The organism is Methylobacterium sp. PvP105, assembly GCF_017876975.1.
GTDB classification, from domain to species: domain Bacteria; phylum Pseudomonadota; class Alphaproteobacteria; order Rhizobiales; family Beijerinckiaceae; genus Methylobacterium; species Methylobacterium radiotolerans.
The window spans coordinates 499,266-555,640 of record NZ_JAGIPA010000001.1 but is presented as its reverse complement, the minus strand read 5'-3'; the positions used below and the strand labels follow the sequence as shown (position 1 = coordinate 555,640).

Below are 56,375 nucleotides of genomic sequence, written 5' to 3'. Positions count from 1 at the left end.
ACACCATCGACAACCACATCACCACCTTTAACCGGGCCCCCTACGACGGCCCGCGCCTGGGGGCGCTGATCGGCGATCAGGCGGCGGTGCAGTCGAATCTCGGCGGCCGGGCGCGGCTCGAGCTGGCGTTGTCGGATCAGTGGACCGGCATCCTCGGCCTGAGCGCCGAGACCACCTCGATCACCGGGCGCAACATCGCCTACGCGTACGCGGCGAGCGGCACGACGCGGACGGTGGCGGACGCGAACCGGTCCTTCCTCAACGTCGCCCCCGAGCTGGCCCTGGTCTACCGGCCGGACGCGGCCTGGGCGCTGCGCGGCCGGGTCGCCACCGGCTACACCACGCCGGCCGCCAGCAACCTGTTCATCACCCCGGCCGGGCTGCCCGGAAACAACACGCAGCTCCAGACTCAGGAGAATCTCGGCTTCGATCTCGGCGCCGAGTGGAGCCCGATGACCGATCTCCGCCTGAGCGTGACCGGGTTCTACGAGTTCTTCCGCAACGAGCTGGTCTCGCAATCGCCGGGGGCCGGCCTCCTCGCCTACACGTTCAACGCGCCCGCCTCGGAGCATCGCGGCGTCGAGGTCGGCGCCGACTGGGCCTTCGCGCCCGGCTGGCGCGGGACGCTGGCCTACACGTTCGACGACCAGATCTACACCCGCTACACCGAGCAGCTCAGCGCCGGCAGCCTGACCCGGTCGTTCGACCGGGCGGGGAACCGGATCCCCGGGGTTCCGGCCCACCAGCTCCTGGCCCGCCTCGGCTACGACGTGCCGAGCGGACCGCTCGCGGGTCTCGGCGCCTTCGTGGAGACGGTCGTCCAGGGCGACTTCTACCTCGACAACGCCAACCTGCTGAAGGCCCCGGGCTTCGCGGTCGTCAACGCCAACCTGCACTACGCCACGGAGCTGACCGGCGGCTACGCGAAGCGGCTCAGCCTGTACGTCGAGGTTCGCAACCTGTTCGACACGACCTACGTCGCCTCCGCGCAGAACCTCGCCAACGGGATCAGCGGCACCACCGGCCTCCAGAACGGCGCCGCCGTGCTGGCGACCACCACGGGCTCGGTCTTCGCGGGTGCTCCGCGGAACATCGTCGGCGGCATGCGGCTGGCATTTTGATAACCGCGCGGGATCTCGCGCGTGGTGTCAAAGTGGAGCTTGCACTATGCTCCGGCGATCGATCGCAGGGGCCGGCCGAGGCGCGCGGTCCGGTCCGCGCGGCGGGGCCGTCGGCAGGGATGTGGCGCGATAGTCGGATGAGGCGGCGAACCGTACTCGCTGGTTTGCCCCTGGCGCTCGCCGGGTGGCCGCACGCCGTGCGGGCGCAGGGTCAGGCCCACGTCGCGGCCCTCTGGCCCTTCGTGGAGGGCGATCCCGAGGGCCGGGTGCTGGCGGAAGCGTTCCACGCCGGCTTGCGCGATCACGGTCAGCCGGATCAGCGGGTCGACGATCGCTGGACCGGGGCCGACCGCGAGCGCACGCGCCTCCTCGCGGCCGACCTCGTGGCCACACAACCGCAGGTGATCTTCGCCTATCTCAGCGCGCAGCTCACGGCCGTGGCGTCCCTGACGAAGCAGATCCCCATCGTGTTCGTCGGCGCCTCGAACCCGGTCCGCTTCGGGTACGTGGAAAGTCTCCAGCGCCCGGGCGGCAACATCACCGGCTTCACGCTCTACGAGGCGCCTCTGGGCGGGAAATGGGTGGCGGCCCTCAAGGAGGCCGTCCCGAACCTCCGACGCGTCACGCTCCTGTCCAACCTGAGCACCGAGATCCGGGGCGAGAACCTCTACGCCGAGCCGTTCCGCACCACCGCGACGGCCCTCGGGATCGAGCCCGCGGTGGTGAAGATCGACAAGGCGGTCGAGATCGAGCCCATCATCGCGGATCTCGCGCGGCAGGGAGACGGTGGCCTGATCGTCGCCCCGGGCACGTTCAGCGAGGCCAACGGCGACCAGATCGTCGCGCTCACCACGCGCCTCAGGGTTCCGGCCGTCTTCGCCATCCGGCGCTTCGCCTATCGGGGCGGGCTGATGTCGTACGGGCCGGACCCGGTGGAGACGGTCCACCGGGCTGCCGCCTATGTCGGCCGGATCCTGCGCGGCGAGAACCCCGCGACCCTGCCGGTCCAGGCGCCCACGAAGTTCGACTTCATCGTGAATCTGAAGACGGCCCGCACCATGGGCGTGACCATCTCGTCGGCGCTCCTCGCCCAGGCGGACGAGATCGTCGAATGACGGCGCCGCGCCCGCTCGCCTCCCCGCCGGCCGCGGCAGCGCCGCCGCGCTGGTTCCGCCTGCCGCTCGCGGGGAAGTTCGCGGTGGCCTTCGTGGGCCTCGTCAGCCTGGTGCTGCTCATCAACGGCGCCGTCGACCTGACGCTGAACTATCAGGACGCCAAGCGGACCGCGATCGAGACGCAGCGCACCAAGGCGCGCGCCGCCGCCGAACGCGTCGACGCCTTCCTGTCCTCGATCGAGAGCCAGATCGGCTGGACGACCCGGGCCGAGTGGCGGCGGGTCTCCCCCGAGCAGCAGCGCTACGACTTCATCCGCCTGCTGCGCCAGGCACCGGCCATCACGGAGGTGGCGTACCTCGATCCGGCCGGGAAGGAGCAGCTGCGCGTCTCGCGGCTGGAGCCCGACGCCGTCGCCAGCGGCAAGGATTTCTCGGCCTCGCCGCGCTTCACCCAGGCGCTCGCCCAGAAGACCTGGTTCGGCCCGGTCTATTTCCGGCGCGGCTCCGAGCCGTACATGACCGTCTCGGTGGCCCATGCCGGACGCGACCCCGGCGTGACCGTCGCGGAAGTCAATCTGAAGCTGATCTGGGACGTGGTCAGCGCGATCAATGTCGGCGAGCACGGCTACGCCTTCGTGACCACGGCGACCGGGCGGCTGATCGCGCACCCGGATCTGAGCCTCGTCCTGCGCGACACCGACCTGTCGGGTCTGGCCGAGGTGGCGGCGGCCCTGCCCGGCTCCCGCATGGCGGGTCAGGACTACGAGATCACCACCGGCCTCGACGGCGGCTGGGTGCTGGCGGCCCATGCCACGATCCCGCGGGTCGACTGGATCGTCTTCGTGCAGGAATCGCTGCGCGACGCCATGGGCCCCGCCCTCGAATCCGTGATCCAGACCACATCGCTGATGGGTCTCGGCGTGCTGCTCGCAGCGGTGGCGGGAACCTTCCTGGCGCGGCGCATGGTCGTGCCCATCCGCGAGCTCGAGGATGGGGCGGAGCGGTTCGGCGCGGGCGACCTGTCCGAGCGAATCGTGATCCGCACCGGCGACGAGATAGAGACCCTCGCGCACCGGTTCAACACGATGGCGAGCCGGGTTCAGGATTCCTACGAGACGCTCGAGGCCAAGGTGGAGGAGCGGACCCGCGACCTCAACCGCTCGCTCGACGATCTCCAGCGGGCGCAGAGCCGGCTCGTCCAGTTCGAGAAGCTCGCCTCGCTGGGACAGCTCACCGCCGGCATCGCCCACGAGATCAAGAACCCGCTGAACTTCGTCAACAACTTCGCGTCGCTCTCGAACGAGCTGGTGGACGAGCTTCGCGAGGTGCTCGAACCGGCGGCCCTCGATCCGGACACGCGCGCGGAGGTCGAGGAGCTCGCCGGCCTGCTCAAGGGCAATCTCGCGAAGGTCGTCCAGCACGGCAAGCGCGCGGACTCGATCGTCAAGAACATGCTGCTGCACTCGCGCACCGGATCCGGCGAGCATCGACCGGTCGAGGTCAACGGGCTGGTCGAGGAGAGCCTGAATCTTGCCTATCACGGGGCCCGCGCGGCGAAACCGAGCTTCAACGTGACCCTCGTGCGCGATTACGATCCGGCGTCCGGTCTCGCCGACCTCTACCCCCAGGAGATCACGCGGGTCCTTCTGAACCTGATGTCGAACGGCTTCTACGCCACCGAGAAGCGGGCCACCGACGGTGATCCCGGCTACGAACCGACGCTGTCGGTCGCGACCCGGGACCGGGGCGACAGCGTCGAGATCCGCGTGCGCGACAACGGCACCGGCATCCCCGACAGCGTCAGAGCCAAGATGTTCGACCCGTTCTTCACCACCAAGCCGGCGGGCGAGGGAACGGGGCTAGGCCTGTCGCTGAGCCACGACATCGTCGTCAAGCAGCACGGCGGGACGGTTGACGTCGCCTCGGAACCGGGTGCCTTCACGGAATTCATCATCACCCTGCCGCGCCAGAGTGTTACGCCGGCCGCGCCGCCTCGGCCGGCGACCGAGACGGCGGCCGAGACCGAGAGCCAGCCATGAACGTCCTGATCCTCGTCGTCGATGACGAACCCGACGTCAGAGACCTGTTCCGGCAGCAGTTCCGCCGCGAGCTGCGCGCCGGACGCTTCGCGATGGCCTTCGCGCACTCGGCGGCGGAAGCCCTGGAGCGGATCAACGGCGCCAACGAGCCGAGCCTGATCCTGATGCTGTCGGACATCAACATGCCCGGGATGACCGGCCTCGAATTGCTGCCCCTGGTACGCGCCGCGCGCCCCGACGTGCCGGTGATCATGATCACAGCCTACGGCGACGCCGAGACGCGCGAGAAGGTCCGCGCCGCCGGCGCCGTGGGCCTGATCACCAAGCCGATCGACTTCGCCGTGCTGAAGACCGAGATCGATCGCCGGCTGTCCGCCTTCGCGGGGACCGAATGACCCCCGGCGCCCCGAACGCCAAGATCCTGGTCGTCGACGACGAGCCGGATCTCGAGGCGCTGATCACCCAGAAATTCCGCCGCCAGATCCGCCAGGGCCTCGTCACCTTCCTGTTCGCCCACGACGGGCAGGAGGCGCTGGACCGCCTCTCGGAGAGCCGCGACGTCGATCTGGTCGTCTCCGACATCAACATGCCGCGGATGGACGGGCTGACTCTGCTCGCCAAGCTGCAGGACTTCCCGGAGCGCCCCTCGATCATCATCGTCTCGGCCTACGGTGACATGGCGAACATCCGCACCGCCATGAACCGGGGCGCCTTCGACTTCCTGACGAAGCCGATCGACTTCGCCGACCTGGAGACGACGATCGAGCGGACGCTGCGCCACGTCGAGGACCTGCGCGAGGGGCGGCGCCGGCAATCGCTCGCCGAGCGGGCCCACGCCTCCCTGGCCCGGTACTTCTCGCCGAACCTCGCCGAGCGGCTCGCCGGGGACGCGTCCGGTCTCGAGCTCGGCGGCCACCGCCGCGACGTGGCCTCGCTGTTCACCGACATCGCCGGCTTCACAAGCTTGGTCGAGAGCCTCGACCCGGTGCAGCTCGCCGAGATCCTCAACGGCTACTTCGCCGAGATGACCGACGTTGTCTTCGCCCACGAGGGGACGGTGGCCAAGATCGTCGGCGACGCCCTGCACGTGCTGTTCGGCGCGCCGGGGGACCAGCCGGACCACGCGGCCCGGGCCGTGGCGTGTGCCCTCGCCCTGGACGAGGCGGCCGAGGCCTTCCGCGGGCGCTGGCGCGAGCGCGGGATCGAGATCGGCGTGACGCGGATCGGCGTCCATGCCGGGCCGGCGATCGTGGGCAATTTCGGCGGCGGCCGGTACTTCGACTACACGGCCTACGGCGACACCATCAACACCGCCGCCCGTCTGGAGAACGCCAACAAGGCGTTCGGCACCCGGATCTGCGTCAGCGACGCCGTCGTGATCCGCGCCGGTCAGTTCCGCGGCCGCCCCCTCGGCGACCTCCTCCTGCGCGGCAAGCAGACGGCCCTGCGCGCCTACGAACCCCTGACCGAGGCTGCCTACGCGGACGCGCTGCTCGCCCAGTACCAGGACGCCTACGCGAAGCTCGACGCCGGGGAGGCGGGCGCCCTTCCGGCCTTCGCGGCGCTGGTCGGGCTGCGTCCCGACGACGGGGTCGCGGCCTACCACCTGAAGCGCCTGCTGAACGGCAGCAGCGGCAGCCGGGTCGAGGTCCGCTGAGCCCTGCACCCGCGCCGGGCGCCCCGATCGGCGGCCGCGATAGCCCTGGCATGAGGCAGCGCCTATTACCGTCCCCGGGGCGAGCGATCGGGATCCCGCCCGATCGGCGATGCCCGGAACGCGTTCAGACAGGAGACCGGCGCATGAGACGGCGCGACGTCATCGCGGGCCTCGGCGGCGCGGTCGCGTGGCCGGCCTACGCGGCCGCGCCGGCGAAGGGTCAGCGTCGCCTGGGGATCCTGCTGGTCTACGGCGAAGCGCATCCGGACAGTCCCGTCATCGTCGACACGCTCAAGGAGAGTCTGAAGCGGGCCGGCTGGATCTGGGGCCAGAACCTGGCCGTGGACCTGCATTACGGCAACGGCGACGCCGAGCGGATGCGCGCCCAGGCGGAGGAGATCCTCGCGCGCCAGCCCGACGTCGTGCTCGCGCAGGGCGTCGTCGGCGCGACCGCGCTCCAGCGGGCGACCACGACGGTTCCGGTCGTCTTCATGATGCTTCAGGACCCGGTCGGCGGCGGCTTCGTGACCAACCTGTCGCGGCCCGGCGGGAACCTCACCGGCTTCACCAATTTCGACTTCGTCCTCGTCGGCAAGTGGCTGCAGCTCCTGAAGGAACTCAGCCCCGGCGTCACGCGGGCCCTCGCCCTGATCAACCCCGATTACCGGGCCCGACTCGCGGGCTACACGGCCGAGATGGCCCGGATCGGCCCCGAACTCGGCATCGAGGCCCGGATCGCCGGCGTGCACGACGCCGCCGAGATCGAGGCCGCGATCACGGAGTTCGCCGCCCGGCCGGAGGGCGGCCTCATCGCCCTGCCCGACGCGGTGACCGGCGTGTACGGCCAGCGGATCGTCGATCTGGCGGCCACCTACCGCCTGCCGGCCGTCTACGCCTACGCGGCGCCGGTGCGCCTCGGCGGTCTCGCCGCCTACACGACCAGCGTCGAGCAGGATGTGCAGCGGGCGGCCGGGTACATCGACCGGATCCTGCGCGGCGCGGTGGTCGGCGACCTGCCGGTGCAGGCCAGCGAGCGCTTCATCACCCTGCTCAACCTGACGACGGCCGCTACCCTGGGATTGACCATCTCGCCCTCGCTGATGGCGAAGGTGGACGAGCTGGTCGAGTAGCGGCCGCCGGTCGTCGCGGCACCGCCGCGACGACCTCGACGGACCGGTCAGCTGAAGGCGGGCAGACGTCCGTCCGGCGAGTAGCGGTCGATGGCCGAGGGCAGGTCGCGCGAGAGGCGCGCCAGCAGCTCGCTCTTGCTCAAGCCGGTGCGCTGCTCCAGGGCCGCCAGCGTGTCCGGCCCGATGGCACGCTCCAGGTCGGCGGCCGGGATGTCGCGGTTCGGGCCGTGATTGATCCAGGACTGCGCCGTCTCGGCGTGGCCGCCCTTGGTGAAATGATCGACCAGTTCGCTCAGGCCACCGGCGATGAGGCCGCCGACGCCACCCGCGCTGGCGCCGCCGAGGAGGCGATCCAGGTTCGCCGGAATCGTCGATCCCGCGGGGGACGGAACCTGCGGGGCCGGCGACCGACCCGCCTCCTTGGCGTGGCCGCCGAGCCACTCGGCGATCCGGTCGCGATTCTGGTAGCCGGCCACTGCCAGCAGGCCCAGCAGGGCCGTCATCGAGGGGTATCCCTTGCTCATGGCGTCGTCCTTCCTTGATGCGGGCCGAAGCCCGGGTGATACGGCGGTGGGCCGCCGCAACGGGTCATGCCGGCGTCTGGGCGGCGTCGGCGGCGATGGCTCTGCCGGCCAGGGCCGATCCGTCATCCGCGCTCCGGCCGGCCGCGATGGCGCGCTTCACCGTCGAGCGGGCCGCGTCGATGGCGATGGCCGCCGCCGACATGGTCCGGGCCTCGGTCGGCCGCTCCAGGGCATGCTTGGCGATGTCGCCCGCGAGATCGTCGATCTCCCGGGCCAGGATCTCGAGACGCCCGGGATCCGAGGTCTCCTGCGCCTCCTGGCGGATCTGCAGCAGGCGGTCGGTCGCCTCTTCGACCCGCTCGCGGCGCAGGCGCGACAGGCGCTGGCCGATCCAGGCGAGCGCGGAGCCGATGCCGCCGCCCAGGAAGGCGAGCAGGTAGATCCAGGTCTCGTAGCGCTCGATGAAGCTCTGCTGCTCGCGCTCGTAATAGTCGACCGCGCCGGGATGGATCGGCAGCCTCGCGCTCGTCGCGCCGACGGTCCCATCGTAGGCGGGGGCCTGAACGTAGTCGGCGGCCGGCGTGACGTTCGCCATCGCGCTGCGCAGCTCAAACAGGTGCTGGGTGACGTCGGCCGCCACGGAGCGGGCGAGGTTCGAGCGCGCCATCAACCGGTAGGAGGCGCCGACCGTGTGTACGTCGTCGGCCGGCACCTTGGGGCTGCCGCCGAAAGTCTCGGCCGGCATGGTGACCACCTGCAGACGCGGCAGCCGGGCGACGATCGCGTCGGCGTTCTCGACATCCACGAAGGTGATCTTGCGAGTGCGGCTGGCGGCCTGAACGAGGCCGACGATCCGTTGGGCCGTCGGCGCGGTCGGCGCGATGACCGAGATCACCGCGTCGACCCGCTTGCGCGCGAGGGCCGCGCCCAGGTCGCTCTCGGCCATCTCGACCAGGGCGACGTGGCGCGGCGGGAGACCGCCGTCCGGCTCGGTGGTGACCAGCGTCAGCCCGTAGTGCTCCAGCATGGCGCGGATGAGCGCCTCGTCGGCGTCTCGATGGGCCAGGATCGCGAGGCGTTTGCGGTCGAGGTCGGGGAAGCGGTCGATCCCGGAGGCTTCCGGGGAGGCGATGATCATCGCCTGGTCGCGCAGGATGGCCAGCGTCAGGCCGTTGTCGGGGAGCTCGACGTCCGGCCGCACGATCGCCAGATCGACGCGCCCGTCGCGCAGCGCCTCGGCACTGTCGCGCACGTCGTCGAAGGGCAGGATCTTGAGGCGGATCTCCTTCTGGCGCTTGGCCAGGGCATCCGCGTAGGCCTGGATCAGGGCCGGCTCCGTCCCGTCCTTGGGAGCCACCGCGATGGTCAGGACAGTGGCGCGCGATACCCAGTAGGCCACCCCGGCGCCGACGCTCAGCAGAACGGCGAGCACCAAGAAGACGAGTTCCTGACGCAGGAAGAGGCTGGCGAAGCGCCGCATCGGCTCTGCTCTCGCGCGTTGACCGGTTCGGCAGACGTCGTGCCGAAGGCGGGCCGAGGGGCGGCGCCGGCGTGCCGGCGCCGCCGTGTCGGGATCAGTGCTTGCCGGTGACCTTGTCGGCGAGGTTCTTGGCGCCGTCCTTGACGTCGCCGACGGTCTTCTGCGCCTCGCCCTTCAGCTCCTGCGCCTTGCCCTCGGCCACCAGCTTGTCGTTGCCCGTCGCCTTGCCGGCCGCCTGCTTGACGTTGCCCACCGCCTCGTTGGCCAGGCCCTTGATCTTGTCGGTCGTGCTGCTCATCGCGTGCTCTCCTCTCTCTCGGGGTCGTGTCGTGGCTCGGGAGGTCCGGCCGGGCGCCCGCGCCCGCCGGGGTGGACGGCCCCCGCCGGGGCGGGAGCCGAGGGGATCACCGGGCGATCGCTGGACGATCGGCCGACGGTGGGCCGGCGATCAGACGCGCCGGGTCTCGTAGGCGCCCAGCAGGGTCGCGGGCTTGGGCGCGCCCAGCCGGCCGCCGACATACGCCGCCAGCGCACCCAGGATCAGCGCCAGCGCGGCGTAGAACGCGCCCTGCGTGGCCGCCGACTTGGCCGTCACCGCCGCCGCCTCGGCCTTCTGCTTGGCGCTGGCCACCGCCTGGTCGTACTGCTTCTCGTAGTCCTGGATCTGCTGGCGGGCCTGATCGACCGGGATGTTCTGCGCCTTGGCCAGGGCGTCGGCCGCCCGCGCCTCGGCCTGCTGCTTCTGCGACGGGTCGCCGGTGAACAGCGCCTTCACCGCCGCGACCGCCGCGTCCCTGGCCGCCTGCGGGTCCTGCCCGGCGGTCTGCTGCCGGACCTTGTCCTCGATGCCGTCCAGCGGGTTGGCGATCTTCGACAGCGACGGCGCCGCCGCCTGGGCCGCCGTCTGCACCGTGCCGCCCACCAGGCTGCCGGCCCCGCCCAGCGCGCCCGACACCGTGCTGAGCGTGCCGCCGACCAGGCCGCTGGCGGCCGAGGTCAGCAGGTACAGCACCACCAGCGTCGTCACCGCCCAGGAGACCAGCCCGTGCAGGGCGGCCGCGCCCGGCAGGGTCTTGCCCGAGAGCCGCCCGGCGATGACGCCCCCGGCCAGCGAGGCCACGAGGCCCGAGGCGACGAACCAGAGCCCCGCGCCCATCGACACGGTCGAGGCGGAGGGGTTGTCGGCGGCGGTCGTGCCGACCGAGGCCAGCCCGACCCCGACGCCGACGAGGTTGACGATCACCTGGGTGACCAGCGCGGTCACGGCGCCGGCGAAGATCGCGCCCCAGGAGACTTGGTTGAGCAGGACGGCGCGCGTGTCGGCGTGCGCGTCCGGCGCGAGGGGCGTTGCAACGGTCTGGATGGTGGTCACGCTGTCACTCCGGGTGGTGGGTCGAAACTCGTGGGGCTGACGGCTCAGGCGCGGCTCAGGCGCGGCGGGCGCTGACGAGCAGGCCGAGGCCGAAGCCCGCGATGCCGGCGATCAGCAGGGCGGCGAGCGGGTACGCGGCGACCTGCTCGCCGACCTCGCGGGTGCCGCGGCGCAGGGCGCGGCTGCCGCGCGCGTAGGCGTCCTCGGCGACGTCGTAGGCCTCCTCGGCGGCGTGGCGGACGCCGCGCTCGGCGCGGGCGTACTGATCGTGCGCGGCGCCCTGGGCGCGGCGGGCGCGGGCCTCGACGTCGTCGGCCCCGAGATCGTCGACGGCGTCGCGGACCCGGCCGCCGAGGTCGCGGGCCGCGTCGGCCACGTGGTCGGCCGCGTCGCGCACGGTGTCCTTGGCCTGGCCGTAGAGGCTCTCGGCCTGTCCGGCGGCCGCGCGGGCGCGGCCCTCGACCGCGTCGCGCCGCGAGCCGGTCAGGTCGCCGAACGCGCCCTGCACCTTGCCGCCGAGTTGCCGGGCCGCGCCCGTGATCCGATCGGTGTCGACCATGTCGTTCTCCTCCGTCGTCGCGTCGGCGATCGCCTCCGCGATCGCGCTGGTGGTGGGGGCGCCTCACCGTGAGGCGCCGGGTGATGTCCGTCAGCGCGGGCCGGAGCCCGCGGGCCCGGATCCGCCGGCCTTCGATCCGGGCACGTCCGATCCGGGCACGTCCGATCCGGGCACGTCCGATCCGGGCACGTCCGATCCGGGCACGTCCGATCCGGGCGCGTCCGATCCGGGCGCGTCGCGCTTCTGACGCCGGCCCTCGGTCTGCGCCCGGGCATCGCCGGTCAGCTTGCCGATGGCCTCCTTCACCGAGCCCTTGAGGTGCTCGGCGGAGGGTGTCTTCCTGTCTTCGGTCATGGGCGCCCCGTCCTGCGTGAGAAAACCCTGGCCGACCGGAAGATGTGCGCCGGGCGTGGCCGATCAATGGTGTGGTTGTACCAGTATGGCGGTATCTATCCGTCAGAGATGTTCAGGGGAAAACCGTTCTCGCGCCCCCAGACGACCGCCTCGCTGCGCTTGTGGATGCCGATCTTGCGGTAGAGCGCGGCGCCGTGATTGCGCACCGTGTTGCGCGACAGGCCGAGCTTGCGCGCGATCGCGTCGTCGCTGAGCCCCGAGCAGATCAGGTTGAGGATCTGGCGCTCGCGCACCGTCAGGTTCGGCGCCGCCGCGTCGCCCGCCTCCCGGCCCGGCCGGCGCAGGTTGGCCAGCTTCTCGATCAGCCCGCGGCTGAACCACGACGTGTCGGCCATCACCGTCTCGATCGCGTCGAACAGCTCCCGCTCGGTGTGCTTGCGCTCGGTGATGTCCTGCAGCACCAGCAGCACGAAGGCGGTCTCGTTGATCGTGATCCGCTCGGCCGAGACCAGGCAGTCGAGGTTCGCGCCGCTCTCGTGGCGCAGGCAGACCTCGACGCCCAGCACGTAGCCCTGGCGCTCCAGCGCGGCCTCGACCTGCAGGCGCTGCTTGTCGGCGACCCACAGCCCGGCCTCCGCCAGCGAGCGGCCGACGACGCGGTCCTCGCCCAGGCCGAAGACCCGGCTGAACGCCTCGTTCACGCCCGTGACCTGGCCGTCGTCGGCACGCACCAGCACGGTCGGCACCGGCGTCATCCGGAACGCCGTGGCGAAGCGCTCCTCGCTCTGGCGCAGCGCGGCCTCGGCTTTGCGGCGCAGCTCGAGGTCGGCGAAGGTGAACAGCATGCAGGGCTCGTCGCCCATCGCGATCGGCTGCCCGGCGACGATCACGAAGCGGCTGCCGCCGTCGGGCAGGTCGAGGCAGGCCTCCATCTGCGGGATCGTGCCGCCGGCGTTGAGGCGCGCGACGGCGAGGTCGCGGTTGCGGGCGCCGGCCAGGACGTCGACCTCGTAGACGCTGCGGCCGATGACGGCGTCGCGGGTGTGGCCGGTCATCTCCAGGAAGCCGTGGTTGACCTTGACGTGGCGCAGGTCGGACAGCCGCGTGATCACGGCCGGGGCCGGGTTGGCGTTGAAGGTGCGCTCGAACCGCTCCTCGGCCTCGAACTGGTCGGAGACGTCCTTGAGGATCAGGGCGAGGCAGCTCGGGTTGCCGTCGCGGTCGGTGGCCACGAGGCTGCGCAGGGAGTGGACGAAGTCCACGTCGGGTCTGTCGGCCCGCCGCACCTCGACCACGACGTCGTGGAAGCGCTCGCCGGCCACGACGCGCTCGATCGGGTACTGGTTGGGCACGATGTGGTTGCGGTAGCGCAGGCAGAAGCGGTCGCGGTAGGCGTCGACGGTGGGGCCGAGCTCGTCGAGGCTCTGGGCGCCGTGCATCGCCAGGGCGGCGGCGTTGGCGTAGGCGATGGTCTGGTCGGGCTCGACCAGGATCACGCCCTCGCTCAACCCGGCGATGATCTGCCGGAGCTCATGCCTGTCAACCCCCGCCGTCACAGCTCCCGCGCCCCCCGCCTGCCGTCACTGCCCTCGCGGCAGCGGGGCACAAACGGGTTGCGCACAAGCCGGTTCCACCAGATCCGCAATTTTCACTGGTATACCTGCACCATTGACGGCGTTGAGATCAACCAGAGATAAGTCCGCGTCCCTTCAGCGAGACATCTTGCCCGTCGCGGCGATGTCTCCGTCCCCACGAACCCAGAGCTTCACCGTGAAGCCCGCTGACGAAGAGCGCGATCCGACCGGCAGGTCCGATCCCGTCATCTCGCCTATCCACGCGCAGCTGGCTGAACGGCTGCGACAACACTATTCAGAAGTTGCACCGATCGAGATCGGCCCCCGTCTCGCCGCCGTGCTGAATCGGCTGTCCGCGGCGCTGGATGCCGCCGAGGTCGGGCGGCAGGTGCCCCATGCCTTCAAGGACGATCTGATTGCCCTGGCGCCACGCCTGCGTCGCTACGCCCTGACGCTGACGTTCGACGGCGTCGAGGCCGACGATCTCGTGCAGTTCACGCTGCTCAAAGCCTGGGAGCATCGGCAGCGCTTCCAGCCCGGCACGAGCCTCGTGGCGTGGCTGTTCACGATCCTGCGCAACGGCTTCATCAACGGACGGCGCAAGCGACGCCTCGAGGTCCCGGATCCCGACGGCGTGCACGCCACGGCCCTGTCGGAACCGGCCGCCCAGGAACACAGCATGGGCTTGTCGGAGGTCCGAGCCGCGATCGACCGGCTCGAACCAGCCTATCGCGAGGCGCTGATCCTGGTCGCCGTCGACGGCCTTCCCTACGAGGCCGCCGCTTCCGTGATCGGGTGTCCCGCGGGCACCGTGAAGAGCCGCGTCAGTCGCGCTCGCGACCGGCTGCTTCAGGAGTTGGGCGAGCGCTGATCCGGGGCCGCATGCGTCGGCCGTGCCGGACGCTGCCGGGACGCGGGCGCGGTCAGATCACCCGATGATCAAGCCGACCGCCGATCGGACCGCGCCTGCACGGGCGCCTGCTCGATGGGCAGGCGTGCGACCGAGGTCCCTCTGGCATCGCGCACGACCAGCACCCAGTCCTCCCCGTAGCCTTCGTCGGCAAGCTCCTGCACCATGTCCCGGATGACGCTGCGGGCGTCGTCCAGCGCCTGATCGAGGCTCGTCGCCTCGATCCCGATCTCGTCCTTGATGATCTCGCGATCGTGCTCGATATCGAAGTAGAGCCGCCGCGGCACGAGCCGGAGGTCGCGGCGATCACCGCTCTGAAGGCCGGCGATAGCGAAGATCTTCGCGGGATCATGCGCGTTTCGGGACGTTCCGATCCTCAGGAGCGCGAGTCCGCCACCCGCCAGCACGGCGGTCGCGCTGGCGACGCAGGGCGCCAGTACCAGAGTCTGGAAATCGAGCGATTGCCAGCCGAAAACAAGCACGGCCAGTCCGCTGCACAGAGCAGCCGAGATGACAACCAGCAGCATCCCCCCAGCCCCCGATCCCGCGCCGGCTCAATCACATCGGGGTATACGCCAACATTCGGGTCCGCAAGAAGGGATAAGCAATAGGTGCGCAATCGTCCGATCCGCCTCGAAGAACCGCACAACCAGCAAATCGAACCTCAAGGCCCCGCAGCCATGACGCTGGCGCGCGTAAATTCCAGCCTCGGTCCTGGGATGATCGATGGATCACCGACCGATTGGAGAAAAATTTAATATTCCACTCCCAGGGCCGCTCGCGCGCGTGCACACACTTTCGTGAACCCTCTGATCGACTGTCGCGATTGCGCGATCAGCGCTCCGTGCATCGCGACCCGGCGCCGGTCGGGATCCTGCGGCGAGCCGATCGAGCCAGCACGTGGCGCGACGATGCCGCGTTCAAGACCCAGCGGCCAGCGAATCATCGACATCACTCGCCACGACGGCAAAGCCCAATCCGCGCAGCGATGCGGTCGGAGTGTCGAAGGGAATCACAGTTGGCCACCTCAACAGTCGATTCACCCATCACGACGCCAGAAGACGCGGCGATAGGAAGCCGCATCAATCCCAGACGCGGCTGCAAGGCAACCACAATGCTCAGGTCTCGGTTTTGCTTGTCAACTTCTGAGTGAAAATTGACGAACAGGCAAGATTCCATTCACAGGCAAAGCAACCCAAGTCGTCGCGTAATTTTATGTTTTCCTCTGCTTGGCATAGTATCTTCTCGGACGCTGGACATATGCAACCATGCCTGTCGGCTCGATGGGCTCCGGCCCGGCAACGGAGAGAGTGAGTGGACAGCAGAGACGTGGCTCGTGAGCCGAGGTTCGAGACGCCCGACGACGCCCCCTTCGACCGTGTCGCGGCTATCGAAGCGAAGCTCGACGCGCTCGTAGAGCGGATCTCAGCGCTTCAAACGCACTTCTACTACGACGCACTCAATTGGAACGATTTCAGATCGCGCTTCGACCGATTCGTTCTCGAATGCGAGGATCGGCAGCGGGACATCTTGGAAGCCGTGATCAGGAGAAGCGAGGTGAAACCCGTGAACGTGCGTGTCGTGACCGCGAAAGCGCTGGCCGACGACACGCCCGATCATCTCTTTCCGAGAGGCACGGCCGTCGACAATACCCGGTCCCCGCGCTTCGTCGCAGCCTGCGAAACCCATTTCGGCAGCCGCCTGCGTCACCTCGATATCGGTTCGGCCGGTGGAGGGCTCGTCTGGGATTTCACCCAACGCGGACATTTCTCGATCGGGATCGAAGGCTCGGACTGGTCGCGGAAGGAGCAGCGTGCGGAGTGGCGCACGATTCCGGATCGTCTCTTCACCGCCGACGTGCGCTTCCCGTTCCGCGTCGAAGACGAGGCCGGAGAGTGCCAGAAGTTCGATCTGGTCACGGCTTGGGAATTGTTCGAGCACATACCGGAAGCGGACCTACCCACGCTGCTGCATTCGATTTGCCGACACTTGAGACCGGGTGGGGTCGTCGTCGCCTCCATCGCGACCTTCGCGGATCGCGACGAGGCGGGCCACGACTTCCACGCGACGATTCGCGACCGCGCTTGGTGGGAAGACGTTTTCATGGCGTCAGGATTGATCCCGATCGAGAGCCCCTTCCAGCTTCGCGATTATCCGCGCGGATCAGGCAATCCCCGCGCCCACGATTGGGATGCGCGCGCCAATCCGGAACTCGGATTTCATCTCGTCGCGAGACATCGCCCGGAGCAAACACAGAGAATTTCCGAGTGAATCATACCGCCGTTTCGCGGTTCATCTGCATTAGTCAGACAGTGCGAGAGAAAGCCTTCCGCGCAAGGACCGCGAAATCTGGTCCTGCGCGCTGTGGATTACGGGAACTACACCCGATCTCGCGCTCGAACACGCACCCGATGAAGGCTCGGCGAAGCCACCGACACCCGACATCATCGGGGCAGCACACATGGCGCGCGTTTCCGGCGTCTATGCCGAACCGACCGAGCCGCCTCGTGCGGAGAGTCCGCGACACATACGGTGCTGCCACGCTCATGCCGGCTCGAATTCCGCGTGCCGGGCTTGCGACGTCACGCGCTATGGTAGACCGAGGACGATCCCTGGCTGCGCGGATTGCCCATGAAGTTTCGATTGCCGATCTCGTCCAATCAGCGCCGTCCGCTGTTTGCTAACCCGCTTCCCGGCTTCGATCCGGCCTACTACCTGGATCGTAACCCCGACGTTCGTAGGGCCGGTCTAGATCCACTTCAGCATTTTCTGAACCATGGCTGGACGGAAGGACGCGACCCCAGCGCCGGCTTCAGCACGGCGGGTTACCTCGCGGCGAACCCGGACGTCGCCGCCGCGGGACAGAATCCGCTGATCCACTTCTTGCAGAACGGCCTTGCCGAAGGACGGAGCGGTTACACACCGGGCACCCCGCCGACTCAGGTGGGGCAGAAAGGGACCTCAGAGGCTCAGGGCGCGCCCGGCTCTCCGGAGTCGCACGATCACGTACCGCTGCAAGGCTTCATCGACGAGGCTGATCACAGCCGGATCCGCGGGTGGGCCTTCACACCATGTTCCCCGAATTCACCGACGGTGATCGCCATCGTCGTCAACCGATCACCCGTCAATACGGTCGTTGCTGGCAAATTCCGTCCGGATCTGCGCGAGGCTAATATCGGCAACGCGCATCACGGCTTCACATACGCGTTCTTTCCGCCCCTGAAAAAAGACGTGGAGCAGACGATCGTGATCCGCCGCTCCGCGGATGGCCAGGAACTGGCCCGGACGGTCCTGCCTCGGGAGAACCAGATTTGATAGACCAGTCATCAGTGCTCGGGGGAAACCTAGAGCTGGCCGGTCCGGCGTCTCTGACCGTCAGGAGATAGCATCGGCGTCAATCCTTGCATTCCAGATCGCCGGTGAGCAGCGGCTGAGCGTTGGCGTTCGCCGGCACTGTCCCGTCCATGCTGTAGATGTAGACCTTCGGATCGGCGAAACCGATCCGGCCCTGGACGGAGCGACCGGTCGCTCGGTCGAATCCAGTCAACACCGTGTCCTTGAACGGTTGGCAGGGAAGCGAGGCCGTGATGTAGCCCGAGCCGCCCGTGACTTTAATATCCAGCCGAATACCGAGGATCTCTCGACCGAATCGGCGGTAATCGGCCGTGGCCGAGACTGAGGCGGCGGCCGCACCGCCGCGTGCGACCGCGGGCGTGTAGACCGTTCGTGCGAGATTCGTCGTGAACCCAGTATTCCCGATGGACTGGCCGTTATCATCGGTGATGTTGACGCCCGCACCATCCTCCCATTTTGGCGGCGCCTCACCGCTCTCGGTATTGTACTTGGCCACGACATTCCTGACGCTCGGCCGTGGCCCGCCGCGCGCGACTAAGCCGCCCGTCGCCGAGATTGTCCCGAAGCGGTTGGCCCGGGCAGAGGACGGTGACGTCCAGACTCCGCCCTTCAGGTCGACCCCAATCCCGGTATGTCCTTCGCGATCGGCGCGTATGAAGATGAACTCGTTGGTATCCGCGTTGCCGATCTCGAACCCCGTCCCCTGTTGGGTCAATGTCAACACATTGATCCACTGGCTCGAGTTGGTGTCGAGCCACGGCGACCCCGGTCCGATGCGCACGCCCTGCGCCTTCAGGCTCGCTCTGCCTTGCTGCGTCACGCGGAGTTTCCACTCGTTCTGAGATGTGTCGAGGAACGAGGACGCGGCATTGCCGGAATTCGCGACGGTGATGGACACGTCCCGCGTTCCGCCGATGTCGGGGGGCTCGACGGTCAGGACGTCGCCCAGCACGTAATTGGCTCCCCCCTCCGTGACGTCGATCGCGGATACGGAACCGCCCTTGACCGTGATCGTCGCGCGGGCGCCCTCTCCGGCTCCCGCGCTCGCGTTCGCGAGGGGGACCCCGGTGTAGGTCCCGCTCCGTCCACCGGATCCCGGTGTGACCGCCGCCCAGACAGGTCCTGTGAGCGGGCCTTTCGCGAGAGGACCGCGGGCCTCATCGACATCGATATCGGCGCCCGGACCGGTCGTGTCCCGCACCATGATGTCGATCCTGGAATTTTTCAGCCCGCGCACGAACAATCCCGTCTTCGCGCGCCCATTCCCGTTGAGCGTCAGATCCGAAACCGCAACGGCGGTCACCGGTGTCTGAGCCGTCGTACTCCGCAGATCGACGATCACGGCTCCGGGCGCACCGGCCCATTTCAACTCGGTTCCCGCGATGGAGAAGGCACCTGCACCCTGGCCGATAATCTTGATGCGGGACATGTTGGGCGCACGCAATGACGTCGCGCAGCGAGCCGCGCCGGGAGGCAGCACAAGGGTTCCTCCCCCGCGCGCGTTGAGGAAGGCGAACGCAGCGTTGAGAGCCGGACACACGTCGGCAGATTCCGTCCAAGCCTTGCCATCGCCGTGGGCGGCAAAGTCATCGTAGGTCGCCAGAACGGTTCTGAACTTCGAGACGAGCGGGCTGTTGATCGGGTCCGCGAGGTCGGCGCGACTAACGACGCCGCTCGGTGGCGTAAATCCCAAAGTCGCGTCTGAGCGACCGGCACTGGTCTCTCCCTGCCGATTGCCATCCTCGACGGGATGATTCTGCTTCGTTCCGGGCGTCGGCGGTGTCGTTCCAGAATCGAACCCCCCTGCGCAGACCGTGCCCTGAGCGAAGCACAGAGCGATGAGAAGACCGCGACGCGTAAGTGAAATCCCGTATCCCAAGCGTCCCTCCGTGCGGCCTCGCGCGCCGCGTGGCGAGTCTTGCCGATCCCAGAGCGGCCCACCCATGATACGACGGGCCGCGGCGGCGCGACGAGGACTGGGTCGACCTGCTGACAGGACGCTGCCTTCCGTGAACAGCGTTCGACCAGCCGAATCGCCTCGGCAGACCGGCTGCGGTGGATTCGCCCGTCGAAGAGCCAGGCTGAGCCTCTCGCGTCGGGACGCGGAACCGGGCGATTTCCCGGTGACAAGGATGAGCGCGAACGGCGCCGCCGGGGAGGACCGCAGGCACTGGTTGTACGATAGCCGCCTGCTGGTCTGCGGCTTCTGCTTGGCCGCGGGTGTCGCCATCACTGGCAGGTCAGCCAGTTCGAGGCCCCCTGCCGCTCCTCTTTAGCGCCCACAGGGACGACACGGACGGTCAGTCGGTGTGCCTGAGGATGAATGCCTGCATGCGCGACGCGTGCTCCCGGTCGACACGCGAGGGCCTCCCTCGGACCGCCTATGGGCTCACCTGCACGCACGAGCGGAGGATTAGATCGGCCAGGCAACGGACCCGAGAACTCTTCGGAGAGCTGCGTCGGAAGTGATCGCCTACAGGAGGCCGCTCGACGCTCCACCACTGAGCGAACGGCTAGCCCGCGCGACCAGCTCATCGAAGGCCAGGGCCGCCGCGAGGGCCTATGTCCGAGAAAGGAACGGCCGATGAGATTCGGCTACCGTCATCTCGGTCTCGTCGAGCACTTCCCAGGTCCAGAGATGCTGTCCGACGGCTTGGATCTCGAAGTGCGCGGTGATCGCGCGGGTTGAGGCACCGTGCAATCACGCCCGACGGAAACCTACTCGACACAGTAGGGCACGCCGCACAACATCCCGTTTTTGAGGCGACCCCGATTGATCCCTGATTGCGTCGCTGATCGCAGGCCGTGCAGCCTCGCGGCCGTCGGCGATGGACCCGCGCCACCGGCGCGACCGGCGGCCGGCCTCACCGCAACGCATCTTTTGATGGGGACATCGACGGCGGATGTTGGTCGTAACGCGCCGTTGTCGCCGATTGCAACCACGGGGGCCTCCCGGGCTCGGGGCGAGGAGCCTCCGTGCTTACGATCGGCAGGGGATGCCGTTCGCCACACCCATGGATCAGATCACTCACGTCCGCCCTAGCCGCACGCGCAGGAGGCCCCACGCGGCCCTCGTCGTGGCATCGCTCATCCTGGCCGTCGGGCTGTGGTTCGTCATCTACGCGGTGTCGGGCCGCGTCATCTGGTTCTGGTAGGCGGAACGCCGATCCCGTCTCGCAAAGCGTGACCCCATCCGTCGGCTGCGCCGCGTGCTCGGCCCACGCCAAGGTAAACCCTCATCCGTGCCCTGATGATCACCATCGGGCTACATCGGCATGGCGACGGTTCGTGACTCGAGACCTCACGGTAGAGCCAGCGCGATCGTTCGACCGGTAGCGCCAGCTCGGCGGTAGCCCGCGAAACGACGAGCAGACACCGAAGGCGCAGAGCGCCGGCAATACACCGGCCCATAAGCCGCTAGCAATTTCTGATAAAACGATGCGCAGCCCGCGATGGCTGCCAGCGCGCTGGCGCTCCCAAGGGGAATCGAACCCCTGTTTTCGCCGTGAGAGGGCGACGTCCTAGACCGCTAGACGATGGGAGCTTTCCGGCGGCGCGGGGCTGCTATAGCCACCACCCGGCGGCGGAGCAAGTGCCTTTGTCAGGAAATCCGCCGCGGCGGGTCAGATCGGGAGCGAATAGGGGTCGTGGTGGATAACGCGCAGGACGAGCGGGCCGGGATCGTGGCCGAGGGAGGCGTGCGGCTGGATAGGGCACTGGTCGCGCTGTTCCCGGATCTGTCCCGGGCCCGCCTGCAGGACCTGATCCGCACCGGCCAGGTCCAGCGGGACGGCCTCCCGGCGCTCGACCCGTCGGGCAAAGTCGCCGCCGGCGCGCACATCGTGCTCAGGGTGCCCCCGGCCGCTCCGGCAGAGCCGGTGGCCGAGGCCTTGGATCTACCGATCGTCTACGAGGACGACGACCTGATCGTCATCGACAAGCCGGCCGGCTTGGTGGTCCATCCCGCACCGGGTCACGAGAGCGGCACGCTGGTCAACGCGCTGATCGCCCATTGCGGCGCCAGCCTGTCGGGGATCGGCGGCGTGCGCCGCCCCGGCATCGTCCACCGCCTCGACAAGGATACGAGCGGCCTGATCGTCGTCGCCAAGAACGACACGGCCCATCAGGGCCTCACCGCCCAGTTCGCCGATCACGGCCGGTCCGGACCGCTGGAACGCGCCTACGCCGCCGTGGTCTGGGGCCTGCCCCAGCCGCGGGCCGGGACGATCCAGGCCAACCTCGCGCGGTCGCGCTTCCATCGGGAAAAGATCGCCGTCGTGTCGGACGCGAGCGGGCGCCACGCGGTAACCCACTACGCCGTGGCCGAGGCGTATGGCGAGGCCGCCCTCGTGCGCTGCCGCCTGGAGACGGGCCGCACCCACCAGATCCGCGTGCACCTCGCCCATCGCGGACACCCCCTGCTCGGGGACACGGTCTACGGCGGCGCCTTCCGGACCAAGGCGGCCCGCCTGAGTTCGGAAGCCCGCGCCGCCCTCACCGCGCTCGGGCGCCAGGCGCTCCACGCGGAACTGCTCGGCTTCAGCCACCCGCGCACCGGCACGACGCTGCGGTTCGAGAGTCCGCTGCCGCCCGACATGACCGCGCTCGTGCAGGCACTGAGGGCGGAAGAGAACGGAGCGCCGCGCCTGTAACCGCCCCGTCGCGGCGTGCGAAAGATCACCCCGTACCGCGTCACATCGTGACATGGTACGACCAAAATCGCCGGTGGCGCGTTGTTGACGACGTGGGTGTCATCGACCGCAACCGGCTCCCCGGCGTCCCTTACGAGATGGGGGGCCGGCAGGGTCGGCTCAAGAGCGGCCCGAGTGGACGGCACTGTTGTCCGTCGCGTCCGCCCGACAGGGGGACATTAGGTCCAGGAGAATGCCATGGCCGGTACGCTGCCCGTGCTCGCCAACGAAGGTGGCCTCTCGCGCTACCTCGACGAGATTCGCAAGTTCCCGATGCTGGAGCCGTCGGAGGAGTTCACGCTGGCGAAGGCTTGGCGGGACGCCGGCGACCGCGAGGCCGCGCACCGGCTCGTGACGTCGCATCTCCGCCTCGTGGCCAAGATCGCCATGGGTTACCGCGGCTACGGCCTGCCGATCGGCGAGGTCGTGTCGGAGGGCAATGTCGGTCTCATGCAGGCGGTCAAGCGCTTCGATCCCGACAAGGGCTTCCGTTTGGCCACCTACGCGATGTGGTGGATCAAGGCGGCGATCCAGGAATACATCCTGCGCTCGTGGTCCCTCGTGAAGATGGGCACGACCGCGAACCAGAAGAAGCTGTTCTTCAATCTGCGGAAGGCGAAGGGCAAGATCTCGGCCCTCGACGAGGGCGATCTGAAGCCCGATCAGGTGAAGCAGATCGCCACCCGCCTCGGTGTGCCTGAGCAGGACGTGATCGACATGAACCGGCGCCTGTCCGGCGACACGTCGCTCAACGCGCCCCTGCGCGAGGAGGGCGAGGGCGAGTGGCAGGACTGGCTCGTGGACAACAGCCCGAGCCAGGAGACCGTGCTGGCGCGGGAGCAGGAGGGCCAGAACCGGCTCTCCGCGCTCAAGGACGCTCTCGGCGTACTGAACCCGCGCGAGCGCCGCATCTTCGAGGCCCGGCGTCTCGCCGAGGACCCGATCACTCTCGAGGATCTCTCCGGCGAGTTCGGCGTCTCCCGTGAGCGCGTCCGGCAGATCGAGGTTCGCGCCTTCGAGAAGGTGCAGGAGGCGGTCAAGCGCAACATCGCCACCCGCGAGTTGCCCCGGACCGGCATCGAGGCCCGCTGACCCGCACGCCCGGCGCTCGCGAGGCGCCGGGCTCGCCCAGCCCGGTCAGGGCTCGGCGGTCAGGGCTCGAACGAATGCCGACGCCGCGCGGTCACTGCCAGGCGTCGAACGCGTTCTGCATCACTTGGGCGCCGGCTGCGCCCTTCTCGAAGGTCAGCACCGCCCGGCGGCCGGACGTGTAGCGCAGTGCGATGTCGAACCAGTTCCGATGCAGGAGCAGGTCGGTGTTGCGCTCGACGTCGTTCTGCAGCGACGACAGGCCGATCAGGAACAGGTTGTCGCGTACGCGGACGGGCAACCCCGAGACGGGCGAGCCGCGGGCGCTCTGCTCGTCCTTGGCCTGGAGCAACCCGACATCCTGGACGGTGCGGGACGCGCCGTTGCTGCCGGTCTGGCTGAACGCCAAGCTGACGGTGTGGGACGCCGGCAGCGTGGCGTCGAGATTGCGCTGGATCGTCATCACCAGCGTCAGGCCGGCATCCGGAATGGTCACGGTGGCGATCACGGCGTTCTGAACCGGCTGCCCCTGATCCCCGTTCACACTCTCGAGCCGCCAAGTCACACGCCCCGGCGTCACGGTCGGCTGCCCGCCCTGGGCGCCCGTCGCCTCCTCGACCAGTTCCGCCCTCTGCGCGACGGCGACGCCCGCATCGGCGGGCGCGGGCGTGGCCGCTGCCCGCGGCGGCGCACTGTTCTCGACACGCGTCGGGGCCTTCGGGGCCGGCGCGGCGTCGCCGCCGACCCGGTCGCCGAACTTGGTCTCGCCCTCCGGCTGCTGCGTATCCCCGGCCTCCGTGCCGCTCGACGGCAGGTTCTGCGGCCTGTCGCGCAGCAGGAAGGCCGCGACGGCGATCAGGCCGATCACCACCGCCAGGACGCCGCCGACGAAGACGTTGCGCAGCACGCGGGACCGACCGGTCCGGGGCGGGACCACTTCGATCCGCGGCCGCTGACGCCCGCCGGCGCCCTCGGCGGCCTCGGCGTCCGGATCCTCGACGGCGGGCGCCTCCGTGGCTGATGTCTCGGCGACCGGCGGCGCCGCGTCGGGCGCGGCCGGCGGTGGCGTCCCGGGACGCGGCGGCGCGATCGGGATCGGCGGCTCGCGCGGACCGTCCTCAGGGTCCCGGTCACCCTCTCGGGCCGTGACCGCGAACGGCGGCCTCGCGGGCGGCAGGATGGGCGCCGGCACCGGTCCGGGTCCCGGTTCGGGGGGGGATGGCTCCGGGATCTCCGGCTCCGTGGCCGTGGGCACGATCGGCTCGGGCGCGGCGGGTACGGGCACGACCGGTGCCGCAGCGGGCGTCGGAGCTGGGGCCGTGGCCGGTGCGGGCTTCTCGGGCGCCCGCGCGGCATCGTTGGCAGGGGCCGGAAGACCGCCGTGATCGACCTCGAGCCGCTCGATCGCCGCGTCGAGCGCCCGGCGCTCGAGATCGATGTCGGCCTCTGACAGCGGCGGATCGAGGGAGCGCAGCTGGCTGATCAGGGCATTGCGCGCGCGGTCGTAGACCGCCTTGCGGAGGGCGGGCGTTCGGTCCGGCAGCGCGTCGAGCGCGCGGGCCAGAAGCGGGTAGTAATCGGCCATGATACTCTGGTCCGCCCCTTCGGCCGCCGTCCGGCAACGCCGGTCGGAGGCCGGGGACCGAGGTCCGCGCCCGCCCGACAGGTCCGGTCGCGGCCGTCGGCCGGTTTGTCGTGTCCCGCGCGCGAGATCAGGGCCCGCGCGCCGGCTGCCTTCGAGGCGGCGGGCGGATCGCGATACGGACCGCCCGGCCGCCAGCCCGTTCTAGATCAAGCCCGCGCGGACTGGATACAGGCAGGGCCGCCGAAAACACGCGTCGTCAACGAGATAGCGCGCGGAGGGTCAATCCTCGAACGGGTTGTGCATGAGGATCGTGTCGTCGCGCTCGGGGGAGGTCGACAGCAGAGCCACCGGCGCCCCGATCAGCTCCTCGATCCGGCGGACATACTTGATCGCCTGCGCGGGCAGATCGGCCCAGGACCGGGCGCCCGCGGTCGTCTCCGACCAGCCCGGGATCACTTCGTAGACCGGCTCGATCCGGGCCTGCGCGGCCTGGCTCGCCGGGAGATGGTCGACCGGCTGGCCGTCCAGCATGTAGCCGGTGCAGACGCGGATCTCCTCGAACCCGTCGAGGATATCGAGCTTGGTCAGCGCGATGCCGTGGATGCCGGAGGTCCGGACCGTCTGGCGCACCAGCACGGCGTCGAACCAGCCGCAGCGGCGCTTGCGCCCGGTATTGACCCCGAACTCCCGCCCGCGGCTGCCGATGGTCTCGCCGATCTCGTCGAACAGCTCGGTCGGGAACGGCCCCTCGCCGACGCGGGTCGTGTACGCCTTGGCGATGCCCAGGACGTAGCCGATCGCCCCCGGGCCGAGGCCCGAGCCCGTCGCCGCCTGCGCGGCCACGATGTTGGAGGAGGTCACGAACGGGTAGGTGCCGTGATCGACGTCGAGCAGCGCGCCCTGCGCGCCCTCGAACAGGATGCGCTTGCCGGCCCGGCGCTCCTCGTCGAGCAGCGACCAGACGGTGTCGGCGAACGGCAGGATCTTCGGCGCGATCGCCTTCAGCTCGGACAGCAGCGCCTCGGCATTCACCTCGTCGATTCCGAGGCCGCGCCGGAGGGCGTTGTGGTGGGTCAGCACGCGCTCGATCTTGGCGGGCAGCGCGTCGGGGTCGGCGAGGTCGACGACGCGGATCGCGCGGCGGCCGACCTTGTCCTCGTAGGCCGGTCCGATGCCGCGCTTGGTCGTGCCGATCTTCAGCCCGGCATTGGCGGTCTCGCGGAAATGGTCCAGCTCGCGGTGGAGCGGCAGGATCAGCGTCGCGTTGTCGGCGATCCGCAGGGAGGACGGCGAGACGTCCACGCCCTGCGCCTTGATCCGCTCGATCTCATCGATCAGGTGCCAGGGATCGACCACGACGCCGTTGCCGATGACCGAGAGCTTGCCGCCGCGGACCACGCCCGACGGCAGCAGCGCCAGCTTGTAGGTCACGCCGTCGATCACGAGCGTGTGGCCGGCATTATGGCCGCCCTGGAAACGGACCACGATGTCGGCCTGCTCGGAGAGCCAGTCGACGATCTTGCCCTTGCCCTCGTCGCCCCACTGGGCGCCCACAACGACGACGTTGGCCATGCCTGCCTGCTTACCCGCGACGGAAACCGGGACGGCGCCGCCCACGGGTGCAGGCGGCGTACGTCGTGAGCCGTTTCCGCGATCCGGGCAGCGAAATCAAGCAAGGGGCCGCATGATCGGACCGCATGGCGGCCAGCCGGGGCCCGTCGCGACCGGCCTACTTGGCCTCGGTGCCCGGGTCCCGACCGGGAAGTTCGTGGGGCTTGATCACCGGCATGGAGCCCGACTGATCCGGCTTCACAACCGTGCCGGTCGTGCCGGAATCCGGCGGCTTGATCACGCCGTCGTTCTTCTGGAGCTTGTCGCTGAGCGACTGGTCCTGCGGCGGCGCGTCCGCGTTCGGGCGCACGCGCTCGGGCGGCGTCGGGGCCGGTCCGGTCGTCTGGGCGTGGACGGGCACCGCCGCGACGGCCGTCGCCAGGGTCGTCGCGAGGGCGACGAGCAGGGTCTTCTTCGGCATGAGGGCCTCCCCGGTTCGAGACACGAATTCGGGGAGGAACAGTCGGAGACGGGATCCGTTCCTGTCCGGCTGTCGGGCCCGATGCCCCAGCCTGTGGACGAGATACGACGGCCTCAACCCTGGCGGGCGGCCTCAATGTAGAGCTCCCTCAGACGCCGGGTCAGCGCACCCGGCCGCCCCTCGCCGATCGCGCGCCCGTCGATCTCGACGACCGGCATCACGAAGGCGGAGGCGCTGGTGTAGAAGGCCTCCTGCGCCGCGTAGACCTCGTCCACCGGGATCAGCCGCTCCTCGATCCGCAGGTCGGCCTCCTGCGCGAGGCGCAGCACCGAGGCGCGGGTGATGCCCGGCAGCAGCGCCGTGGAGAGCGGCCGGGTCACGAGCACGCGGTCGCGGCTGATGATGAACGCGGTGGAGGAGGAACCCTCGGTGACCGCGCCGTCCTCGATCATCCAGGCCTCGGCGACGCCGGCCTCGGCCGCCTGCTGCTTGGCGAGGACCTGCGCCAGCAGGGCCACCGATTTGATGTCCCGGCGCTTCCAGCGCAGGTCTTCGACGGTGATCACCCGGGCCCCGGTCTCAGCGAGCGGGTTGGCGAGCACCGTCTTGGCCTGGGTGAACATCACCACGGTGGGCTCGGTGCCGGCCTTCGGGAAGGCGAAGTCGCGCTCGGCCACGCCGCGGGTGACCTGCATGTAGACGAGCCCCTCGGCGACGCCGTTGCGGGCCACGAGCTCGGTCTGCAGGCGCTCCCAACCCGCCGCGTCGTGCGGGTTGCGGATGCCGATCTCGCCCAGCGAGCGGTCGAGGCGCGCGAGGTGCGCGGCGTTGTCGACGAGCTTGCCGTCGATGATCGCCGAGACCTCGTAGATGCCGTCCGCGAACAGGAAGCCGCGATCCATGATCGGCACCCGCGCCTCCTCGTAGGGGAGGAACTGGCCGTTGAGGTAGACGATGCGGGGAGCGGTCACGGGGAGCTGTCCTGTGTTCGTCGCGGGCCCGAGGTCTCAGGTCCGCGGTCGCGGGCCAAAGCAGGAATCGTGCGGGACCCTCAGCGGTCGCCGAAGACCCGCCCGAAGATCGTGTCCACGTGCTTGAAGTGGTAGCCGAGATCGAAGCACGCCTCGATCTGCTCGGGCGCGAGCGCCGCGGCGACCTCCGGATCCGCTTTGAGCAGCGCCAGGAAATCGCCCTCGCCGCGCCACACCGGCATCGCGTTGCGCTGGACCAGCCGGTAGGAATCCTCGCGGGAGACCCCGGCCTGGGTCAGCGCCAGCAGCACGCGCTGCGAGTGGATCAGGCCGCCGAGCCGGTCGAGGTTCTTCTGCATGTTGGCCGGGTAGACCAGCAGCTTCTCCATCACCCCGGTCATCCGCGCCAGGGCGAAGTCGAGGGTGACGGTGGCGTCGGGGCCGATCATCCGCTCCACCGACGAGTGGGAGATGTCGCGCTCGTGCCAGAGGGCGACGTTCTCCAGGGCCGGCGTGACGTAGCCGCGCACCATCCGGGCGAGCCCCGTGATGTTCTCGGTGAGCACCGGGTTGCGCTTGTGCGGCATGGCCGAGGAACCCTTCTGCCCCTCGGAGAAGAACTCCTCCGCCTCCAGGACCTCGGTGCGCTGCAGGTGGCGGATCTCGATCGCCAAGCGCTCCAGCGACGAGGCGACGACGCCGAGGGTCGCGAAGAACATCGCGTGCCGGTCGCGCGGGATCACCTGGGTCGAGACCGGCTCGCCGGTCAGACCCATCTTCTCGGCGACGTACTGCTCCACCCGCGGGTCGATATTGGCGAACGTGCCGACCGCGCCGGAGATCGCGCAGGTGGCGACCTCCTCGCGGGCGGCCACGAGGCGGCGGCGGTTGCGCTCGAACTCGGCATAGGCCTGGGCGAGCTTCAGACCGAAGGTCACCGGCTCGGCGTGGATACCGTGCGACCGGCCGATGGTCGGGGTCATCTTGTGCTCGAAGGCCCGCGCCTTCAGGGCGGCGAGCAGCGAGTCGACGTCGGCGATCAGGATGTCGGCGGCGCGTACCAGCTGCACGTTGAGGCAGGTGTCGAGGACGTCCGAGGAGGTCATGCCCTGGTGGACGAATCGCGCCTCGGGCCCGACGATCTCGGCGAGGTGGGTCAGGAAGGCGATGACGTCGTGCTTCGTCACCGCCTCGATCGCGTCGATGCGAGCGACGTCGAAGGCCGCGTCCTTGCCCTTGCTCCAGATCGTCTCGGCCGCCTCCTTCGGAACGACGCCGATCTCGGCGAGCGCCGTGGTGGCGTGGGCCTCGATCTCGAACCAGATCCGGAAACGGCTCTCGGGCGACCAGATCGCCGTCATCGCGGGGCGGCTGTAGCGGGGGATCATGGGGGCCTCGGCACGGTCCGGATTGCGTGCGAGGCCGGTAGCATGCGCCGGCCCGGCCGCTCAATGCGCATCGGCCATGTCAAGGCGGCAACGGGTGTGGACGCGGGCAGGCCGCGGCTCAGTCGATCCGGACCCAGCCCTGACCCATCAGGCGCTCCTGCGGGCGGAAGCGGGACTTGTAGTCCATCTTCCGCGAGCCCTCGACCCAGTAGCCGAGATAGAGATACGGCAGGCCCAGCCTGCGGGCCCGGCGGATATGATCGAGGATCATGAAGGTCCCAGGGGAGCGCGCGGCCTCCGCCGGGTCGTAGAACGAGTAGACCATCGACAGCCCGTCGGAGAGCACGTCCGTCAGGCAGAAGGCGAGCGGCGGGCCGGAGCCGCGGCCGGTGATCGCCGTATCCGGCCCGTGCCGGCGATACGACACCAAGTGCGTGTCGACGTGGCTGTCCTCGACCATCATGGCGTAATCGAGCACGGTCATGTCGACCATGCCGCCGTCGCCGTGCCGGGCGTCGAGGTAGCGGCGGAACAGGGCGTACTGCTCCGAGGCCGGCCGGTTCGGTTCCGGCGTGCCGACCCAGTCGGCGCCGCGCGCCAGGATGCGCCTCTGGCTGGCGCTCGGCTCGAACTCGTCGACCACGACGCGGACCGAGATGCAGGCCCGGCACGTCTCGCAGGCCGGCCGGTACGCGATGGTCTGCGAGCGGCGGAAGCCGCCCTGCGTCAGGATCTCGTTCAGGTCGCGGGCGCGCCGTCCGACCAGGTGGGTGAAGACCTTCCGCTCCTCCTGCCCCGGCAGGTAGGGGCACGGCGACGGGGCGGTGAGGTAGAATTGCGGTGTGTCGCGCGGATGGCTGGTCACGCTTCTCACAGACCCTGCGCCGGGTCCATCCTCACGGCGCCGGCGTGCCAGTGTACAGGCGACCGGCCGAGGCTCAATGGCCCGACCGGTCGCACCGTCGGATTTTCATCACCGGAATCGTCGCTCAGCGCGCGTGGACGACGGCCAGACCGAGGAGCAGGTCGTGCCCGAGGCGCCGGTCGGCGCGCATCAGCCCGAACGCGATGTCGACGCACCACAGCAGGAAGGTCGAGATCGCCACGTAGAACAGCAGCGCATGGACGGCGGCCGTGACGACGTCGACCCGAGCGCCGCTCTCGGGCGCGACGGTCCGCAGGCCCATCATCCGCTGGCCGATCGTGCTCTGTTTCGGCCCGCCCACCGTGATGGCGCTGTAGATGATGCCGCTCGCCGGAAGGACCGCGAACAGGGTCCAGCCGAGGCCGAACGTGACCACGCCGATGACGGTGATCAGCAGCGTCAGCAGGGCCGTGAAGCCGAAGATGAACACGATGTCGAGGAGATAGGCGACCGTCCGGCCGCCGAGGCTCGCCCGCACGAACGGGATCGGCAGCGAGGTGGCGTAGCCGGGCGCTTCGAAGCGCTGCGCGTATCCGGGTTGAGGGTTCTGCATGGTGTCGCGTCCTGCAAGCGAGGCTGCGGACGTGAAGGTGGGTGCAGGCGGCGAGCCTCGCAAGAGGAGCCGGATGCGCGGCCGCTTCTCAGCGCCCGGCCGGGTCACCGGCCGCGGCGTCGGGCGTGTCGAGGTAGAAGCGCTTCAGCATGTAGAGCGCCGGGCCGGACAGGGTGCTCGCCTCGGTGGCGAGGGCGACCAGGGTCGTGCCGGCATCGAAGCGGCAGGTCAGCCAGTGCTGCCGGTTGCCGTCGGCGTAGTCGACCCGCACCGAGTTTGCCGACGGCCCCGGCGCAGCGCGCAGGAGCCGGATGCCGTCCCGCGGCGCGATCGCCGGGAGCGCCCGGCGGCAGGTGGCGACGCGATCCCGGCGCAGGGTGTCCTGACAGGCGGCGAGGCCGCCGAAGAAGCCGACCACGACCGCCGCCCCGAGGAGCCAGCGGTGCCCGCGCTTCACGGATGGTTGCGCAGGCGCTCCGCGACCCGCGGCGCGTGGTAGGTGAGCACACCGTCGGCCCCGGCCCGCTTGAAGGCGAGGAGCGCCTCGATCATCGCGCGGTCGCCGTCGAGCCAGCCGTTGCGGGCCGCCGCCTCGATCATCGCGTACTCGCCCGACACCTGGTAGGCGAAGGTCGGAACCTGGAACTCGTCCCGGACCCGGCGGATGATGTCGAGGTAGGGCAGGCCCGGCTTCACCATCACGGAATCCGCGCCCTCGTCGAGGTCGAGCCGGACCTCGCGCAGGGCTTCGGCCGAGTTGCCCGGATCCATCTGGTAGGTGCGCTTGTCGCCCACGAGGGCCGCCTTGGTGCCGATCGCGTCGCGGAACGGCCCGTAGAAGGCGCTGGCATACTTGGCCGCGTACGCCATGATCTGCACGTCGAGGAAGCCGGCCTTGTCGAGGCCGGCGCGGATCGCGCCGACGCGCCCGTCCATCATGTCGGAGGGGGCGATGATATCGGTCCCGGCCTCGGCCTGGATCAGGCTCTGCTCGACGAGGACCGCCACGGTCTCGTCATTGAGGATCGCGCCGTCCTTCATCAGGCCGTCGTGACCGTGGCTCGTGTAAGGATCGAGGGCCACGTCGGTCATGATCCCGATCTCGGGCACGGCCCGCTTCACGGCGCGGACCGCCCGGCAGACGAGGTTGTTGGCGTTCAGCGCCTCCGAGCCGGTCGGGTCGCGCAGCGACACCTCCGTGTAGGGAAAGAACGACACCGCCGGGATGCCGAGCTTCGCGGCGCGCTCCGCGTCGCGGACGATCTCGTCCACCGAGAGGCGCTCGACGCCCGGCATCGAGGCGATCGGCTCGCGGCGCCCCTCGCCGTCGATCACGAACATCGGCCAGATCAGGTCGTCGACCGTCAGGGTGTGCTCGCGGACGAGGCGGCGCGACCAGTCGGCCTTCCGGTTCCGGCGCGGACGCTGGGTGATCTTCAGACCCTCCACGCGGGCGCCCTCGCGGGCGGCCTCCACGGCGAGAGGGCGCGGCTCTGGCAGGGTGTCTGACATGCGGCTTCGCTACCGTTCGCGCGGACCACGCCGCGGATCGCGCGGCGCCCGTGCGCCGGAGGCGTCCGACTACCACACCGGACTGGCGCAACGAAACCCGACCGTTGACGCAGGGCGGCGGAACCGCTTCAACCCGGCGACCCCCGTCCGATCGATCAGGATCCCGGCCCTTCCCGCATGAACCGCCGCATGAACCGGCCCCTCACGCCCGCGAGCCCTCGATAGTGCCCGGCTACCTTCCGATCCGGCGCAAGACGCCGAGGCCGGGCGGCATCCCGAGCGACCGCATCGAGCGCGCCCAAGGGCCGGCGCCCGGCACGTGGGACACGGTGCTGATCTGGTTCATGCGGCTCACGGCCCTGGTCTGGCTGCTTAAGAGCGTCTTCGCCTGGGCGACGATCCTCGACGTCCTGCCGGGCGTCCGCCCCTTCGAGGCCGAGCCGTTCGGCCGCCAGTCCGCGATCGTCTACTTCGCGGTGATCGACGCGGCGGCGGCGATCGGATTGTGGCTGACGAGCGCCTGGGGCGGCGTGATCTGGTTGCTCGCCGTCACCTCGGCGATGACGCTCGCGGTCCTGACACCGCAACTCTTGCCGTTATCGGTGCCGCTGCTCGTATTCGGGGGCTGTGTCGTGACGTTGTACTTCCTGCTGTCCTGGCTGGCCGCGCAGGAAGCACGGTGAACGAACCGTTCTTATCTTCATTCAGTTTGTCTTTACCGCGAAGAGTAAATCGCGAATTCATCCTGTCGCTTAAATCGCCTTTCATTCCCGAGCCCTAGCTTAGCCATCATCAACGGCGCCGTATCGAACGGGTGCCGGATCATCGGATGGCGAGGCAGAGATGAAGACCCAGAACGCCCGAGTCGCGCAGATCGAGGCTCCCGAGGAGGCCGCCTCCGCCAAGGGCTCCTACCTCGAAGCGCTGCACCTCGTGGAGCGGCTGCATCGCCGGCTCCTCGACGTGATCAAGGACGAGTTCGAGCGCCGCGGCCGCGAGGACGTCAACAGCGTCCAGGCGCTGCTCCTGTACAACATCGGCGACAAGGAGCTGACCGCGAGCGAGCTGCGGACGAAGGGCTACTACCTGGGCTCGAACGTCTCGTACAACGTGAAGAAGCTGGTCGAGGCCGGCTACCTCCACCACGCCCGCTCGAAGACCGACCGGCGCTCCGTCCGGATCAGCCTGACCGACAAGGGCCGCCAGGTCCACGAGATCATCCAGGGGCTGTACGACAAGCATGCCCGGACGATCACGCCGATCGGCGGGATCTCGGAGGAGGACTTCAACCGCCTGAACCAGGCTCTCACCCGCCTGGAACGCTTCTGGACCGACCAGATCCGCTACCGCCTCTGAGGCGCCCTCAGAGGTTCAGCAGGCCGACGATCCCGGCGATCACCGCGTAGGCGAAGCCGGCGTTGATGGCGACGCCGAACATCCCGATCACGAGGCCGCCCAGCACGACGAGACCGTCGCGCTCGACGAGACCGAGCCCGACCAGGCAGACGGCGAGACCCAGCGGGATCTGCCCGACGATGGGCGCGGCCACGATCAGCGCCAGTGCCAGGGCGAGCAGCACGATCCCCATGCCGCGCATGCCGAGCGCGGTCTCGAACACGCTGACGCGGGGGCGCGACCAGCGCTCCAGGCGGCGCAGGATCGGCACCGCGCGGGTGACGGCGCGCCGGACATCCGCCAGGGCGATCGACCGGCCGAGGAGCATCCGCGGCAGCCACGGCGCCGACATCCCGGCGGCGATCTGGATCGCCACGAGGAGCAGGAGCAGGCCGCAGATCAGCGGGATCGGCGGCGGCATGGGCAGGCAGTTCGGCAGCCCGAGCAGGACCACGAGCAGCGCGAAGGCACGGTCCCGCAGGACCGCGACGATGTCGCCCACGGTGAGGCGCTCGCCCTCCTGGCTCGCCAGCACGGTGAGGACGTCCGACGTTCGTGCACCGGAGGTCAAGGATCTGCCAACCTTCGCTTTCCCGCGGGGGCTCTAGCCGAGATCATCTGGCACGCCAAGCACGGCAGATTCGCGACAGCGCGATGGCGCCCGCCGGGCGGGCTAGCAGCCGCGTGCCCGCGAGGATCCGGCAAGCATCGCGCGACGCTTCGCGCGTTCTCTGACAGCATCGCTCAAGGTGACCGGCAGTCGATCGTGATCAGACAGGACAAAACCGGGGACAACGACGCGACGCCAGGTGCAACACAGTTAATTTTATCTTACCGCTATCCTTCGATGCCGGAGGATCGACTGTGTCGAGCCAGCGCCCCGCCCCGAAGCTTGCTCTTTGCGGCCCCGTCCTCGCGACGCTGCTCTCGGGCCTGGTCGGATCTACGAGCCCGGTCGGCGCCGGCGAGATCGACACGCTGCTGTTCGGGAGTCTCGACGCGGGCAGCGACACATTCCTCACCGTCGGCGCGAAAGCCGGCCTCACGTCCCTCGAACAGGACGGGTTCGCCGCGCTGGCGAGCGTCGGCGGCGGACGGCGCACCGAGCGCGGTCCGGACGGCCCGCGCGCGCGCTACACCGTCGCCGCCGCCGCCCTCGCCGGATACCAGTGGTTCTTCGACTGGGGCGCGGTCGCGGCCTTCGCCGGGCCCGAGACCGCGCGGGAGATGCTGATCGCGGGGCCGCAGTTCGATGCCTTGCCGACGCGCTACGGCCTCCGACTTCACGGCGAGGTCTGGGCACGCCCGACCGAGGCGACGCTGCTGCAGGCGAGTGCCGTCGCGGGATCGGCCCGCGACAGCCTGTGGGCGCGCCTCGCTTGGGGCTACCGGCTGTGGGAGACCTATCTGGGACCCGAGGCCGCGCTCTACGCGGACGGGAGCGGCTACGCGAAGTGGAGCCTCGGCCTGCACGGCACCGACTTCGCTCTCGGCCGGTACAACTTCCGGGCGTCGGCGGGCCTCCAGTCCGAGAGGGGCCGGGGCCGGGCCTGCCCCTACCTGACCCTGTCGGTCTGGTCGCCGCTCTGATCGGGTCCGGGGCGGGCCTGAAGTGAGTCGAGGAATGCGGCTGCGTCGCGGCGGATCTCGGCGCGGCGCCTGTCGCTCAGGCCGCGGAGCGTGCGGTACGGCATGGCCATGCGCTGATTGCCCGCCAGCCGTTCCTCGTTCTCGATGAGGAAGTTCCAGTAGAGATAATTGAACGGACAGGCCTCAGGCCCGGCTTTGACCTTCACGTCGTACGCGCACGACGCGCAGTAGTCGGACATCCGGTCGATGTAGGCGCCCGAGGCCGCGTAGGGCTTGGAGCCCATCACGCCGCCGTCGGCCCACAGCACCATACCGTGGACGTTGGGCAGCTCGACCCATTCGTAGGCGTCCGCGAACACGATCAGGTACCATTCCTCCACCTGCGCCGGATCGAGGCCGGCGATGAGGGCGAAGTTGCCGGTCACCATGAGGCGCTGGATATGGTGGGCGTAGGCGTGGGCGCGCGTCTCGCCGACGACCTGCGCGACGCAGTTCAGCGCCGTCTCGCCTGACCAGTAGAACCACGGCAGGTCGCGGCCCGCGCCGAGGGCGTTGCTGTCCCGGTACCCGGGCATCCGCGCCCAGTAGAGCCCGCGCACGTATTCCCGCCAGCCGAGGATCTGCCGGATGAAGCCCTCGACGCAGTGGAGCGGCGCCACACCGTCGCGGTAGGCGCGCTCGGCGGCCCAGCACACCTCCTCGGCGGTGAGCAGCCCGGCGTTGAGGGCGGGCGACAGGAGCGCGTGGTACAGGAACGGCGCGCCGGTCTTCATCGCGTCCTGATAGTCGCCGAAGGTCGGCAGGGCGTCGGCCAGGAAGTGCCGGAGCGCCGCGAGGGCATCGGCCCGGGTCACCGGCCAGGAGAAGCCGGTGAGATCTCCGAAATGGTCGCCGAACTCCGCCTCAACGAGGGCGATGACTTGGCGCGTCACGGCATCGGGCTGGAAGCCGATCCGGTCCGGCGGTTGCTGGCCCTTGGGCAGGCGCTTGCGGTTCTCGGGATCGTAGTTCCAGCGCCCCCCCGCGGGCTCGTCGTCGTCCATCAGGAGGCCGGTCCTGCGCCGCATGCCCCGGTAGAAGGTCTCCATCCGCAGATGATGCCGGCCCTCCGCCCAGCGAGAGAAATCCTCCCGCGGGCACAGGAAGCGGTTGTCGGCGCGGATCTCGACCGGGATTGCCAGGGTCTCGCGCCAGTCCTGCATCATCTCCCAGACCCGCCACTCGCCCGGCTCGGTGACCACGACTCGATCCGGCCGGTGGCGCGCCACGGCGCGCTCCAGCTCGCCGGTGAAGCTGCCGGTGTTGCCCGCGTCGGTCAGGCGGACGTAGTCGACCGCGAGGCCCTCCGCCTCGAGCTCGGCCGCGAAGTGGCGCATAGCGGCGAACAGGAAGGCGATCTTCTGCTTGTGATGGCGGACATAGGTCGCCTCGTCCCGGACCTCGACGATCAGGACCACGTCGCGCTCGGGATCGAGGTCGACGAGGCTCGACACCCGGCGGGTCAGCTGATCGCCGAGGACGAAGCGCAGCGTTCCGGCCGTTGCGGCACTGCCGCGGCGTTTCCCGGCCATGCTTCAGCCCGCGCCGTGAAGGGCGGAGCGGCAGCCATTCGCGGCGCGGGCGCGGGTCGCGGCGCGGCCGATCTCTCCGGTCGAGCCGTCGATGCTCACCCGAACCACGCTGTCCCCCCTTGCCACCGTCATCGGCCCAATCAAGGTAAGGCCGGGGACGCCGCCGGGCAGGCGGCGGATCCGCGCCCTCCACGTGCACAAGGTCGCAGGCGGCAAGCATGAAGTTCGCGTTCGCCGGCATCGACTTCCTCGGCGGGGTCTTCGAGGGGCTGCTCGACGCCGGCTGGACGCCGGTGAAGCTGTTCACGCGCCCCTGCGACGGGGTCTACGACCACAACGAGGTCATCGTCGCCCGCGCCCGGTCCCTGAAGCTGCCGATCCAGCTGTCGCGGATCCGCGAGCGGGACATCGAGGCGCTGCAGGCCGAGCACGGCCGGGACTGGGCGCTCGTGGTCGCGGGCTATCCCTGGCTCATCAAGGGCTGGAAGGGCCGCGCCGCCTACGGCCTCAACTTCCACCCCTCTCCCCTGCCCACGGGCCGGGGCCCCTACCCGCTGTTCCGGGCCGTGCTCGACCGCTACGAGACCTGGGGCGTCACCGCCCACGTGCTGGCCGACGGCTTCGACACCGGCGATATCCTGGCACAGGAGATCTTCGCCCTGAGCTCGCGCGAGAGCCACGAGACGCTGCTCGCAAAGTGCCAGATGGCGGCGCGCCGCCTCGCGGCCGGTCCCCTCGGCCGGGAGCTGCCCAACCGCTGGCGTCGCTCCGAGCCGCAGGGGGACGGCTCCTACTGGCCGCGCGCCACCGATACCGACCGGACGCTCGATTTCCGGCAGGACGTCGAGACGGTCCTGCGCCGGGTGCGGGCCTTCGGCACGGTCGAGACGATCGCGCGGCTCGGGGACGCCCGGGTCTTCGTGGCGGAGGCGCACGGGTGGCAGGAGCGCCACGCGCACACGCCAGGCGCGGTGGTGCACCGCCACCGCCGCCACGTCGTGGTGGCGGCCCTCGACGGGTACGTTCAGCTGACCCGCTGGTCGCCGGTCCCCCTCGCGGAGGCCGGGCAGATCGGCCGCTGACCGGCCGGGGCGGGAACCGAAGCGCGGACGCTGATGTTTCCGGCGGCCCGGCGATTCGCGCCCGGGCATCACGGGAGTCCGCCATGTCGACCCGCGCCAGCCTCGCCGCAGCCCTCGGGTTTGCCGCGCTGTTCACCGGCTCCGCCTTCGCGCAGGCGGTGATCGTCACACCCGACGAGTTCGGCCCCGACGACGACGTCGTGGTGCGCGACTACATCGTCCGCCGGCCAGTCGGGCCCGGACCGATCGTCGGATCGATCCCACTGCGGCCGGGCAGCATCGTGCCGCCCGACGTGCGGCTCGCGCCCTTCACGGACGCCCCGAATCCGCGCCTGCGCCGCTTCGGCTACTTCGTCGCGCCCGGCGACAAGATCGTGGTCGTCGACCCCGACACCCGCGCGGTGGTGCGCATCCTCGACCGCTGACGACGGGCGGGGTGCTCACCAGTCGCTGAGCGTCGCACGCTTCCAGCGGTCGGGCGCGACGCACCGGTACTCGTAGGCCTCGTCCCAGGCATGGTCTCCGGGGGTACAGGGCGCGCGGCTGCTCGCGGGCGGCAGCGGCAGGCTCTCGCGGAGGGAGGCGGCCTCGATCCGACCGCTATCGGTCACGCGCACGACCGGCCCCGCCCCCGTGCCGTAAACCAGATCGCGCCCGTCGAAGCCGAGGCTGCGGGAGAAGCCGCCCTCGCGATTGCCGTCGAGCCCGATCGCCTGTCCGGCCGCGAGCAGCATCGGGACACCGGTGAAGCGCGCGGCGGCGGCGTCGATCCCGATGCCGTAGGTGCCCTCTCCCTGGAACGAGATCGCCCGGTCGGTGATCGAGCCGGTGAGGTTGCCCATCAGGATCCCGTAGCCGGTATGGGCGCCGGGCACCCCGCCGGTGGAGATCTGCAGACCGACCCGCTGCCGATTGCGGTCCGTGGTCGGCGACTGCGCCGAGACGTCGATCTCGGCGCCGATGCAGGAGGCCACCGGATCGGCCTCGTCGGTCATGTCGACACAGTTGAAGTTTCCGGCCCACGACGGCCCGACCGGCCCCAGACCGTTGGGTTCCTTGAAGATCGTGCCGTTGACGGCGACGTTCTGCGCCCCGGTGCTGGCGAGGGCGCGGTTGTGCAGTTCGCCCGTGATCGTCCACTCGTAGCCGGCATTGTGCGGGCCGGTAGAGCCGAGCGCCCAGAGCGCCTTGTAGGTGTGGGTCGCCTCGCCCGACCCTTCCGGCACGTGCCGGTCGACCCGCAGGGTCGAGACCGGATCGAAGCCCTGCGGCCTGTTCCAGAGGAAGACGTGGCCGCCGTCCAGGCCGGGCACCCCGGTCCCTTGCACGCTGCGGGAGAAGTTCGGCGGCCAAGGCTGCGTCGCGGAAGCCGGATCGGTCGCGGGTGCGGCGCGGGGCGGTGGAACCGGCGCCTCCGCAGCGGCGAGCGTCGGCAGGCCGATCGCGACGGACGCCAGCAGGGCCGTGCCGGGGCGGTTGCGCATGATCGTCTCCGATGTCCTCTCAACGCGGCCCCGCCCGGGAACCCACTGGCAGAGGCCGCCCGCGGGACCAGATAGGTTTCAGGATCGCATCGGCGACGCCGGCCCCGGATGGTCGCGCACGGCCGCGGATGCGACACTCGCAACGCTGCCGGAGGGAGCCGATGACCACCCTGCGATTCCTGCGCACATGGTTCCTGGTGTCGATCCCGCTCGGCCTCCTGATCGGCCGGTTCATCAAGGCGGGCGAAGGGCCGCCGAGAGAAGACCGGCGGTGATTACCTGAGATCGATCTTATAAACCGGACGCGACTTGCCATCTCTCGGCGCTGCGACCGATTATCAATAACATGTTAGCGAATCCGGTGCATTTTTACTGATATCGCGCCATACCGGCCGACCTGGGCAGGAACCTCGGCCGTGTCCCGCAACGCCAGCCCCGCTGCCGCCTTCGTGGAACGCCGGGCTTCCGACCGGAAGCCCACCGCCCTGCTGGCCTTCGCGCAGAACCGGGACGGCGCGCGTTTTCCCTGCCAGGTCAAGAACATCTCCGATCGCGGCGCGATGCTCGAATTCCTCGGTTCCCAGGCGGTGCTGCTGGAGGACGTGTTCGACCTTGTGCTGGCGAGCGCGGAGATGCGCTACGCGGTCCAGCTCGTCTGGCGCAAGGAGCGGACGGTCGGCGTCCTGTTCTGCGGCGACGCGGTGTGAGACGGGAGTCCCGTGCGCTCAGACCGCGAGCGTCGCCATCAGCGTGAGCCCGACGGCCGGCAGTGCCAGGGCCAGAACCGCGAGGGTGTCGAGCGGCGCGGGCCGGCTCGCCGCGAGCCAGCGATGCTCGGCGAACTTCTCGGCTGCGAACCCCGCGAGAACGAGGCCGCAGCCGATGAACGTGACAAGCGCGGACATGGACCGGCCCTTTTTCGCGACGCCGCGCGGAGTGGTGCGCATGACGGAAGTACCCGCGGCGCGGCCATAAAGTTTCACCGGGAGGTCGGTCCGCGGGTGAAAAAGGCCGTGCGCCGCGGCGTGTCCGCCCCTCCCGCGGCGAAGGGGTTGCAATCCCGCGCGGATCCGTCGAGGCGGGACGTCCAGCGTCATCGACGGGGATTGTCGCGGGCAGTGGGAGGCCTGGAGCTTTGAGGACGAGCGGCAACGGCGTGGCCGTGGGACACGATGGCTGGCTCTACTGGGTCGGACGCGCCCGCGAGGTCGAAGCTTTCTACGGCGAGACTGCGAGGTCACGACGGATCCTGAAGCGCTGGACGCGGCTCATCGGGCGGCGGGCGCGCCGCCTGGACGCCCTCGGGATCCGGCACGTCCACACCGTCGTCCCCGACAAGCTCGCGATCTATCCGGACCTCCTCGGCCGCCCCTTCCCGGGGCTCGACGATCCGCCCGGGGTCCGGCTCGCCCGGCTGGTTGCCGGCGACAGCGGGGCACCGATGGTCGACCTGCAGACGCCGCTCCTGAAAACGCGGGGCGAGGAGCCGGTCTACTTGCGTACGGACACGCACTGGACCTACCGGGGCTACCTGACGGCGTACCGCGCGCTCTGCGAGGCGCTGGACGCGCCGGCGGCCGCGCACGTCTTCGCCGGAACCAGCGTGACCGAGCGCTTCACCTTCGACCTCGGCGAGAAGCTCGTTCCCCCGGTCGATGAGGCGTACGTCGCCTACGATTTCCCGCGCCGCGCGGCGCGGATCGAGGCGAACGCGCTTGTGGCGGTACGGGAATCGGGACGGGCCGCGCGTCCGCGCGGGCTGTTCGTCGGATCCCGCGTCGTCCTTCAGAACAAGGAAGCGCCGGATCCGCGGCGCGTGGTGCTGTTCGGCGATTCCTACATCTACAGCCCGGGGGCCCGCCTCACCGCGATGCTGGCCGAGACCTTCGGGGAAATCCACGCGATCTGGTCGGCGAACATCGATTGGGCCTACGTCGAGGAGGTCCGGCCGGACATCGTGATCTTCGAGATCGCTGAGCGGTTCCTGCGGCAGGTTCCGAATGACCGGATCCGGATCGATCGCTTCGCCGCGGCGCGGGCGCGGCGGGCGGTCCGCCCGACACTGCGGGAGCGGATCCGGCGCTGGCTGCGCTGAGCCAGGCTGCCCTCATAAAGGAGAGTCCCGCCGCGGTGGCGGCGGAACTCTGCTCCGTCAGACCGCGACGGCTCAGTAGCCGCGGCCGTAGTAGCCCGGGCCCCGATCGAAGGCGCCCGCCGCGGCAGCGCCGGCGGCCGCGCCCGCGATACCGAGGCCGATCGCGGCCCCGGTCGACAGGCCGCGGTGCCGGCGATAGCCGAAATCGCGCCGGTGGCCGTAACCGCGATCGTAGCCGCGGCCGTAGCCGTAGCCGTGATGGCCGCCGTAGCCATAGCCCTGCGCCTGGGCGCCGGTGGCGCCGAGCGCGCCGAGGGACAGGGTGACGGCTGAGATGAGAGCGAGCTTCCGCATCGGTGACTCCTTCGCAGTTGCGTTGGGAGCCCAACCCAAAGCGCAACCAGGGGTTCCGATCTTCGTGCGGGCGGAGGGGTGACCGCGCCGGCTGTCGGGAACGACGGTCGAGGATTTAGTGAGCGCGCCGGGACTGATACACGAGAGCTCGATATTAGCCGTCCGTGCGCCGTGACACTGCGGCACCCTTGTGCATCGGGCATGTCTGGACCGCCGCGTCGACGCGGACGCACGGGAAGCAGCACCGATGCACGCATTCATCCTCGCCACCTTCGCCCTCGTCGGGGCCCTGGCTGTCGCATCAACCCTCCTCACGCTCGTCCAAGCGATGGCATAGGTTTCGACCGCGAAGCGGCAGACTTCAGGCGGGCCTCGGCGAACTCCCGTGCGGCGCGCCAGGACGGCCTGCGCGCTGTCATCCTGCACAGTGCCGGGGCCGACTTCGATGACGGCGTGCGCCGCGCGATTGCCGACAGGCGTCGCGTGATCGAGCTGCGGTCGCGGGATCGCACGTCGCTGTGGCGTCAGCCAGCCGCTCGCAAGTCGCATCCGTGCGGGGCGGCAGGGTCTCCTCGGTGGACAGCGGTCACATCGGCCGGCAGCAGCCGGAGCCCGAGCCGGCGGTCCGAGTCCGCGGATCAGGGCGGCGGTCCGGGCAGAGACGCCATCTGCCCGCGCCCGCTGACGATCCCGGCAACGTGGTGGCGCTGAGGTCCTGCCCCACCATCATGCCTTCGTTCGAGCCCAGTCGAACTTCGCGACACCTCGGCCGTTCCAGTGCCGCAGCAGCAGCATGGACAATCGCATGAACCGCACCACGATGGCGCTCGCCGGCGCTCTCAGTCTCGTCCTGGCGGGCCCCGCCGCAGCCCAGGTAGTCACGGGAGGTGCCGGCAACACCGGGGTGAGACCCCCGACCAGCACTGGTGGGGCGCCTCCTGGCGCTCGAGATCTTGGCCCGAGACCGTTCACTCGCGGCAACGAGGCCAACTCTAGCAACACCCCCGTGCCCGGCACCACGCCGGGCGTGAACATCGGCGGCACGCCCACAAGCGGGCCGCCTGGGACTGGCGGCACCTCCGGTGGTCCGTCGCTCGGCAGGTGAAGCGCTCCGCCCCGGTCAGATCTCCTCACAAGCGGGCGAACCTGTTCTCACCCGCGCGAGACCCGAGCCGATACGCGACGCCGCCCATGAGTATGGTGGCGGGCTCTGTCAGGGGGCGATCATCGATGGCAGGCCGGCGCTGTCGCGGGCCAGGGCTGTCCTGTGCCGATCAGTGCTACCCGCGTGCACCCCAGGCTTCGCGCGGGGCAGCAGCGAATTGTCGGGCCACTCTGAGAAACAGATCGTGCTGGCAGAATGGTGAGCGCGCTGGGACTCGAACCCAGGACCTACAGATTAAAAGTCCGTTGCTCTACCAGCTGAGCTACGCGCTCGCGTCCCGGGCCGCGCGGCGGCCCGTCGGGGACGGCGCGTCCGCAATAGGTGAGCGGGCCCGGGGGGTCAACACGACGGAGGTGGACAACCCTCAGGCCGCGTCGCCGCGGGTCCGCTCGACGATGTCGCGGGCCTCGTTGAAAGCCGCGTCCGCGTCGAGCTCCGTGGTGTCGAGCCGGACCGCGTCGTCGGCCATGCGCAGGGGCGCGGCGCTGCGCGACGCGTCCCGAGCGTCGCGGGCCTCGATATCGGCCAGGATCGCCGCGAAGGTCGCGGCCTCGCCGCGGCCAGCCAGTTCCCGGTGGCGGCGGCGGGCGCGCTCCTCGGATGAGGCGGTGATGAACAGCTTCACCGAGGCCTCGGGGCAGACCACCGTGCCGATGTCGCGCCCATCGAGCACCGCCCCCTGCGGGTCGGCGGCGAAGCGGCGCTGCCACGCGAGCAGACCGGCGCGGACCTCGGGCACCGACGAGACGCGGGAGGCCGCCTCGCCCATCGCCCGCTCGCGCAGTCGCGGGTCTTCGAGCCGGCCGGCGTCGAGGGCCTGGGCAGCCCGCGCCGCGGCCGCGGCATCGTCCAGCGACAGGCCCGCATCGATGACCGCCAGCGCAACCGCCCGATAGAGGAGTCCGGTGTCGAGATGCGGCAGGCCGTAATGATCGGCCAGGCGCTTGGCGAGGGTGCCCTTGCCGGACGCGGCCGGTCCGTCGATAGCGATGACGAGCGGCATGGCGGTCACGCCCCGATCCGGCCGCCGAGGGCCTGCATGGTCGGAAGGAAGCTCGGGAAGCTCGTGGCGATCATCGCGCCGTCATCGACCGTGACCGGGTTCCGCGCCGCGAGTCCCATCACCAGGAACGCCATGGCGATGCGGTGATCGAGATGGGTCTCGACCGTCCCGCCGCCCGGCGCCGCGGCGCCGTCGCCCTCGACCACGAGGTCGTCGCCCTCGACCGTGTGGCGGACACCGTTGGCCGCCAGCCCGGCCGCCACGGCGGCGAGGCGGTCCGATTCCTTCACCCGCAGCTCGTGCAGGCCGCTCATCCGGGTCCGGCCCTCCGCGAAGCTCGCCGCCACCGCCAGCACCGGGTACTCGTCGATCATCGCGGGCGCCCGCTCGGCCGGCACGTCGACGCCGTTCAGGCGGCTCGCGCGCACGCGCAGGTCGGCCACGGTCTCGCCGCCCTCCTCCCGCTCGGCCACGCGCTCGATCTGCGCGCCCATCTCGAGGAGCGTCGTGATCAGCCCGATGCGCAGCGGGTTCATCATCACGCCCTCGATCACCACGTCGGAGCCGGGCGCGATCAGCGCCGCCACCAGCGGGAACGCCGCCGAGGACGGGTCGGCCGGCACCACCACGTCGGTGCCGCGCAGGGTCGGCTGACCGGTCAGCGCGACCTTGCGGCCGTGGCCGCCCGGACCGTGCGGCTCGACGCTGACCGCGGCGCCGAACAGGCGCAGCATCCGCTCGGTGTGGTCCCGGGTCGCGGCCGCCTCGATCACGGTGGTGACGCCGGGCGCGTTGAGCCCGGCGAGCAGCACCGCCGACTTGATCTGCGCCGAGGCCGCCGGGGTCTCGTAGGTGATCGGGATCGCCTCCCTGGGGCCCCGCAGGGTCAGGGGAACCCGGCCGCCCTCGGCCTCGGACAGGACCTGCGTGCCCATCCGGGTGAGGGGGTCGAGGATGCGGCGCATCGGCCGCGAGCGGAGGGAGGCGTCGCCGTCGAAGGTCGCGGTTACCGGCTGTCCGCCGACCACGCCCATCATCAGCCGGGAACCCGTGCCGGCATTGCCGAAATCGAGCACGTCGGCCGGATCGCCGAGGCCGCCGATACCGACGCCCTGGACCCGCCAGCGGCCCGGACCGAGGCGCTCGACACCCGCCCCGAGCGCCTTCGCGGCGGCGGCGGTGCGCAGGACGTCGTCGCCCTCCAGCAGACCTTCGACCCGCGTCTCGCCCTGGCTGAGCAGGCCGAGGATCATGGACCGGTGCGAGATCGACTTGTCGCCGGGCGGGCGCAGGCGTCCGCGCAGCGGAGCGCCCGGCGCGGCGGTGAGGGGCTGGGGACTCGAATCGTGCGACACGGGACGTCCGTTCGGGCTCTGAGACGTGGGCCTGGATCCGGCGCGTCGCGCGGGCGTGCCGCGGCGCTGCAATCGGACGGTGAAATCGCCGCGCGGTTAACACGGGCACCGCCCGCCGTCATCCACCCGTCGCCCGCGCCGATCCCAGGCCGCGGAGCGCCGGCGCGCGCCGCTCCGAGCGCCCTGCGCGGGGTCGATTGACAGGGGCCGCCACCGCGACTAACGGGGCCCCTCCCCCGAGACAGTACTGACGACGAGGTGTCCGCCCGTGGCCCGACCGGAACTTGGCTTGAAGCGCCAGTGCATGAGCTGCGGCGCGAAGTTCTACGACCTCGCCCGCGATCCCGCCGTCTGCCCGAAATGCGGCGCGGTCTACCAAGCGGTCGCCACGTCCAGCCGTGCGGCGCCCCCGGCACTGTCGCGGGGGCCGGCCAACAACGACGATGAGGACGAGACGGACGAGAAGGGGCCGGAGATGGTCTCCCTCGACGAAGTCGAAGCCGCAGAGGACGACGCGGATCCGACGCCCGAGGACGACTCGGTCGAGGACGGGGACTCTTCGGACGACGACACCTTCTTGGAGGAAGAGGACGCCGGCGACGACGACGTCTCCGACCTGATCGACGGCGATATCGAGAACGACGAGGAGGGTTGAGGCGGCCTCCATACCCCCGACCCAGCCCCCCGCAGAAACCTCGGGCGGCAGCGAAAAAGGGGGTTGAGTCCGCGAGGCGAGCCGCCTATAGAACCGGCCTCGCCGGCCGCGACCCGGAACGGCGAGACCCCGCGGGACCCAAACCGCGGCGGGTGTTAAAGTGGGGCCTTAGCTCAGCTGGGAGAGCGCTTCCATGGCATGGAAGAGGTCATCGGTTCGATCCCGTTAGGCTCCACCATTCCACCCTTGCGTGACGCAGCCCTGTCGGGGATGCGGACCGCTGTTGAAAATATGGGGCCTTAGCTCAGCTGGGAGAGCGCTTCCATGGCATGGAAGAGGTCATCGGTTCGATCCCGTTAGGCTCCACCATTCCTCTCGCGCGCGACGCGGCCCTCTCGGGCCTCCGCCCCCGAGATCCTTCGGTCCTCTAGATTCGACACCGGGAGCCCAGGCGGTCGCCGCGCTCGTCAGCGGGTCAGGTGCCCGAGCGGCAGGGCGGTCGTGTACTTCACCTGCCCGAGCGCGAAGCTCGAGCGGATGTTGGCCACGCCGGGGATCCGCGTGAGGTGATCGAGGACGAGCTTCTGGTACTGGCCGAGATCCTCGACCACGACCCGGAGCATGTAGTCGGCCTCGCCGCTCATCAGGTAGCACTCCATCACCTCCGGTCGGCCGCGCACCGCCTCGTCGAACGCCTGGAGCGCGGCCTGGGTCTGCTTCTCCAGCGACACGTGGACGAACACGTTGACCGCGAGCCCGAGACTGAGCGGGTCGACCACCGCCACGCAGCCGCGGATCACGCCCGCCTCCTTCAGGTCGTTGACGCGGCGCCAGCACGGCGACGTCGACAGACCCACCCGTTCGGCGAGGTCCGCGACGCTGATCTCGCTGTCCTGCTGCAAGCATTCGAGGATGCGCAAGCTCGCGGCGTCGAGGGCGGCCGGACGTGCGGGCATGGGTTCGATCTCCGGTCTCCGGCCGCTGTGCGCAGCCACGGGCGCCGGATCGGGAGCAATGACCGGCGCGGCATGATTTGCCGCCTATAACCGGCATCGCGAAATATCAATCCGCGCAACGCGGAAACACAGCAAATAATCGGCATGTCCCGCCGCGGCGATCCCCGTATGATCGCGCTGAACAGGGAGGCCGCGCCGATGAACGCCATACCGCCGAAAGCCACGATCGCGCGGTCCGCCGAGGTGGATCACGACCCGGCCGAGACCCAGGACTGGCTCGCCGCGCTGGAATCCGTCTTCCGCACCGAGGGCGCGGCCCGGGCCCGGTTCATCCTCGACCGCCTGGAGCGGCGCTCGAAGGAGATCGGCATCCTCGACGAGGCCCTGCCCTACTCGCCCTACCGGAACACGATCGCGCTGGAGAAGCAGCCGCGCTACCCCGGCGACCTCGACATCGAGGAGCGCCTGACCTCGATCATGCGCTGGAACGCCCTCGCCATGGTGGTGCGCGCCAATATGGCCTACGGCGAGCTCGGCGGCCACGTGGCGAGCTACGCCTCGGCGGCGGAGCTGTTCGAGGTCGGGTTCAACCACTTCTTCAAGGGCGGCACGGACGGCGACCTCGTCTATTTCCAGCCGCACTCGGCGCCGGGCGTCTACGCCCGGGCCTTCCTCGAGGGCCGGCTCTCCGAGGAGCAGCTGAAGCACTACCGCCAGGAGATCGCCGGCGACGGGCTGTGCTCCTACCCGCATCCCTGGCTGATGCCGGATTTCTGGCAGGTCCCCACCGGCTCGATGGGCATCGGGCCGATCCACGCGGTCTACCAGGCGCGATTCATGCGCTACCTCGGCGACCGGGGCCTCGCCGACACCGCCGGCCGCCACGTCTGGGGCGTGTTCGGCGACGGCGAGATGGACGAGCCCGAGTCGATCGGCGGCCTCGCGTTGGCGGCACGCGAGAATCTCGACAACCTGACCTTCGTCATCAACTGCAACCTGCAGCGGCTCGACGGGCCGGTGCGCGGCAACGGCCAGATCATCCAGGAGCTGGAGAGCCTGTTCCGCGGCGCCGGCTGGAACGTCATCAAGGTGCTGTGGGGCTCGGAGTGGGACGGGATCTTCGCCCGCGACACCAACCACGCCCTGCTGCGCCGCTTCGCCGAGACGGTGGACGGCAAGTACCAGACGCTCGGCGCCAAGGACGGCGCCTACAACCTCGCGCACTTCTTCGGCGAGGACCCGGAGGTGCGCGAGCTCGTCGCCCACATGTCGGACGCCGACGTCGACCGGCTGAAGCGCGGCGGCCACGACTTCCGCAAGCTCTACGCGGCCTTCGCGGCCGCCAAGGCCACCAAGGGCCGGCCGACGGTGATCCTGGCCAAGACCAAGAAGGGCTACGGCATGGGCGGCGCGGGCGAGTCGCGCATGACCGCCCACCAGGCCAAGAAGCTCGACGTCGACGCGCTGCGGGCGTTCCGCGACCGGTTCGCCCTGCCGCTGTCGGATGCCCAGGTGGAGGGTCTCGCCTTCTACAAGCCGGCCGAGGACGGCGCCGAGATGCGCTACCTGCGCGAGCGCCGGGAGACACTCGGCGGCGTCCTGCCGGCTCGCCGCCGCACCGCGCCGACCGTCGCGGTTCCGGCGCTCTCCACTTACGCGGGCTTCGCCCTGGAGGCCGGCGGCAAGGAGATGTCGACGACCACGGCGGTGGTGCGCCTGTTCGGCAACCTCCTGAAGCACAAGGATCTCGGGCCGCGCATCGTGCCGATCGTCGCCGACGAGGCGCGGACCTTCGGCATGGCCAACCTGTTCCGGCAGGTCGGGATCTACGCGCCGCAGGGGCAGCTCTACGAGCCGGAGGATGCCGGCTCCATGCTCTACTACCGCGAGGCCCGGGACGGGCAGCTATTGGAGGAGGGCATCACCGAGGCCGGGGCGATCTCGTCCTGGACCGCGGCGGCCACGTCCTACAGCGTCCACGGCCTGTCGATGCTGCCGTTCTACATCTACTACTCGATGTTCGGCTTCCAGCGAGTCGGCGACCTGATCTGGGCGGCGGCCGACCAGCGGGCCCGCGGCTTCCTGATCGGCGCCACGGCGGGCCGCACGACGCTCGGCGGCGAGGGCCTGCAGCATCAGGACGGATCGAGCCACATGCAGGCCGCCGCGATCCCGAACTGCCGGGCCTACGATCCGGCCTTCGCGTACGAGATGGCGGTGATCGTCGACCGGGGGGCCCGGGCGATGATGGAGGAGGGCGAGGACGCCTTCTACTACCTCACCGCGATGAACGAGAACTACGCCCAGCCCTCCATGCCGCAGGGAGCGGAGGCCGGGATCCTGAAGGGCATGTACCGCCTGTCGGGGCCTGAGGCGGGAAGCGCCGCCGTGCGCCTCCTCGGCTCCGGAGCGATCCTGCCGGAGGTGATCGCGGCGGCGGCGCTGCTCGCGCAGGATTTCGGCGTCGCGGCCGAGGTGTTCAGCGTGACGAGCTTCAGCGAGCTGGCCCGCGATGCCCGCGAGGCCGAGCGGCAGGCGATGCTCAACCCGGAGGCCGAGGCGCCGGTCAGCCACGTGGCGGCGCTGCTGCCGGGCCCGGCGCCCGTCGTCGCGGCGAGCGACTACGTCCGGGCTTACCCGCAGCTGATCGCCTCCTATGTCGGCGCGCGATTCGTCGCCCTCGGCACCGACGGGTTCGGGCGGAGCGACACCCGCAACGCGCTCCGCCGCTTCTTCGAGGTCGACCGGCAGCACGTCGTCGTCGCCGCCCTGCACGCCCTCGCCGAGGCCGGCACGGTGCCGCGTGCGACGGTGGCGGACGCGATCCGCCGCTACAGCATCGCGGCGGACGCGCCCGCGCCCTGGACGATCTGAGGCCGGGCGCCCCGCCGAGGGGCGCCGCCCGTCCCACCCCTTCTCCGAACGCCCGACCTACGGACATCCGACCGCATGAGCGCCGCGCTGCAGATCGCCCTTCCGGATATCGGCGACTACCGGGACGTGCCGGTCATCGAGCTTCTGGTGAAGCCCGGCGACCGTCTCGCGGTGGACGACCTGATCCTGAGCATCGAGTCCGACAAGGCCACCATGGAGGTCCCCTCCCCGGTCGCCGGCATCGTGCGCGAGTTGCTGGTCGCGGTGGGGTCGAAGGTGTCGGAGGGAACGCCGATCCTGACGGTGGAGCCCGCGGAGGGCGGCGGGGCCGCACCGGTGCCTGACACATCGCCCGCTGTCGCGGCCTCGGCGCCCCCCGACCGGAGCGCGGCGCCCCTCTCCCGTGCGGGAGAGGGACAGGGTGAGAGATCAGGGCATTCCGGAGACGGCGCCCCCCTCACCCCGCCCCTCTCCCGGACGGCAGACGGAGTCGGTCGCGCCTCGTCGGAGCCGATTCAGGCGACCCGCGGCGACGTGCATGCCAGCCCGTCCGTCCGCCAGCTCGCCCGCGAGCTCGGCGTGGGTCTCGACCGCGTCGCCGCCACCGGGCCGAAGGGGCGGATCCTGCGCGAGGACGTGCACGCCTTCGTCAAGGCGGCCCTCGGTGCGCCGGCCCAGGCGCCCGTCGCCGCGTCCGGGATCGGCGCCGGCCTACCGCCCTGGCCGGAGGTGGACTTCGCCAAGTACGGGCCGGTCCGGCGCGAACCGTTGTCGCGCATCCAGAGCCTCTCGGGGGCGAATCTCAGCCGCAACTGGCTGACGATCCCGCACGTGACCAATTTCGACCGTGCCGACGTCACCGAGATCGAGTCGTTCCGGCTCGGCCTGAACAAGGAGACGCGCACGCCGCCTGCCCGGGTCACCATGGTCGCCTTCCTGATCAAGGCGGCGGCCTCGGCGCTGCGCGCCTACCCGCGATTCAACGCCTCGCTCGAGGGCGGCGACCTCGTCCTGAAGGGCTACGTCCATGTCGGCTTCGCGGTGGATACGCCGAAGGGCCTGATGGTGCCGGTGGTGCGCGACTGCGACCGCAAGGGCCTCATCGAGATCGCCACCGAGATGGCCGCGATGGCCGAGAAGGCCCGGTCCGGAACCCTTCCGGGCTCCGACATGCAGGGCGGCTGCTTCTCGGTCTCGTCGCTCGGCGGCATCGGCGGCGACGGCTTCACCCCGATCATCAACGCCCCCGAGGTCGCCATCCTGGGCGCGGCGCGCTCCCGCACCGAGGCGGTGTGGGACGGCAAAGCCTTCCAGCCGCGCCTGATCCTGCCGCTCAGCCTCTCTTGGGACCATCGCGTCGTGGACGGCGTCGCCGCCGCCCGCTTCCTCGGCCACGTGGCGTCGGTCCTGTCGGACCTGCGCCGCGCCCTCCTGTGACGGCCGCCGCCATGCCCGAGACCTTCGACATCCGCGTCCCCGATCTCGGGGACTACGCCGACGTGCCCGTCATCGAGATCCCGGTGGCGCCCGGCCAGCCGGTCGACAAGGACCAGACCCTGCTGGTGGTCGAGTCCGACAAGGCGACGCTGGACATCCCTTCCCCAGCGGCTGGCCGCCTCGTGGAGATGCTGGTCGGCCTCGGCGACACGGTCTCGGCCGGCACCCTCGTCGCCCGCCTCGCGGTCGAGGCGCCCGGCGCGCGCGCCGAGCCGCTCACCGCTCCGGTCCCCGCGCCGCGCCCCGCCGCGCCGCCGCCGGAGCCCCGGGCGGAGGCGGGCTGCGACCTCCTGGTGATCGGCGGCGGACCGGGCGGCTACTCGGCCGCCTTCCGGGCCGCCGATCTCGGGCAGCGGGTGGTCCTGGTCGAGCGCCACGCGACCCTCGGCGGCGTCTGCCTCAACGTGGGCTGCATCCCGTCGAAAGCGCTGCTGCACGTGGCCGCGGTCACCGAGGAGGCCGTCCGGCTGGCCGCGCACGGGATCAGCTTCGGCGCGCCGACGGTCGATCTGGAGAAGCTGCGGACCTTCAAGGCCGGCACTGTCCGCCGCCTCACCGACGGGCTCGCCCAGATGGCGCGCCAGCGCAAGGTCGAGGTGGTCCGCGGGACCGCCCGCTTCACCGGGCCCGACACGGTCTCGGTGACGCTGCACGACGGCGGCACGCGCGACATCACCTTCACGGGCGCCGTCGTGGCGGCGGGCTCGGCGCCGGTGGCCCTGCCGATGCTCCCGGACGACCCGCGGATCGTGAATTCCACCGGGGCGCTGGAACTGCCCGCGGTGCCGCGCCGGCTTCTGGTGATCGGCGGCGGCATCATCGGCCTGGAGATGGCGACCGTCTACAGCGCGCTCGGCGCGCGGGTCGACGTGGTGGAGCGCCTGCCCAGCCTGCTCGAGGGCGTCGACCGGGATCTCGTGAGCGTCTGGACGAAGCGCAACGCGCACCGTTTCGACCGCGTCCTGACGGGGGTCGAGGTCGTCTCCGCCGAGGCGAGACCGGACGGGATCGCCGTGACCTTCTCGGGTGAGGCCGAGCCCGGAACCTACGACCTCGTGCTCCAGGCCGCAGGCCGCCGGCCCAACGGGGCGACGCTCGGTCTCGACGCGGCCGGCGTGGCGCTGGACGGCGGCTTCGTGCCGGTGGACGCCCAGATGCGCACGAACGTGCCGCACATCTTCGCCATCGGCGATTGCGTCGGCCAGCCGATGCTCGCCCACAAGGCGGTGCATCAGGGCCACGTCGCCGCCGAGGCGGCCGCCGGCCACAAGGCCGGGTTCGACGCGGCCGTCATCCCCTCGGTCGCCTACACCGACCCGGAGATCGCCTGGGCCGGACTCACCGAGACGGCCGCGAAGGCGGCCGGGCGGGCCGTCGAGGTGGCGCGCTTCCCCTGGGCCGCTTCGGGCCGGGCCATCGCCAACGGCGCCGATTACGGCCTGACCAAGCTGCTGTTCGACGCGCAGACCAGGCGCGTCGTTGGCGGCGCCATCGTCGGCCCAAGCGCCGGCGACATGATCGGCGAGGTCGCGCTGGCGATCGAGATGGGCGCCGACGCCACCGATATCGGCCGGACGATCCACCCCCACCCGACACTCGGCGAGACCATCGGACTCGCGGCGGAAGCCGGCCTCGGCCTCTGCACCGACCTGCCCCCGTTGGCCCGTCGGTAGGCGCGTCGACGGGCCCAAACTCGGCCGTCCCGACGCGCGGCCGGCTCGACGGATCGCCGCGTGTTGTCTAGATCTCGCCCTCCGTCGCCGGCTCGGCCGGGAAGCGGCCCGGCCGGCGCGTTCTGCCGGGCCTCGGCGCTGCGGCAGCTGGCGAAGATCTGGTGGTTCAGCTGCGAGGATATAGCCCGAGATGCTGTGGCACACCGGAAAGTCTTCCCGCCATGCCGTCCGCATTGTGCCGTCACGGGTGCGGGATCGATCGGCGTGCAGGGACCGTCGGCGCACCGGGCCCGCACCCGGCCTCCGGGTGCCGCCCCTCGCCCTCGCGGTGCTGCTGGGATCGGTCGCGGTGACCGTGTCACCGGGCTGGGCACGCGATGCCGCCGTCGCGCCGAAGCCGGCCGACGCGCCGTCACCGGCCGAGGGACCGCAGGCGCTCATCGCCTCGCTACGCAGCCGCATCCTGGCGGCGCACAGCGCGACCTTCGCCCTTGAGAGCTGGTGTGCCGACTACAAGCTCGCCGGAGACCCGCACCTCGTGGCGGAACGCGTGCCCGTGGCCGACAAGCCCCTGACGGCCGCGCAGCGCGCCCGTCTCGGGATCGGCCCGGACGAGCCGGTGCGCTACCGCCGCGTCCGCCTCGCCTGCGGCGACCGCGTGCTGTCCGAGGCGGATAACTGGTACGTGCCGGCCCGGCTCACGCCGGAGATGAACGCGACGCTGGACACCACCCGCACCCCCTTCGGCCGGGTCGTGCGCCCCCTCGCCCCGGTGCGCAGCACCGTCGAGGTACGCGCGCCGGTGCGGAGCGCCGCGCCCGGACCGGACGATCCGCTCTTCGAGATCGACGCCGTGCTGTCGACCGGGGCCGGGCAGCCGTTCTGCGAGGTCGTCGAGACGTATCTGGGCGGTGCGCTACCGCAGGCATCGCGGTAAGAACCCGACCGCGTTCTCGGTTGGGAGGAACAGGAATGGGTTCGAGGCTTCGTCGCACGATACTGGCTCTGCTCGCGACGGGAGCGGCGTGCGGACCGGCGCTGGCTGTCGACCCGGCCGGCGTCTGGCTGACGGAGACCGGCAGCTCGAAAGTCCGCATCGCGCCCTGCGGCGGCGGCTATTGCGGCACGATCCTCAGCGCGCCCGGGAAGGGGCTCGACGCGAAGAACCCGGATCCGGCCCTGCGCGGCCGCAGCGTCGTCGGCGTCCAGATCCTCGACGCGCGACAGCCCGAAGGCGGCGGCTTCTCGGGGTCTCTCTACAACCCGAATGACGGCAAGACCTATTCCGGTTCGCTGAAGCTCACGGGACCCGACTCGCTCGAGGTCTCCGGCTGCGTCATGAGCGTGTTCTGCAAGCGGCAGACCTGGACGCGCGTGAAGTGAGCGCGCGCGGCCGGTGCCGAAGCGAGACGGTGCCGCGTCGCAACATCGCGGGATCGATCGCGCGCGACCGAGGTTGCCAGGGTCTGGAATCAGCAAGGATTCTCATGACCCGGACATGTCTCGCCGCCCTTCTCGCCCTCGCCACCGTCGCTCCGGCCAGCGCCCAGGTCGAGGCCCGGCCCGTCGCGCCCGCTCCCGGCGCGCCGGGCGTGGTGAGCCAGCAGATCGACGCCACCGGGAACGAAGCCGCCGTGAGCTACTCGCCCACCGGCCGGCCGGCGGACACGATCTCCAACAACTCGGCGGCGGCGGGCAATGCCAACCAGCCGTCGCGGGTCGCGCCGCAGGGCGGTGGTGGCGGCGGCAGCCGGTGATGGCGCCTGCCCCCCGGTGACCCGCGCGGTGCAGGACCCGCGAGGGGGGCCGCGGTGTTCGCCCGGGGCCGGAGCGGGCGCGGGGCCCTCTCGGGGCGACCGCGCCGGTCTCGCGGAGGACGATCGGGCCGCGCCGGTGACGCTGCGGCCGTTCCGCGGGCCGTCGCGCCTCAGGCGGCCTCGGTGAGGGCCTGCGCGACGGCGTCGAGGGCGGCCTCGGCCCCGGCCCCGTTCGGGCCGCCGGCCTGCGCCATGTCGCGGCGGCCGCCGCCGCCCTTCCCGCCGAGCGCCCCGGCGCCGGCCCGGACCAGCCCGACCGCGTCGTAGCGCGCGGTCAGGTCGTCGGTGACGCCGACCACCAGCCCGGCCTTGCCGTCCGGTCCGATGCCGACCACCGCCACGATGCCGGAGCCCAGGCGCTTCTTCTCCTCGTCGACGATCGGCTTGAGGTCGCGCATGTCGAGCCCCTCGATGACGGAGCGGCGGAAGGCGACGCCGCCGATCTCGGTCTGCTGCGCGCCCGTGCCCGGGCCGCCCTCGCCGCCCATGGCGAGCTTGCGGCGGGTCTCGGCCAGCTCGCGCTCCAGGCGCCGCCGATCCTCCATCAGCGCGGTCAGGCGGTCGGGCGCCTCCGCGACCGGCGCCCTGAGGATGCCGGCGAGCGCCGCGAGCGTCCGGGCCTCCTCGGCCCGATGGCGGCGCGCCGCGTCGGCCGTCAGCGCCTCGATCCGGCGCACGCCCGCGCCCACCGCGCTCTCCGCCACGATGGTGATCGCCCCGATGTCGCCGGTGCGCGCGGCGTGGGTGCCGCCGCAGAGCTCCACGGAGAAGTTCCTGGCGCGCGGTTGCGCGGCCTCGCCGTCGACCGGCAGCCCCATCGAGACCACCCGCACCTCGTCGCCGTACTTCTCGCCGAACAGCGCGCGGGCGCCCGACGCGATCGCGTCGTCGACCGCCATCAGCTTCGTGACGACGGGCGCGTTCTGCAGCAGCACCGCGTTGGCGATGTCCTCGACCCGGGCGAGTTCGTCGGCCTCGATCGGCTTCGGGTGGCTGATGTCGAAGCGCAGGCGCTCGGGGCTGACCAGGGAGCCCTTCTGAGCGACGTGGTCGCCCAGAACCTGCCGCAGGGCCTCGTGCAGCAGGTGGGTGGCCGAGTGGTTGGCCCGGATCGCCTTCCGGCGGACGTTGTCGACCTTGAGCTCGACCGGCTGGTCGAGGCTCAGAGCCCCCTCCTCGACAGTGACGTGGTGGACGAACACGTCGCCGAGCTTCTTCTGTGTGTCGGTGACCCGCGCCCGCACGCCCGGAGCCAGGATCAGCCCGGTATCGCCGACCTGGCCGCCCGATTCTCCGTAGAACGGCGTCTGGTTGACGAGCACGAGGCCGGTCTGGCCCGCCGCGAGGGTGGTCACCTCGGCGCCGTCGCGCAGGAGCGCCGTGACGATGCCCTCGGCGTTCTCTGTCTCGTAGCCCAGGAACTCCGTGGCGCCGACGCGCTCGCGCAGGCCGAACCACACCGTCTCGGTGGCCGCTTCGCCGGAGCCCTTCCAGGCCTCGCGGGCCGCCTGCTTCTGGCGCTGCATCGCCGCCGCGAAGGCGTCGGTGTCCACGCCGATGCCGCGGGCCTTGAGGGCGTCCTGCGTCAGGTCGAGGGGGAAACCGTAGGTGTCGTAGAGGGTGAAGGCGGTCTCGCCGGAGAGCTTGTCGCCCTCCCGGAGGTCGCGGCTCTCGGCGTCGAGGATCGACAGGCCCCGCTCCAGAGTGCGGCGGAAGCGGGTCTCCTCGAGCTTCAGGGTCTCGGCGATCAGGCTCTCGGCCCGCATCAGCTCCGGGTAGGCCTGGCCCATCTCGCGCACGAGGGTCGGCACGAGGCGGAACATGGTGGGCTCGCGAGCGCCGAGGATCTCGGCGTGACGCATGGCCCGGCGCAT

At 70.5% G+C, this 56,375-nt stretch carries 53 protein-coding genes and 4 tRNA genes (2 of these 57 cut by a window edge); 28 read left to right on the top strand and 29 right to left on the bottom strand.

Features of this window, described 5'->3' with window-relative positions; genetic code table 11:
• From J3A75_RS02675 to J3A75_RS02650, 6 genes are all read left to right on the top strand, one after another.
• Window positions 1–1,121: the final stretch of a TonB-dependent receptor family protein gene (locus tag J3A75_RS02675; protein WP_209649672.1), read on the top strand. Its footprint begins 1,189 nt before the window's first position; 1,121 of the gene's 2,310 nt are visible here — the last part of the coding sequence; the start codon falls outside the window, past its left edge; its stop codon occupies window positions 1,119–1,121.
• A gap of 137 nt (window positions 1,122–1,258) precedes the next feature.
• Entirely contained in the window at window positions 1,259–2,236 is a 978-nt protein-coding gene (locus J3A75_RS02670) for an ABC transporter substrate-binding protein (protein ID WP_012322542.1), read from the top strand.
• Window positions 2,233–4,275 (top strand): ATP-binding protein, encoded by a 2,043-nt coding sequence (locus J3A75_RS02665; protein WP_209649670.1) that lies wholly within the window; start codon window positions 2,233–2,235, stop codon window positions 4,273–4,275. Before J3A75_RS02670 ends, J3A75_RS02665 begins: the two co-directional genes overlap by 4 nt.
• Complete coding sequence (locus tag J3A75_RS02660; RefSeq protein WP_070998216.1) at window positions 4,272–4,670, top strand: response regulator; 399 nt, start codon at window positions 4,272–4,274, stop codon at window positions 4,668–4,670. The genes J3A75_RS02665 and J3A75_RS02660 overlap by 4 nt, the downstream gene beginning before the upstream one ends.
• The gene (locus J3A75_RS02655; RefSeq protein WP_070998214.1) at window positions 4,667–5,932 is read left to right on the top strand and encodes an adenylate/guanylate cyclase domain-containing protein; all 1,266 of its coding nucleotides are present in this window, start codon (window positions 4,667–4,669) and stop codon (window positions 5,930–5,932) included. The genes J3A75_RS02660 and J3A75_RS02655 overlap by 4 nt, the downstream gene beginning before the upstream one ends.
• Window positions 5,933–6,075: 143 nt before the next feature.
• Window positions 6,076–7,062, top strand: a complete 987-nt coding sequence (locus tag J3A75_RS02650; RefSeq protein WP_070998212.1) for an ABC transporter substrate-binding protein — start codon at window positions 6,076–6,078, stop codon at window positions 7,060–7,062.
• A 47-nt stretch (window positions 7,063–7,109) separates the two neighbouring features.
• Here the strand turns inward: J3A75_RS02650 and J3A75_RS02645 are convergent, their stop codons facing one another.
• The 7 genes from J3A75_RS02645 to J3A75_RS02615 all read right to left on the bottom strand — a co-directional run bounded on the left by J3A75_RS02645 (window position 7,110) and on the right by J3A75_RS02615 (window position 12,907).
• Window positions 7,110–7,586 (bottom strand): YidB family protein, encoded by a 477-nt coding sequence (locus tag J3A75_RS02645; RefSeq protein ID WP_012322537.1) that lies wholly within the window; start codon window positions 7,584–7,586, stop codon window positions 7,110–7,112.
• A 64-nt stretch (window positions 7,587–7,650) separates the two neighbouring features.
• Window positions 7,651–9,066 (bottom strand): TAXI family TRAP transporter solute-binding subunit, encoded by a 1,416-nt coding sequence (locus J3A75_RS02640; protein WP_012322536.1) that lies wholly within the window; start codon window positions 9,064–9,066, stop codon window positions 7,651–7,653.
• A 94-nt stretch (window positions 9,067–9,160) separates the two neighbouring features.
• Window positions 9,161–9,364 (bottom strand): CsbD family protein, encoded by a 204-nt coding sequence (locus J3A75_RS02635; protein WP_012321376.1) that lies wholly within the window; start codon window positions 9,362–9,364, stop codon window positions 9,161–9,163.
• Between the two features lie 150 nt (window positions 9,365–9,514).
• Window positions 9,515–10,438 (bottom strand): hypothetical protein, encoded by a 924-nt coding sequence (locus tag J3A75_RS02630; RefSeq protein WP_012321377.1) that lies wholly within the window; start codon window positions 10,436–10,438, stop codon window positions 9,515–9,517.
• Window positions 10,439–10,493: 55 nt separating this feature from the next.
• A complete protein-coding gene (locus tag J3A75_RS02625; RefSeq protein ID WP_053620543.1) occupies window positions 10,494–10,997 on the bottom strand; it encodes a CsbD family protein in 504 nt (167 codons plus the stop codon).
• Between the two features lie 90 nt (window positions 10,998–11,087).
• The gene (locus J3A75_RS02620; RefSeq protein WP_209649668.1) at window positions 11,088–11,351 is read right to left on the bottom strand and encodes a CsbD family protein; all 264 of its coding nucleotides are present in this window, start codon (window positions 11,349–11,351) and stop codon (window positions 11,088–11,090) included.
• Between the two features lie 95 nt (window positions 11,352–11,446).
• Window positions 11,447–12,907 carry a helix-turn-helix transcriptional regulator gene (locus tag J3A75_RS02615; protein WP_012321380.1) on the bottom strand — a complete coding sequence of 487 codons (1,461 nt, stop codon included), beginning with the start codon at window positions 12,905–12,907 and terminating at the stop codon, window positions 11,447–11,449.
• Between the two features lie 166 nt (window positions 12,908–13,073).
• Here J3A75_RS02615 and J3A75_RS02610 point away from each other — a divergent pair, with 166 nt between their 5' ends.
• Window positions 13,074–13,796, top strand: a complete 723-nt coding sequence (locus J3A75_RS02610) for a sigma-70 family RNA polymerase sigma factor (RefSeq protein ID WP_245364380.1) — start codon at window positions 13,074–13,076, stop codon at window positions 13,794–13,796.
• Window positions 13,797–13,864: 68 nt separating this feature from the next.
• Here J3A75_RS02610 and J3A75_RS02605 read toward each other — a convergent pair whose 3' ends face one another.
• Window positions 13,865–14,362, bottom strand: a complete 498-nt coding sequence (locus J3A75_RS02605) for a DUF6894 family protein (protein WP_083374249.1) — start codon at window positions 14,360–14,362, stop codon at window positions 13,865–13,867.
• Between the two features lie 787 nt (window positions 14,363–15,149).
• On the opposite strand from J3A75_RS02605, the gene J3A75_RS02600 reads away from it, so the two are divergent.
• A complete protein-coding gene (locus J3A75_RS02600) occupies window positions 15,150–16,106 on the top strand; it encodes a class I SAM-dependent methyltransferase (RefSeq protein ID WP_053621793.1) in 957 nt (318 codons plus the stop codon).
• A gap of 360 nt (window positions 16,107–16,466) precedes the next feature.
• Complete coding sequence (locus J3A75_RS37185) at window positions 16,467–17,150, top strand: hypothetical protein (RefSeq protein WP_199825822.1); 684 nt, start codon at window positions 16,467–16,469, stop codon at window positions 17,148–17,150.
• A gap of 79 nt (window positions 17,151–17,229) precedes the next feature.
• Here the strand turns inward: J3A75_RS37185 and J3A75_RS02590 are convergent, their stop codons facing one another.
• Complete coding sequence (locus tag J3A75_RS02590) at window positions 17,230–19,068, bottom strand: hypothetical protein (protein ID WP_159392696.1); 1,839 nt, start codon at window positions 19,066–19,068, stop codon at window positions 17,230–17,232.
• A gap of 1,135 nt (window positions 19,069–20,203) precedes the next feature.
• Between J3A75_RS02590 and J3A75_RS02585 the strand changes: the two genes are divergently transcribed.
• Window positions 20,204–20,344 carry a hypothetical protein gene (locus J3A75_RS02585; protein ID WP_164891333.1) on the top strand — a complete coding sequence of 47 codons (141 nt, stop codon included), beginning with the start codon at window positions 20,204–20,206 and terminating at the stop codon, window positions 20,342–20,344.
• Window positions 20,345–20,657: 313 nt separating this feature from the next.
• On the opposite strand, the gene J3A75_RS02580 is transcribed toward J3A75_RS02585, so the two are convergent.
• Window positions 20,658–20,733: transfer RNA gene (locus J3A75_RS02580), tRNA-Glu, on the bottom strand.
• A gap of 103 nt (window positions 20,734–20,836) precedes the next feature.
• Here J3A75_RS02580 and J3A75_RS02575 point away from each other — a divergent pair.
• Both J3A75_RS02575 and rpoH read left to right on the top strand, forming a co-directional pair.
• On the top strand, window positions 20,837–21,841 hold the full coding sequence (locus tag J3A75_RS02575) for an RluA family pseudouridine synthase (protein WP_070998210.1): 1,005 nt from the start codon (window positions 20,837–20,839) through the stop codon (window positions 21,839–21,841).
• Window positions 21,842–22,078: 237 nt separating this feature from the next.
• Window positions 22,079–22,972, top strand: a complete 894-nt coding sequence (rpoH, locus tag J3A75_RS02570; RefSeq protein ID WP_012322527.1) for an RNA polymerase sigma factor RpoH — start codon at window positions 22,079–22,081, stop codon at window positions 22,970–22,972.
• Window positions 22,973–23,063: 91 nt separating this feature from the next.
• On the opposite strand, the gene J3A75_RS02565 is transcribed toward rpoH, so the two are convergent.
• The 9 genes from J3A75_RS02565 to hemB form a co-directional block, all read right to left on the bottom strand.
• A complete protein-coding gene (locus tag J3A75_RS02565; protein WP_059409950.1) occupies window positions 23,064–24,554 on the bottom strand; it encodes a hypothetical protein in 1,491 nt (496 codons plus the stop codon).
• A 279-nt stretch (window positions 24,555–24,833) separates the two neighbouring features.
• On the bottom strand, window positions 24,834–26,126 hold the full coding sequence (locus J3A75_RS02560) for an adenylosuccinate synthase (protein WP_012322525.1): 1,293 nt from the start codon (window positions 26,124–26,126) through the stop codon (window positions 24,834–24,836).
• 157 nt (window positions 26,127–26,283) lie between these two features.
• The gene (locus tag J3A75_RS02555; protein WP_071000609.1) at window positions 26,284–26,586 is read right to left on the bottom strand and encodes a hypothetical protein; all 303 of its coding nucleotides are present in this window, start codon (window positions 26,584–26,586) and stop codon (window positions 26,284–26,286) included.
• Between the two features lie 113 nt (window positions 26,587–26,699).
• Complete coding sequence (locus J3A75_RS02550) at window positions 26,700–27,557, bottom strand: D-amino-acid transaminase (protein WP_012322523.1); 858 nt, start codon at window positions 27,555–27,557, stop codon at window positions 26,700–26,702.
• 80 nt (window positions 27,558–27,637) lie between these two features.
• Entirely contained in the window at window positions 27,638–28,945 is a 1,308-nt protein-coding gene (gene purB / locus J3A75_RS02545; protein ID WP_071000608.1) for an adenylosuccinate lyase, read from the bottom strand.
• Between the two features lie 118 nt (window positions 28,946–29,063).
• Window positions 29,064–29,810, bottom strand: coding sequence for an arginyltransferase (locus J3A75_RS02540; protein ID WP_024827982.1), 747 nt, complete (start codon window positions 29,808–29,810; stop codon window positions 29,064–29,066).
• A 124-nt stretch (window positions 29,811–29,934) separates the two neighbouring features.
• A complete protein-coding gene (locus J3A75_RS02535; RefSeq protein ID WP_012322520.1) occupies window positions 29,935–30,423 on the bottom strand; it encodes an RDD family protein in 489 nt (162 codons plus the stop codon).
• An 88-nt stretch (window positions 30,424–30,511) separates the two neighbouring features.
• The gene (locus J3A75_RS02530; RefSeq protein WP_012322519.1) at window positions 30,512–30,880 is read right to left on the bottom strand and encodes a hypothetical protein; all 369 of its coding nucleotides are present in this window, start codon (window positions 30,878–30,880) and stop codon (window positions 30,512–30,514) included.
• Window positions 30,877–31,935: a porphobilinogen synthase gene (gene hemB, locus J3A75_RS02525; protein WP_024827983.1), complete on the bottom strand. Its 1,059-nt coding sequence runs from the start codon at window positions 31,933–31,935 to the stop codon at window positions 30,877–30,879. Before hemB ends, J3A75_RS02530 begins: the two co-directional genes overlap by 4 nt.
• 224 nt (window positions 31,936–32,159) lie before the next feature.
• Between hemB and J3A75_RS02520 the strand changes: the two genes are divergently transcribed.
• Both J3A75_RS02520 and ldtR read left to right on the top strand, forming a co-directional pair.
• Window positions 32,160–32,618, top strand: a complete 459-nt coding sequence (locus tag J3A75_RS02520) for a DUF6163 family protein (protein WP_012322517.1) — start codon at window positions 32,160–32,162, stop codon at window positions 32,616–32,618.
• Window positions 32,619–32,778: 160 nt separating this feature from the next.
• On the top strand, window positions 32,779–33,291 hold the full coding sequence (ldtR, locus tag J3A75_RS02515; protein WP_024827984.1) for a transcriptional regulator LdtR: 513 nt from the start codon (window positions 32,779–32,781) through the stop codon (window positions 33,289–33,291).
• Between the two features lie 7 nt (window positions 33,292–33,298).
• Here the strand turns inward: ldtR and J3A75_RS02510 are convergent, their stop codons facing one another.
• Window positions 33,299–33,901, bottom strand: coding sequence for an exopolysaccharide biosynthesis protein (locus J3A75_RS02510; protein ID WP_210383480.1), 603 nt, complete (start codon window positions 33,899–33,901; stop codon window positions 33,299–33,301).
• 293 nt (window positions 33,902–34,194) lie between these two features.
• Here J3A75_RS02510 and bcsS point away from each other — a divergent pair, with 293 nt between their 5' ends.
• Entirely contained in the window at window positions 34,195–34,920 is a 726-nt protein-coding gene (gene bcsS, locus J3A75_RS02505) for a cellulose biosynthesis protein BcsS (RefSeq protein WP_052516991.1), read from the top strand.
• Here the strand turns inward: bcsS and J3A75_RS02500 are convergent.
• Window positions 34,887–36,491, bottom strand: a complete 1,605-nt coding sequence (locus J3A75_RS02500; protein ID WP_012322513.1) for a cryptochrome/photolyase family protein — start codon at window positions 36,489–36,491, stop codon at window positions 34,887–34,889. The two genes, bcsS and J3A75_RS02500, sit on opposite strands and share 34 nt — an antisense overlap.
• Window positions 36,492–36,709: 218 nt before the next feature.
• Here J3A75_RS02500 and J3A75_RS02495 point away from each other — a divergent pair, with 218 nt between their 5' ends.
• Complete coding sequence (locus J3A75_RS02495) at window positions 36,710–37,573, top strand: formyltransferase family protein (protein ID WP_043075114.1); 864 nt, start codon at window positions 36,710–36,712, stop codon at window positions 37,571–37,573.
• Between the two features lie 83 nt (window positions 37,574–37,656).
• Window positions 37,657–37,998: a hypothetical protein gene (locus J3A75_RS02490; protein WP_024827988.1), complete on the top strand. Its 342-nt coding sequence runs from the start codon at window positions 37,657–37,659 to the stop codon at window positions 37,996–37,998.
• Window positions 37,999–38,013: 15 nt separating this feature from the next.
• Here the strand turns inward: J3A75_RS02490 and J3A75_RS02485 are convergent, their stop codons facing one another.
• Window positions 38,014–39,057: a hypothetical protein gene (locus J3A75_RS02485; RefSeq protein WP_029360115.1), complete on the bottom strand. Its 1,044-nt coding sequence runs from the start codon at window positions 39,055–39,057 to the stop codon at window positions 38,014–38,016.
• Window positions 39,058–39,473: 416 nt separating this feature from the next.
• Between J3A75_RS02485 and J3A75_RS02480 the strand changes: the two genes are divergently transcribed.
• Window positions 39,474–39,764 carry a PilZ domain-containing protein gene (locus J3A75_RS02480; RefSeq protein ID WP_012322508.1) on the top strand — a complete coding sequence of 97 codons (291 nt, stop codon included), beginning with the start codon at window positions 39,474–39,476 and terminating at the stop codon, window positions 39,762–39,764.
• An 18-nt stretch (window positions 39,765–39,782) separates the two neighbouring features.
• Here J3A75_RS02480 and J3A75_RS02475 read toward each other — a convergent pair whose 3' ends face one another.
• A complete protein-coding gene (locus J3A75_RS02475) occupies window positions 39,783–39,962 on the bottom strand; it encodes a hypothetical protein (RefSeq protein ID WP_024827990.1) in 180 nt (59 codons plus the stop codon).
• A gap of 251 nt (window positions 39,963–40,213) precedes the next feature.
• Between J3A75_RS02475 and J3A75_RS02470 the strand changes: the two genes are divergently transcribed.
• Window positions 40,214–41,152, top strand: coding sequence for an alginate O-acetyltransferase AlgX-related protein (locus tag J3A75_RS02470; protein WP_244413164.1), 939 nt, complete (start codon window positions 40,214–40,216; stop codon window positions 41,150–41,152).
• A gap of 72 nt (window positions 41,153–41,224) precedes the next feature.
• Here the strand turns inward: J3A75_RS02470 and J3A75_RS02465 are convergent, their stop codons facing one another.
• From J3A75_RS02465 to aroA, 4 genes are all read right to left on the bottom strand, one after another.
• Window positions 41,225–41,506, bottom strand: a complete 282-nt coding sequence (locus J3A75_RS02465; RefSeq protein ID WP_071000606.1) for a hypothetical protein — start codon at window positions 41,504–41,506, stop codon at window positions 41,225–41,227.
• A 1,361-nt stretch (window positions 41,507–42,867) separates the two neighbouring features.
• Window positions 42,868–42,943 (bottom strand) — tRNA-Lys (locus J3A75_RS02460).
• Window positions 42,944–43,035: 92 nt separating this feature from the next.
• The gene (gene cmk / locus J3A75_RS02455) at window positions 43,036–43,674 is read right to left on the bottom strand and encodes a (d)CMP kinase (protein WP_012322504.1); all 639 of its coding nucleotides are present in this window, start codon (window positions 43,672–43,674) and stop codon (window positions 43,036–43,038) included.
• Window positions 43,675–43,679: 5 nt separating this feature from the next.
• The gene (gene aroA, locus J3A75_RS02450) at window positions 43,680–45,029 is read right to left on the bottom strand and encodes a 3-phosphoshikimate 1-carboxyvinyltransferase (protein WP_053621804.1); all 1,350 of its coding nucleotides are present in this window, start codon (window positions 45,027–45,029) and stop codon (window positions 43,680–43,682) included.
• 268 nt (window positions 45,030–45,297) lie between these two features.
• Between aroA and J3A75_RS02445 the strand changes: the two genes are divergently transcribed.
• From J3A75_RS02445 to J3A75_RS02435, 3 genes are all read left to right on the top strand, one after another.
• Entirely contained in the window at window positions 45,298–45,684 is a 387-nt protein-coding gene (locus tag J3A75_RS02445) for a TIGR02300 family protein (protein WP_012322502.1), read from the top strand.
• Between the two features lie 162 nt (window positions 45,685–45,846).
• Window positions 45,847–45,922: transfer RNA gene (locus tag J3A75_RS02440), tRNA-Ala, on the top strand.
• A 55-nt stretch (window positions 45,923–45,977) separates the two neighbouring features.
• Window positions 45,978–46,053, top strand: a tRNA-Ala gene (locus J3A75_RS02435).
• A gap of 98 nt (window positions 46,054–46,151) precedes the next feature.
• On the opposite strand, the gene J3A75_RS02430 is transcribed toward J3A75_RS02435, so the two are convergent.
• Window positions 46,152–46,640 (bottom strand): Lrp/AsnC family transcriptional regulator, encoded by a 489-nt coding sequence (locus tag J3A75_RS02430; RefSeq protein ID WP_012322501.1) that lies wholly within the window; start codon window positions 46,638–46,640, stop codon window positions 46,152–46,154.
• Window positions 46,641–46,838: 198 nt separating this feature from the next.
• Here J3A75_RS02430 and mdeB point away from each other — a divergent pair, with 198 nt between their 5' ends.
• From mdeB to J3A75_RS02400, 6 genes are all read left to right on the top strand, one after another.
• Window positions 46,839–49,514: an alpha-ketoglutarate dehydrogenase gene (mdeB, locus tag J3A75_RS02425; RefSeq protein ID WP_012322500.1), complete on the top strand. Its 2,676-nt coding sequence runs from the start codon at window positions 46,839–46,841 to the stop codon at window positions 49,512–49,514.
• 75 nt (window positions 49,515–49,589) lie between these two features.
• Window positions 49,590–50,951 carry a 2-oxo acid dehydrogenase subunit E2 gene (locus J3A75_RS02420; RefSeq protein WP_071000605.1) on the top strand — a complete coding sequence of 454 codons (1,362 nt, stop codon included), beginning with the start codon at window positions 49,590–49,592 and terminating at the stop codon, window positions 50,949–50,951.
• Window positions 50,952–50,962: 11 nt separating this feature from the next.
• Window positions 50,963–52,684: a dihydrolipoyl dehydrogenase gene (gene lpdA / locus J3A75_RS02415; RefSeq protein ID WP_071000800.1), complete on the top strand. Its 1,722-nt coding sequence runs from the start codon at window positions 50,963–50,965 to the stop codon at window positions 52,682–52,684.
• A gap of 190 nt (window positions 52,685–52,874) precedes the next feature.
• On the top strand, window positions 52,875–53,621 hold the full coding sequence (locus tag J3A75_RS02410; RefSeq protein ID WP_059409162.1) for a hypothetical protein: 747 nt from the start codon (window positions 52,875–52,877) through the stop codon (window positions 53,619–53,621).
• Between the two features lie 35 nt (window positions 53,622–53,656).
• The gene (locus J3A75_RS02405) at window positions 53,657–54,067 is read left to right on the top strand and encodes a DUF2147 domain-containing protein (protein ID WP_071000604.1); all 411 of its coding nucleotides are present in this window, start codon (window positions 53,657–53,659) and stop codon (window positions 54,065–54,067) included.
• Between the two features lie 104 nt (window positions 54,068–54,171).
• Entirely contained in the window at window positions 54,172–54,441 is a 270-nt protein-coding gene (locus tag J3A75_RS02400; RefSeq protein WP_012322495.1) for a hypothetical protein, read from the top strand.
• Window positions 54,442–54,611: 170 nt separating this feature from the next.
• On the opposite strand, the gene alaS is transcribed toward J3A75_RS02400, so the two are convergent.
• A protein-coding gene (gene alaS / locus J3A75_RS02395) for an alanine--tRNA ligase (protein WP_029359418.1) crosses the window boundary here: on the bottom strand, window positions 54,612–56,375 show its 3' portion. 915 nt of this gene lie beyond the right edge of the window; only the last 1,764 of its 2,679 coding nucleotides appear in the window; its start codon lies beyond the right edge, outside the window; it ends in the stop codon at window positions 54,612–54,614.

Bases quoted from the DNA above. Each gene is read 5' to 3' on its own strand.
- J3A75_RS02620 (WP_209649668.1), bottom strand. From the start codon at position 11,351: ATGACCGAAGACAGGAAGACACCCTCCGCCGAGCACCTCAAGGGCTCG.
- J3A75_RS02495 (WP_043075114.1), top strand. From the start codon at position 36,710: ATGAAGTTCGCGTTCGCCGGCATCGACTTCCTCGGCGGGGTCTTCGAG.
- J3A75_RS02560 (WP_012322525.1), bottom strand. From the start codon at position 26,126: ATGGCCAACGTCGTCGTTGTGGGCGCCCAGTGGGGCGACGAGGGCAAG.
- J3A75_RS02645 (WP_012322537.1), bottom strand. From the start codon at position 7,586: ATGAGCAAGGGATACCCCTCGATGACGGCCCTGCTGGGCCTGCTGGCA.
- J3A75_RS02420 (WP_071000605.1), top strand. From the start codon at position 49,590: ATGAGCGCCGCGCTGCAGATCGCCCTTCCGGATATCGGCGACTACCGG.
- J3A75_RS02635 (WP_012321376.1), bottom strand. From the start codon at position 9,364: ATGAGCAGCACGACCGACAAGATCAAGGGCCTGGCCAACGAGGCGGTG.
- lpdA (WP_071000800.1), top strand. From the start codon at position 50,963: ATGCCCGAGACCTTCGACATCCGCGTCCCCGATCTCGGGGACTACGCC.
- cmk (WP_012322504.1), bottom strand. From the start codon at position 43,674: ATGCCGCTCGTCATCGCTATCGACGGACCGGCCGCGTCCGGCAAGGGC.
- J3A75_RS02410 (WP_059409162.1), top strand. From the start codon at position 52,875: ATGCTGTGGCACACCGGAAAGTCTTCCCGCCATGCCGTCCGCATTGTG.
- J3A75_RS02405 (WP_071000604.1), top strand. From the start codon at position 53,657: ATGGGTTCGAGGCTTCGTCGCACGATACTGGCTCTGCTCGCGACGGGA.
- J3A75_RS02500 (WP_012322513.1), bottom strand. From the start codon at position 36,491: ATGGCCGGGAAACGCCGCGGCAGTGCCGCAACGGCCGGAACGCTGCGC.
- J3A75_RS02430 (WP_012322501.1), bottom strand. From the start codon at position 46,640: ATGCCCGCACGTCCGGCCGCCCTCGACGCCGCGAGCTTGCGCATCCTC.
- rpoH (WP_012322527.1), top strand. From the start codon at position 22,079: ATGGCCGGTACGCTGCCCGTGCTCGCCAACGAAGGTGGCCTCTCGCGC.
- J3A75_RS02555 (WP_071000609.1), bottom strand. From the start codon at position 26,586: ATGCCGAAGAAGACCCTGCTCGTCGCCCTCGCGACGACCCTGGCGACG.
- J3A75_RS02655 (WP_070998214.1), top strand. From the start codon at position 4,667: ATGACCCCCGGCGCCCCGAACGCCAAGATCCTGGTCGTCGACGACGAG.
- ldtR (WP_024827984.1), top strand. From the start codon at position 32,779: ATGAAGACCCAGAACGCCCGAGTCGCGCAGATCGAGGCTCCCGAGGAG.
- J3A75_RS02660 (WP_070998216.1), top strand. From the start codon at position 4,272: ATGAACGTCCTGATCCTCGTCGTCGATGACGAACCCGACGTCAGAGAC.
- J3A75_RS02400 (WP_012322495.1), top strand. From the start codon at position 54,172: ATGACCCGGACATGTCTCGCCGCCCTTCTCGCCCTCGCCACCGTCGCT.
- J3A75_RS02565 (WP_059409950.1), bottom strand. From the start codon at position 24,554: ATGGCCGATTACTACCCGCTTCTGGCCCGCGCGCTCGACGCGCTGCCG.
- J3A75_RS02485 (WP_029360115.1), bottom strand. From the start codon at position 39,057: ATGCGCAACCGCCCCGGCACGGCCCTGCTGGCGTCCGTCGCGATCGGC.
- J3A75_RS02535 (WP_012322520.1), bottom strand. From the start codon at position 30,423: ATGCAGAACCCTCAACCCGGATACGCGCAGCGCTTCGAAGCGCCCGGC.
- J3A75_RS02665 (WP_209649670.1), top strand. From the start codon at position 2,233: ATGACGGCGCCGCGCCCGCTCGCCTCCCCGCCGGCCGCGGCAGCGCCG.
- J3A75_RS02625 (WP_053620543.1), bottom strand. From the start codon at position 10,997: ATGGTCGACACCGATCGGATCACGGGCGCGGCCCGGCAACTCGGCGGC.
- purB (WP_071000608.1), bottom strand. From the start codon at position 28,945: ATGATCCCCCGCTACAGCCGCCCCGCGATGACGGCGATCTGGTCGCCC.
- J3A75_RS02490 (WP_024827988.1), top strand. From the start codon at position 37,657: ATGTCGACCCGCGCCAGCCTCGCCGCAGCCCTCGGGTTTGCCGCGCTG.
- J3A75_RS02585 (WP_164891333.1), top strand. From the start codon at position 20,204: ATGGATCAGATCACTCACGTCCGCCCTAGCCGCACGCGCAGGAGGCCC.
- J3A75_RS02465 (WP_071000606.1), bottom strand. From the start codon at position 41,506: ATGCGGAAGCTCGCTCTCATCTCAGCCGTCACCCTGTCCCTCGGCGCG.
- J3A75_RS02670 (WP_012322542.1), top strand. From the start codon at position 1,259: ATGAGGCGGCGAACCGTACTCGCTGGTTTGCCCCTGGCGCTCGCCGGG.
- J3A75_RS02605 (WP_083374249.1), bottom strand. From the start codon at position 14,362: ATGCTGCTGGTTGTCATCTCGGCTGCTCTGTGCAGCGGACTGGCCGTG.
- J3A75_RS02475 (WP_024827990.1), bottom strand. From the start codon at position 39,962: ATGTCCGCGCTTGTCACGTTCATCGGCTGCGGCCTCGTTCTCGCGGGG.
- mdeB (WP_012322500.1), top strand. From the start codon at position 46,839: ATGAACGCCATACCGCCGAAAGCCACGATCGCGCGGTCCGCCGAGGTG.
- J3A75_RS02650 (WP_070998212.1), top strand. From the start codon at position 6,076: ATGAGACGGCGCGACGTCATCGCGGGCCTCGGCGGCGCGGTCGCGTGG.
- J3A75_RS02640 (WP_012322536.1), bottom strand. From the start codon at position 9,066: ATGCGGCGCTTCGCCAGCCTCTTCCTGCGTCAGGAACTCGTCTTCTTG.
- J3A75_RS37185 (WP_199825822.1), top strand. From the start codon at position 16,467: ATGAAGTTTCGATTGCCGATCTCGTCCAATCAGCGCCGTCCGCTGTTT.
- hemB (WP_024827983.1), bottom strand. From the start codon at position 31,935: ATGTCAGACACCCTGCCAGAGCCGCGCCCTCTCGCCGTGGAGGCCGCC.